The 46,391-nt window shown below is 61.7% G+C and carries 74 protein-coding genes and 1 pseudogene; 14 read left to right on the forward strand and 61 right to left on the reverse strand.

The window, feature by feature from the left end; all coding sequences use genetic code 11:
• Positions 1-2,243: phage tail tape measure protein (locus tag BLW38_RS12610; RefSeq protein ID WP_143040880.1), on the reverse strand; the 2,243-nt coding region annotated here is incomplete at its 3' end.
• A 46-nt stretch (positions 2,244-2,289) separates the two neighbouring features.
• On the opposite strand from BLW38_RS12610, the gene BLW38_RS12615 reads away from it, so the two are divergent.
• The gene (locus BLW38_RS12615; protein ID WP_092817574.1) at positions 2,290-2,463 is read left to right on the forward strand and encodes a DUF4177 domain-containing protein; all 174 of its coding nucleotides are present in this window, start codon (positions 2,290-2,292) and stop codon (positions 2,461-2,463) included.
• A gap of 174 nt (positions 2,464-2,637) precedes the next feature.
• Here BLW38_RS12615 and BLW38_RS12620 read toward each other — a convergent pair whose 3' ends face one another.
• The 40 genes from BLW38_RS12620 to BLW38_RS12795 form a co-directional block, all read right to left on the reverse strand.
• Positions 2,638-3,042: a hypothetical protein gene (locus BLW38_RS12620; RefSeq protein ID WP_092817575.1), complete on the reverse strand. Its 405-nt coding sequence runs from the start codon at positions 3,040-3,042 to the stop codon at positions 2,638-2,640.
• A gap of 3 nt (positions 3,043-3,045) precedes the next feature.
• The gene (locus tag BLW38_RS12625) at positions 3,046-3,444 is read right to left on the reverse strand and encodes a hypothetical protein (protein WP_092817576.1); all 399 of its coding nucleotides are present in this window, start codon (positions 3,442-3,444) and stop codon (positions 3,046-3,048) included.
• Between the two features lie 9 nt (positions 3,445-3,453).
• Positions 3,454-4,749, reverse strand: a complete 1,296-nt coding sequence (locus BLW38_RS12630) for a hypothetical protein (protein WP_092817577.1) — start codon at positions 4,747-4,749, stop codon at positions 3,454-3,456.
• An 18-nt stretch (positions 4,750-4,767) separates the two neighbouring features.
• Complete coding sequence (locus tag BLW38_RS12635; protein WP_092817578.1) at positions 4,768-5,340, reverse strand: hypothetical protein; 573 nt, start codon at positions 5,338-5,340, stop codon at positions 4,768-4,770.
• Between the two features lie 4 nt (positions 5,341-5,344).
• Complete coding sequence (locus BLW38_RS12640; protein ID WP_092817579.1) at positions 5,345-5,791, reverse strand: phage virion morphogenesis protein; 447 nt, start codon at positions 5,789-5,791, stop codon at positions 5,345-5,347.
• Between the two features lies 1 nt (position 5,792).
• Positions 5,793-6,074 carry a hypothetical protein gene (locus BLW38_RS12645; protein ID WP_092817580.1) on the reverse strand — a complete coding sequence of 94 codons (282 nt, stop codon included), beginning with the start codon at positions 6,072-6,074 and terminating at the stop codon, positions 5,793-5,795.
• Positions 6,071-6,439, reverse strand: coding sequence for a hypothetical protein (locus BLW38_RS12650; RefSeq protein ID WP_092817581.1), 369 nt, complete (start codon positions 6,437-6,439; stop codon positions 6,071-6,073). The genes BLW38_RS12645 and BLW38_RS12650 overlap by 4 nt, the downstream gene beginning before the upstream one ends.
• The gene (locus BLW38_RS12655) at positions 6,436-6,813 is read right to left on the reverse strand and encodes a DUF4054 domain-containing protein (protein WP_092817582.1); all 378 of its coding nucleotides are present in this window, start codon (positions 6,811-6,813) and stop codon (positions 6,436-6,438) included. Before BLW38_RS12655 ends, BLW38_RS12650 begins: the two co-directional genes overlap by 4 nt.
• A gap of 3 nt (positions 6,814-6,816) precedes the next feature.
• Positions 6,817-7,278, reverse strand: a complete 462-nt coding sequence (locus BLW38_RS12660; RefSeq protein ID WP_092817583.1) for a hypothetical protein — start codon at positions 7,276-7,278, stop codon at positions 6,817-6,819.
• A 6-nt stretch (positions 7,279-7,284) separates the two neighbouring features.
• Positions 7,285-8,424, reverse strand: coding sequence for a hypothetical protein (locus BLW38_RS12665; RefSeq protein WP_092817584.1), 1,140 nt, complete (start codon positions 8,422-8,424; stop codon positions 7,285-7,287).
• Positions 8,425-8,436: 12 nt separating this feature from the next.
• On the reverse strand, positions 8,437-8,889 hold the full coding sequence (locus BLW38_RS12670) for a hypothetical protein (protein ID WP_092817585.1): 453 nt from the start codon (positions 8,887-8,889) through the stop codon (positions 8,437-8,439).
• Between the two features lie 2 nt (positions 8,890-8,891).
• On the reverse strand, positions 8,892-10,412 hold the full coding sequence (locus BLW38_RS12675) for a hypothetical protein (RefSeq protein ID WP_092817586.1): 1,521 nt from the start codon (positions 10,410-10,412) through the stop codon (positions 8,892-8,894).
• A gap of 90 nt (positions 10,413-10,502) precedes the next feature.
• Complete coding sequence (locus tag BLW38_RS12680) at positions 10,503-11,672, reverse strand: phage head morphogenesis protein (protein WP_092817587.1); 1,170 nt, start codon at positions 11,670-11,672, stop codon at positions 10,503-10,505.
• Positions 11,669-13,303, reverse strand: coding sequence for a hypothetical protein (locus tag BLW38_RS12685; protein ID WP_092817588.1), 1,635 nt, complete (start codon positions 13,301-13,303; stop codon positions 11,669-11,671). The genes BLW38_RS12680 and BLW38_RS12685 overlap by 4 nt, the downstream gene beginning before the upstream one ends.
• A 2-nt stretch (positions 13,304-13,305) precedes the next feature.
• On the reverse strand, positions 13,306-14,970 hold the full coding sequence (locus BLW38_RS12690; protein ID WP_092817589.1) for a hypothetical protein: 1,665 nt from the start codon (positions 14,968-14,970) through the stop codon (positions 13,306-13,308).
• A complete protein-coding gene (locus tag BLW38_RS12695) occupies positions 14,957-15,544 on the reverse strand; it encodes a hypothetical protein (protein ID WP_092817590.1) in 588 nt (195 codons plus the stop codon). Before BLW38_RS12695 ends, BLW38_RS12690 begins: the two co-directional genes overlap by 14 nt.
• Before the next feature lie 35 nt (positions 15,545-15,579).
• Entirely contained in the window at positions 15,580-15,873 is a 294-nt protein-coding gene (locus BLW38_RS16860; RefSeq protein WP_092817591.1) for an HNH endonuclease, read from the reverse strand.
• On the reverse strand, positions 15,870-16,052 hold the full coding sequence (locus tag BLW38_RS12705; RefSeq protein ID WP_092817592.1) for a hypothetical protein: 183 nt from the start codon (positions 16,050-16,052) through the stop codon (positions 15,870-15,872). The genes BLW38_RS16860 and BLW38_RS12705 overlap by 4 nt, the downstream gene beginning before the upstream one ends.
• Before the next feature lie 10 nt (positions 16,053-16,062).
• On the reverse strand, positions 16,063-16,320 hold the full coding sequence (locus BLW38_RS12710) for a hypothetical protein (RefSeq protein WP_092817593.1): 258 nt from the start codon (positions 16,318-16,320) through the stop codon (positions 16,063-16,065).
• Positions 16,321-16,450: 130 nt separating this feature from the next.
• A complete protein-coding gene (locus BLW38_RS12715; protein WP_092817594.1) occupies positions 16,451-16,759 on the reverse strand; it encodes a hypothetical protein in 309 nt (102 codons plus the stop codon).
• Positions 16,752-16,964: a hypothetical protein gene (locus BLW38_RS12720; protein WP_092817595.1), complete on the reverse strand. Its 213-nt coding sequence runs from the start codon at positions 16,962-16,964 to the stop codon at positions 16,752-16,754. Before BLW38_RS12720 ends, BLW38_RS12715 begins: the two co-directional genes overlap by 8 nt.
• A 114-nt stretch (positions 16,965-17,078) precedes the next feature.
• Complete coding sequence (locus BLW38_RS15950) at positions 17,079-17,270, reverse strand: hypothetical protein (protein WP_143040881.1); 192 nt, start codon at positions 17,268-17,270, stop codon at positions 17,079-17,081.
• Positions 17,267-17,716, reverse strand: a complete 450-nt coding sequence (locus tag BLW38_RS12725; RefSeq protein ID WP_092817596.1) for a hypothetical protein — start codon at positions 17,714-17,716, stop codon at positions 17,267-17,269. The genes BLW38_RS15950 and BLW38_RS12725 overlap by 4 nt, the downstream gene beginning before the upstream one ends.
• 497 nt (positions 17,717-18,213) lie before the next feature.
• Complete coding sequence (locus BLW38_RS12730) at positions 18,214-19,422, reverse strand: hypothetical protein (RefSeq protein ID WP_143040882.1); 1,209 nt, start codon at positions 19,420-19,422, stop codon at positions 18,214-18,216.
• Positions 19,423-19,628: 206 nt separating this feature from the next.
• On the reverse strand, positions 19,629-19,787 hold the full coding sequence (locus tag BLW38_RS16310; RefSeq protein WP_177167499.1) for a hypothetical protein: 159 nt from the start codon (positions 19,785-19,787) through the stop codon (positions 19,629-19,631).
• Positions 19,788-20,147: 360 nt separating this feature from the next.
• On the reverse strand, positions 20,148-20,564 hold the full coding sequence (locus BLW38_RS12735) for a hypothetical protein (protein WP_143040883.1): 417 nt from the start codon (positions 20,562-20,564) through the stop codon (positions 20,148-20,150).
• 94 nt (positions 20,565-20,658) lie between these two features.
• Entirely contained in the window at positions 20,659-21,135 is a 477-nt protein-coding gene (locus tag BLW38_RS12740) for a hypothetical protein (RefSeq protein ID WP_143040884.1), read from the reverse strand.
• A 56-nt stretch (positions 21,136-21,191) separates the two neighbouring features.
• Entirely contained in the window at positions 21,192-21,779 is a 588-nt protein-coding gene (locus BLW38_RS12745; protein WP_092817600.1) for a helix-turn-helix domain-containing protein, read from the reverse strand.
• Positions 21,772-22,059 (reverse strand): hypothetical protein, encoded by a 288-nt coding sequence (locus BLW38_RS12750; RefSeq protein WP_092817601.1) that lies wholly within the window; start codon positions 22,057-22,059, stop codon positions 21,772-21,774. The genes BLW38_RS12745 and BLW38_RS12750 overlap by 8 nt, the downstream gene beginning before the upstream one ends.
• The gene (locus BLW38_RS12755) at positions 22,056-22,802 is read right to left on the reverse strand and encodes a hypothetical protein (protein ID WP_092817602.1); all 747 of its coding nucleotides are present in this window, start codon (positions 22,800-22,802) and stop codon (positions 22,056-22,058) included. The genes BLW38_RS12750 and BLW38_RS12755 overlap by 4 nt, the downstream gene beginning before the upstream one ends.
• The gene (locus tag BLW38_RS16315) at positions 22,799-22,939 is read right to left on the reverse strand and encodes a hypothetical protein (RefSeq protein ID WP_177167500.1); all 141 of its coding nucleotides are present in this window, start codon (positions 22,937-22,939) and stop codon (positions 22,799-22,801) included. Before BLW38_RS16315 ends, BLW38_RS12755 begins: the two co-directional genes overlap by 4 nt.
• On the reverse strand, positions 22,936-23,205 hold the full coding sequence (locus tag BLW38_RS12760) for a helix-turn-helix transcriptional regulator (RefSeq protein WP_092817603.1): 270 nt from the start codon (positions 23,203-23,205) through the stop codon (positions 22,936-22,938). Before BLW38_RS12760 ends, BLW38_RS16315 begins: the two co-directional genes overlap by 4 nt.
• A 111-nt stretch (positions 23,206-23,316) precedes the next feature.
• Positions 23,317-23,703: a hypothetical protein gene (locus BLW38_RS12765; RefSeq protein WP_092817604.1), complete on the reverse strand. Its 387-nt coding sequence runs from the start codon at positions 23,701-23,703 to the stop codon at positions 23,317-23,319.
• The gene (locus tag BLW38_RS12770; RefSeq protein ID WP_092817605.1) at positions 23,700-23,948 is read right to left on the reverse strand and encodes a hypothetical protein; all 249 of its coding nucleotides are present in this window, start codon (positions 23,946-23,948) and stop codon (positions 23,700-23,702) included. The genes BLW38_RS12765 and BLW38_RS12770 overlap by 4 nt, the downstream gene beginning before the upstream one ends.
• Positions 23,945-24,718 carry a DNA polymerase sliding clamp gene (locus tag BLW38_RS12775; protein WP_092817606.1) on the reverse strand — a complete coding sequence of 258 codons (774 nt, stop codon included), beginning with the start codon at positions 24,716-24,718 and terminating at the stop codon, positions 23,945-23,947. Before BLW38_RS12775 ends, BLW38_RS12770 begins: the two co-directional genes overlap by 4 nt.
• Entirely contained in the window at positions 24,718-25,023 is a 306-nt protein-coding gene (locus BLW38_RS12780; protein WP_092817607.1) for a helix-turn-helix transcriptional regulator, read from the reverse strand. The genes BLW38_RS12775 and BLW38_RS12780 overlap by 1 nt, the downstream gene beginning before the upstream one ends.
• Positions 25,023-25,334, reverse strand: a complete 312-nt coding sequence (locus BLW38_RS12785) for a hypothetical protein (RefSeq protein ID WP_092817608.1) — start codon at positions 25,332-25,334, stop codon at positions 25,023-25,025. The genes BLW38_RS12780 and BLW38_RS12785 overlap by 1 nt, the downstream gene beginning before the upstream one ends.
• A gap of 2 nt (positions 25,335-25,336) precedes the next feature.
• Positions 25,337-25,576 carry a hypothetical protein gene (locus tag BLW38_RS12790; RefSeq protein ID WP_092817609.1) on the reverse strand — a complete coding sequence of 80 codons (240 nt, stop codon included), beginning with the start codon at positions 25,574-25,576 and terminating at the stop codon, positions 25,337-25,339.
• The gene (locus BLW38_RS16320) at positions 25,576-25,749 is read right to left on the reverse strand and encodes a hypothetical protein (RefSeq protein WP_177167501.1); all 174 of its coding nucleotides are present in this window, start codon (positions 25,747-25,749) and stop codon (positions 25,576-25,578) included. Before BLW38_RS16320 ends, BLW38_RS12790 begins: the two co-directional genes overlap by 1 nt.
• A gap of 139 nt (positions 25,750-25,888) precedes the next feature.
• On the reverse strand, positions 25,889-26,029 hold the full coding sequence (locus BLW38_RS12795; RefSeq protein WP_143040885.1) for a DUF7557 family protein: 141 nt from the start codon (positions 26,027-26,029) through the stop codon (positions 25,889-25,891).
• 92 nt (positions 26,030-26,121) lie between these two features.
• Between BLW38_RS12795 and BLW38_RS15955 the strand changes: the two genes are divergently transcribed.
• Positions 26,122-26,304 (forward strand): hypothetical protein, encoded by a 183-nt coding sequence (locus tag BLW38_RS15955; RefSeq protein WP_177167502.1) that lies wholly within the window; start codon positions 26,122-26,124, stop codon positions 26,302-26,304.
• 5 nt (positions 26,305-26,309) lie between these two features.
• On the opposite strand, the gene BLW38_RS12800 is transcribed toward BLW38_RS15955, so the two are convergent.
• The 6 genes from BLW38_RS12800 to BLW38_RS12825 all read right to left on the reverse strand — a co-directional run bounded on the left by BLW38_RS12800 (position 26,310) and on the right by BLW38_RS12825 (position 29,394).
• Entirely contained in the window at positions 26,310-26,573 is a 264-nt protein-coding gene (locus tag BLW38_RS12800) for a hypothetical protein (RefSeq protein WP_092817611.1), read from the reverse strand.
• 156 nt (positions 26,574-26,729) lie between these two features.
• Complete coding sequence (locus BLW38_RS12805; RefSeq protein WP_092817612.1) at positions 26,730-27,809, reverse strand: Cdc6/Cdc18 family protein; 1,080 nt, start codon at positions 27,807-27,809, stop codon at positions 26,730-26,732.
• A gap of 83 nt (positions 27,810-27,892) precedes the next feature.
• The gene (locus BLW38_RS16325) at positions 27,893-28,174 is read right to left on the reverse strand and encodes a hypothetical protein (protein WP_177167503.1); all 282 of its coding nucleotides are present in this window, start codon (positions 28,172-28,174) and stop codon (positions 27,893-27,895) included.
• A complete protein-coding gene (locus tag BLW38_RS12815) occupies positions 28,171-28,512 on the reverse strand; it encodes a hypothetical protein (RefSeq protein ID WP_092817613.1) in 342 nt (113 codons plus the stop codon). The genes BLW38_RS16325 and BLW38_RS12815 overlap by 4 nt, the downstream gene beginning before the upstream one ends.
• The gene (locus tag BLW38_RS12820; protein ID WP_143040887.1) at positions 28,505-28,975 is read right to left on the reverse strand and encodes a hypothetical protein; all 471 of its coding nucleotides are present in this window, start codon (positions 28,973-28,975) and stop codon (positions 28,505-28,507) included. The genes BLW38_RS12815 and BLW38_RS12820 overlap by 8 nt, the downstream gene beginning before the upstream one ends.
• Entirely contained in the window at positions 28,975-29,394 is a 420-nt protein-coding gene (locus BLW38_RS12825; RefSeq protein ID WP_092817615.1) for a hypothetical protein, read from the reverse strand. Before BLW38_RS12825 ends, BLW38_RS12820 begins: the two co-directional genes overlap by 1 nt.
• 180 nt (positions 29,395-29,574) lie before the next feature.
• Between BLW38_RS12825 and BLW38_RS15960 the strand changes: the two genes are divergently transcribed.
• The 12 genes from BLW38_RS15960 (at position 29,575) to BLW38_RS12890 (ending at position 37,368) form a co-directional block, all read left to right on the forward strand.
• Positions 29,575-29,982 carry a winged helix-turn-helix transcriptional regulator gene (locus BLW38_RS15960; protein ID WP_143040888.1) on the forward strand — a complete coding sequence of 136 codons (408 nt, stop codon included), beginning with the start codon at positions 29,575-29,577 and terminating at the stop codon, positions 29,980-29,982.
• Position 29,983: 1 nt separating this feature from the next.
• A complete protein-coding gene (locus BLW38_RS12835) occupies positions 29,984-30,415 on the forward strand; it encodes a hypothetical protein (protein WP_092817616.1) in 432 nt (143 codons plus the stop codon).
• A gap of 46 nt (positions 30,416-30,461) precedes the next feature.
• Positions 30,462-31,124, forward strand: coding sequence for a hypothetical protein (locus BLW38_RS15965; RefSeq protein ID WP_143040889.1), 663 nt, complete (start codon positions 30,462-30,464; stop codon positions 31,122-31,124).
• A gap of 47 nt (positions 31,125-31,171) precedes the next feature.
• Positions 31,172-32,005 carry a ParA family protein gene (locus BLW38_RS12850; RefSeq protein ID WP_092817619.1) on the forward strand — a complete coding sequence of 278 codons (834 nt, stop codon included), beginning with the start codon at positions 31,172-31,174 and terminating at the stop codon, positions 32,003-32,005.
• Complete coding sequence (locus BLW38_RS12855) at positions 31,998-32,474, forward strand: HNH endonuclease (RefSeq protein ID WP_092817620.1); 477 nt, start codon at positions 31,998-32,000, stop codon at positions 32,472-32,474. Before BLW38_RS12850 ends, BLW38_RS12855 begins: the two co-directional genes overlap by 8 nt.
• 357 nt (positions 32,475-32,831) lie before the next feature.
• The gene (locus BLW38_RS12860) at positions 32,832-33,026 is read left to right on the forward strand and encodes a hypothetical protein (RefSeq protein WP_092817621.1); all 195 of its coding nucleotides are present in this window, start codon (positions 32,832-32,834) and stop codon (positions 33,024-33,026) included.
• Complete coding sequence (locus tag BLW38_RS12865) at positions 33,016-33,309, forward strand: type II toxin-antitoxin system RelE family toxin (protein ID WP_092817622.1); 294 nt, start codon at positions 33,016-33,018, stop codon at positions 33,307-33,309. Before BLW38_RS12860 ends, BLW38_RS12865 begins: the two co-directional genes overlap by 11 nt.
• Positions 33,310-33,792: 483 nt before the next feature.
• The gene (locus BLW38_RS12870) at positions 33,793-35,130 is read left to right on the forward strand and encodes a tyrosine-type recombinase/integrase (RefSeq protein WP_092817623.1); all 1,338 of its coding nucleotides are present in this window, start codon (positions 33,793-33,795) and stop codon (positions 35,128-35,130) included.
• 175 nt (positions 35,131-35,305) lie between these two features.
• Positions 35,306-35,602 carry a winged helix-turn-helix domain-containing protein gene (locus BLW38_RS15970; RefSeq protein WP_143040890.1) on the forward strand — a complete coding sequence of 99 codons (297 nt, stop codon included), beginning with the start codon at positions 35,306-35,308 and terminating at the stop codon, positions 35,600-35,602.
• Positions 35,599-35,976 carry a DUF7344 domain-containing protein gene (locus tag BLW38_RS12880; protein ID WP_092817625.1) on the forward strand — a complete coding sequence of 126 codons (378 nt, stop codon included), beginning with the start codon at positions 35,599-35,601 and terminating at the stop codon, positions 35,974-35,976. Before BLW38_RS15970 ends, BLW38_RS12880 begins: the two co-directional genes overlap by 4 nt.
• Before the next feature lie 14 nt (positions 35,977-35,990).
• Entirely contained in the window at positions 35,991-36,410 is a 420-nt protein-coding gene (locus BLW38_RS12885; RefSeq protein ID WP_143040891.1) for a DUF7344 domain-containing protein, read from the forward strand.
• Between the two features lie 79 nt (positions 36,411-36,489).
• Complete coding sequence (locus tag BLW38_RS12890; protein ID WP_281241173.1) at positions 36,490-37,368, forward strand: tyrosine-type recombinase/integrase; 879 nt, start codon at positions 36,490-36,492, stop codon at positions 37,366-37,368.
• A gap of 90 nt (positions 37,369-37,458) precedes the next feature.
• Here BLW38_RS12890 and BLW38_RS12895 read toward each other — a convergent pair whose 3' ends face one another.
• From BLW38_RS12895 to BLW38_RS12955, 14 genes and pseudogenes are all read right to left on the reverse strand, one after another.
• On the reverse strand, positions 37,459-38,154 hold the full coding sequence (locus tag BLW38_RS12895) for a hypothetical protein (protein ID WP_092817628.1): 696 nt from the start codon (positions 38,152-38,154) through the stop codon (positions 37,459-37,461).
• A 77-nt stretch (positions 38,155-38,231) separates the two neighbouring features.
• Positions 38,232-38,915: a hypothetical protein gene (locus BLW38_RS12900; RefSeq protein WP_092817629.1), complete on the reverse strand. Its 684-nt coding sequence runs from the start codon at positions 38,913-38,915 to the stop codon at positions 38,232-38,234.
• A 71-nt stretch (positions 38,916-38,986) separates the two neighbouring features.
• On the reverse strand, positions 38,987-39,673 hold the full coding sequence (locus BLW38_RS12905; RefSeq protein ID WP_143040892.1) for a hypothetical protein: 687 nt from the start codon (positions 39,671-39,673) through the stop codon (positions 38,987-38,989).
• On the reverse strand, positions 39,674-40,405 hold the full coding sequence (locus BLW38_RS12910) for a hypothetical protein (protein WP_092817631.1): 732 nt from the start codon (positions 40,403-40,405) through the stop codon (positions 39,674-39,676).
• A 101-nt stretch (positions 40,406-40,506) separates the two neighbouring features.
• Entirely contained in the window at positions 40,507-41,229 is a 723-nt protein-coding gene (locus BLW38_RS12915; RefSeq protein ID WP_143040893.1) for a hypothetical protein, read from the reverse strand.
• Positions 41,219-42,478, reverse strand: coding sequence for a baseplate J/gp47 family protein (locus BLW38_RS12920; RefSeq protein ID WP_218143068.1), 1,260 nt, complete (start codon positions 42,476-42,478; stop codon positions 41,219-41,221). The genes BLW38_RS12915 and BLW38_RS12920 overlap by 11 nt, the downstream gene beginning before the upstream one ends.
• Positions 42,475-42,837 (reverse strand): GPW/gp25 family protein, encoded by a 363-nt coding sequence (locus BLW38_RS12925; protein WP_092817633.1) that lies wholly within the window; start codon positions 42,835-42,837, stop codon positions 42,475-42,477. The genes BLW38_RS12920 and BLW38_RS12925 overlap by 4 nt, the downstream gene beginning before the upstream one ends.
• A 7-nt stretch (positions 42,838-42,844) precedes the next feature.
• A complete protein-coding gene (locus tag BLW38_RS12930) occupies positions 42,845-43,210 on the reverse strand; it encodes a hypothetical protein (RefSeq protein ID WP_092817634.1) in 366 nt (121 codons plus the stop codon).
• Positions 43,210-43,755: a Gp138 family membrane-puncturing spike protein gene (locus BLW38_RS12935; RefSeq protein ID WP_092817635.1), complete on the reverse strand. Its 546-nt coding sequence runs from the start codon at positions 43,753-43,755 to the stop codon at positions 43,210-43,212. Before BLW38_RS12935 ends, BLW38_RS12930 begins: the two co-directional genes overlap by 1 nt.
• A complete protein-coding gene (locus BLW38_RS16330; RefSeq protein ID WP_177167505.1) occupies positions 43,752-43,889 on the reverse strand; it encodes a hypothetical protein in 138 nt (45 codons plus the stop codon). Before BLW38_RS16330 ends, BLW38_RS12935 begins: the two co-directional genes overlap by 4 nt.
• Complete coding sequence (locus BLW38_RS12940) at positions 43,886-44,731, reverse strand: hypothetical protein (protein WP_092817636.1); 846 nt, start codon at positions 44,729-44,731, stop codon at positions 43,886-43,888. Before BLW38_RS12940 ends, BLW38_RS16330 begins: the two co-directional genes overlap by 4 nt.
• Positions 44,731-45,072, reverse strand: coding sequence for a phage baseplate plug family protein (locus BLW38_RS12945; protein WP_092817637.1), 342 nt, complete (start codon positions 45,070-45,072; stop codon positions 44,731-44,733). Before BLW38_RS12945 ends, BLW38_RS12940 begins: the two co-directional genes overlap by 1 nt.
• 3 nt (positions 45,073-45,075) lie before the next feature.
• Positions 45,076-45,597, reverse strand: a complete 522-nt coding sequence (locus tag BLW38_RS12950) for a hypothetical protein (protein WP_092817638.1) — start codon at positions 45,595-45,597, stop codon at positions 45,076-45,078.
• Positions 45,598-45,599: 2 nt separating this feature from the next.
• Positions 45,600-46,391, reverse strand: a pseudogene (locus BLW38_RS12955) (hypothetical protein); the annotation flags it as partial.

The following is a 46,391-nucleotide window of genomic DNA, read 5'->3' on the forward strand; positions in this document are numbered from 1 at the left end:
CTTACATTCGGACCGGTACCGGTTATCAACTCGTGCGCACCCATCAAGGGGCCTACCAGTGGGACCAAGTACTTCCACCGACCCAACGAGTTCAGACCTGCAACTATTTCCCCTGGGAGCTCCGTCGCTGCCGACTTTATCTGAGGGGCGACCCCCCGAATCTTCCCGGGGAGCTTCAACAGCGCTGCGACTGGGGCGAGGAACGCCATCCCGCCAAGTGTCACGGTTATGCGACCTAGCTCATAGAGGATACCAAGGAGCTGTTTTGTAATCGCCCACGCTTGGCCGGCCTTCGCTCCGAACCAGCCAAGCACGGCCCCGGCCTGCTCACCGGCCCCCATAAAGTCGGTTTTGAGGATGCCGGCGAGCGCGATTGCGCCGGCGGTTAAGCCGATGATGGCGAGACCAACTGGCCCGAGCGTCGCCCACAACGTCGACATCGCACCGGCAGCCAGGAGCGTCGCCGTGGTCATCACCCCCTTCGCGGTCGCGTCCGCGATCGCAGCCGTGGCTGACGAGTACAGTCCCGTGATCGACGTCCACATCGCAGCCGTCTTCGCCTGCGTCGCGGTGACCAACTGACCCGTCGACGCCGTCATCAACCACGTCGCCTTCGAGGCCGCCGTCGTCGCGACTGCGTGGGCCTTCAAAGCCGCAGTCCCGGCAACCGTCTGGCTAGCGTGACCCTGCTGGGCAAGCGTGGCGAGCTTGAGCTGTACAACGTGGGCGCCGAGAACAGCGGTTGAGACTCCTGTCGCAGCCGTTAGCGCGATCAGTCCCGTTCCCAAAGCTCGGGCAGCAGTCTCGTTTTGTGCTAAGGGCGTGGTGATACTTCGAAGCCCACCGACAAGTGCCGATGTCGCTGGCTTCGTTCCCTGGTACATCTCGTACCCGAGAACCTGTAGATCTGACCGAAGTTGAGTAATCTGCCCGCTGAGCGTCTCGGTCTGTTTCTGTGCCAACTGTTCTGCAGTGACGACGCCGCCGATTCCCTGCGCCAGCTCCTTGGCAGACTTGTTAGTCTGCGTGATGTCCTGAGCCAGCAGTTCCGCAGCATCGCCGGTCAGTCCGAGTCCGACCTGTAAACGCGAGACGATCTGCTCGGTTGATTCTCCCTGTTCATCGAGCTCTTGCAGGTTGCTGATGAGTTGCGTTGTCGTCGTCTCCCCCGAGACATCCATCCCGAGTGCTTCCGATGTTGCTTCCAACTCGGAGCCGTCCATCTCGGAGAGATCGCCGATCGCACCTTGGATCTCCGCGCGAAGGTTCGAGTTAATTTTTCGAGACAACTCGTCCGTTTGATTGATAAGAGGCAGGAGAGCGCGGGCACCCTCAGCGCCGGCGAGCTGCTGGGCGATCCGGATCTTTTCTGCCTGCGAATCAACGCCCTCCATCCGATCGGACAACGTCGACATTATTGTGGGGAGATTGCGGAGATCTCCTTCGGCGGTAGTGAACTTCTCCATCGAAAGGCCGAGTTCGTCGAGAGCTTTCGATGCTTCACCGCTACCGCTCGTGAGCCGTCGAAGGACGGCGTTCAGCGACGTCCCAGCTTTCGATCCAGCGAGGCCAGAAGACGCAAGCAGCCCTAGAGATCCCACAGTCTCAGCGACCGATAGCCCCGCAGCATTCGCAGTAGCCTGAACGTTGGATAGGCCTTGCGCCAGAGACTGTATGTCGGTCGCACTAGAGGCGAACGTTGAGCCAAGAGCACCGACAACAGCACGTGATTGTTCAGCCTCGAGTTGGAAAGCGTTGAGCGATCGGGCAACCGTCTGAGCTGCCTGGCCCGCCTGCATATTCGCGGCGACTGCCAACTGGCTCGTTTCGGACAGGGCAGCCATCGACTCGGATGCAGACAGACCGGCGAAGCTCAGTTGCTTGGCTGCTTCAGTCGACTGTGCCAAGGTGACTGGAAGTTGAGTTGAAACACCTTTCGCAGCCTCTCGGATCTGCTCCATCTGCGCAGCTGTCGCTCCGGACGTCGTTTCGATCGTCTGGAATTGCTTGTCCAGACGGCCAAACCGATTCGTGAGCAACGCGATGGACCCTCCGAGAGCAGTCGTTGCTGCACCAGTGGCGGCGAAAGCCGTTGAAACACTGTCTAACTGCTGTTCGGTCTCTTCCAACGAGTCACGGGCACGGTCCCCACTCTTTTCTACTTCTGATAGCTTACCGCTGGCTCGGTCCTTTGCAGTAAATATTGTTGCGACCGTTCGATGACCGCCACTTCCGCCTAGCATTATTCTTGTCGGTGTTTTTATTTCTAATTGTGGTCAACTGCGAACTATGCCACAGAATCAGCGGTACGAGTACAAGTCGATAGAAGTGAGAGCGCTGGCCTTTGGTGACGAAGGCGAAGAAAAGATCAACCGAGTCGCATCAGAAGGCTGGCAACTGAAGGAAACGGTAGAGGTTGGTGGTGGGACTACGCATTACATCTTCGAACGGCCTGTCGAGTAGCGTCTGCCTACAGCTGATCAGGTGATGGTGGATTTTTTGGGGCACCCTGCATCTGATCGATGAGGTTCTCCATATCCATATCGAGGCTGTTAGCCTCACCATCCTCCTCGTTGATCGTCGCCAGACACTCAGCGTAGAACAGCTTCTTCTCCCACGGCCAGGCGTCGACGTCCTCTATTGGGAGTTGCCACTCTCTGGCGATCCGGATAGTAACTCTTCCAGTTGGGCTTCGAGCCCACCGTCGGAAAAACCCATCACGCGGTCGATCCCGACCACCTCACCGACTTTGTCAGCCAGCATAATTCGATCAGCAACCCGTAGGCCTCGCCATCGCTCCATCGTGATCTCGGGAGCGATGACAGCCTTGTTGACGAACTCGAACAGTTCTTCCTCACGGCTCGTGTCGTCAGGCGACGGCGACACGAACTTCATTATCACGTCCGGGTCGGGATCTTGGACACGGAAGGTCCTCTCCGTTCCGTCCATAAATTCGTGAGTGATGTCCGTCTGCGGATCACCACCGATGTCCTCCCAGTCCTGATCTTCCAGCTCTTGAAGAGTGAGTTCTTCGTCAGACATTGGTTAGTCCTGGATGTCGTCGGCGATGAACGTGTACGTCCGGTTCGGCGGCGACTCAGGGTCGTCGTCGAAGGAGTTGGCGAACGACTTGTCGGTGAAGACCCCTCCCGTGTAGACCTCGTTCTGCCGGACGTCGTCCGAGGGGAACCGCACCGTGATCGGGACCTGCTGCCCGCTCTTCACGAGCTGGTTGAGCGACTGGATCGTCGGCGACGTCGGCGACACCTCCAGCTCGCCCTCGAGCTCTGGGTCTGTGTTGTTGAGCAGGACGTTCTCGTCGTCGCCAACGGTCTCGTCGTAGCTCCGGGAGTAGCTCTCCTCCGGCGGATCGAAGTTTTTGAGCTGTGCAACTCGCTCGCCGTTGACGAGGATCGTAACCTCGTCTTTGCTGTATTGTGCCATGGGTTATCCTCAGACAGTGACGGTCAGGTCGACGGTGAACGTCTGCGCGCTGCCGCTGAGCCGGTACTCGAGTTCGATGCCGGTCCACCGCTTGTTCGCGCGGTCGTCCTCGGGCAAGTCCTCCGGCTCGGGGACGTAGATGTCCGTCTCCGCGAACGGGTCATCGGGCCCACCGGTGTACTGGACAAGCGTGTCGACGATCGTGGACTCGATCATCGACTGACCGTCGCCGGTGAACGGGATCTTGTCCCGGTTCAGTGCGAGGGACGTGAGACTGTTCTCGATGAGCGACGTCGCGAAGTACTCCGTCATCTGAACGTCGAACCACTGGTAATCGCTGGCCGCACCAGCGGTCGAGACGGAGCGCCAGAGGACGTTCACGCCACTGACGGAGACGACGACGTTCACGGGTCCGTTCCCGTCGGCGTCGCCGCCGACGAAGGTCCCGGTGTCGCCCGGGTCGCCGATCAGGCGGCCGGGGATGGAGTCGATAGCGTACGGGTACCCCTCGCCATCGAAGTACGGGTCGAGCCACGGGTCGTTGACGGCCATCTGGCCGAGCTTGTACGCCCCGATGTCGGCGCTCGTCTTCGCGGTGACGCCCAGGACGTGGCCGCCGGGGACGTAGCCGGCGATCTCGTGGGCGGCCGTCATCGCCGTCTCGTCGTCAGCGTAGGAACTCGGGTCCTCGATCGGGAGCGGCACGCCGACCTGGGCGGCCGACGCCCAGCTGACGAACTCGTCGTAGTCGCCGATGTGTTCTCGACCGGCCCGAGTGTCAGCGAGATGAGCTCGGTTGATGCCTTTGTACTCAAGCTCCTCGAGCGTGCTCCAGTCGACGTAGGAGTACGTGAGCGTGGCCGTGGTGCCATCGTCGGTGGTCACCTCGCCGGTGGCCGTGTTAATCGCCACCTCGCCGTTGTCGGGTTGTGCGGGTGGTTCCTCTGTGGAGTAGACGACATCCCGGTTGGACGCGGTGACCCCGGCCTCGCCGTGGACGGGAGTGTTCGCGACGGTCGTCCCGTCGTCAACATCTTCGTCAACGACCTCGGTCTGTTCGAGGACCTGGACGTACCAGGAACTCGCACCCATCTCGGCGAGGGCCTGCGACGCCACGTGGACGTCGCTGCCGTCGCCGTAGTCGTTTGCTACTTCGGATGCGCTCTGGTACTGGTTGACCTCATCGAACGCCGCGTCGGGCGGCGCAGCGGTCGCCGTCCCGATGACGGCGACGTCGGTGAAGGTCTCCTGTGGGAGCGCTCCGGTCTGTGCCGAAACGTCGATCGTGACTGGTGAAACTGTCATCTGTTGATGTCTAACTTCTTAGTTGTCTGTCTGGTCAGCTGCGTACTCGGCGCTCTCGGTCGTGTCGAACTCCTCGGTGTACCTCTCGGCGTGATGGAACTGGACGCTCCACTCGATGCGGTAGGTATCATCGACTCGTCCCGGAGACGGGTTCGACGCGATCTCGACACGCATCGGGCGCTCGCCATTCGGACCCTCACTATTCAGATCGATACCGTCATCGAGAAATCGCCACAGTCTCCGGACGAGTTGCTTGCACCGAGTCTGCGGTGGGACTCCGTCAGTCCCCCGAACTGCTTTGACGGCGACAGTGATCGAGAGCTCGTCGGCGACCTCCGATGTCCGGATTTCCGCGCCGCCCGGTTCGTCGATCGGGTTGTCGATCCGGTGGACGTCGTCGACGGGCTGGCGCTGGGTCTGTGGCTGGTTCTGCGCGTCCCATTCGAGGATGACGATGGGGTAGTCTTGCGTTGCGTTACCTCCACCCCAGAAGACAGTCAGCTCGTAGGTGTGCTGGTTCGCGTCGTAGGAGACGTCGACCGACTCCGGGAGCACCGCCTCGAAGCGGTCTTCTTCAGCTGTGGTAAGCACGTGACTACACCTCGGCGTCGTCGAGGCGGTCGTCAAGCTCGTCCCCGATGATCTCTGCAGCGCGCTGGTTCGCGTATGCTGCGACCGGGCTGAAGATGGGGCGGCGTGGGATCCCTAGTTCCGGAGCGCCGAACTCGTGGGCGACCGCGTCTTCACGAGACGTGCCGATCACGGCGGTCCCCTCTGACGGACGAGCTTCGGAGTTCGAGATGATGTTCGCACGGAAATCTCCGGTGTCGACGAGAGCATCCCGGGTCGTCGTTCGAACACTCCGCTGACGCATCGTTTCGTACGTGACTGGACGCCACGCGTTCCCCATCGCGTCCTTTCCTTCGCGCATATTTTTCGTGAGCTGCTCGAGGGAGTCCGCATAGAGCGCGACGATCCCTTCACGAAGCCCGACGTCGAAGGCCCGACGGACTTCGTCGAAGTTGTTCGTGTCTTCGACCACGTCACACCTCCTGAAGGCGGCCGTTCTCGAGGGCACGCTCAACACGCGTCCGCCGGCGGACAGTCGCCGTCTCCGACGGGCCATCGAACCAGATACCGGCGACGTACCGCCGATCGCCGGTAGGTGTCACGGTGACGAGCTTGCGTTCGAGCGGCTTCACGACCGTCGTTCGGTCCTTGTGCTCACGCTCGAAGGCGATGAACGCGGCGAGCCGGTCAGCGCTGAAGCCGGCGACCGCTGCGAGCGTCTGCTCGCGGTTCTTGTCGTCGTAGTTCTCGATCATGGGTCGTACCTCTCACACTCCAGGACGTACAGGCCGTGCTGCTGGGAGCGGTCTGCATCAACAACGACGAACGTGTCGCCGTCGTCCGTGATGCGGGTCGCTCCTTCGCCGGCGCTGTCACGATCGTCGACGTCGTCGATGTCCGAGCGGATGAGGTACACGTGATCAGCCTCGACGTCGTGTCCCCACCAGCTGTACGAGAGCGACGCACCGCTCGGATCGGAGATCGTGGTGACTGTCTTTTCGGGGAGCTCTTCCCACTGCTCCCCGCGGGAGTCGGCTTCAGTCATCTCGAAGTTCTGGAGGGTGACATCATGGCCGGCACGCTTCAGCGCACGGCGTGCGCTCCGCTTCGTGCGGCTCATAGCGTTACACTCCAGAAGTCGGACTTCTCCGGGCCGAAGGTGTTGCTCTCGTCGAGACGGATTACCTGCTGGCCCGGCGCCGTCGCGGCGAGCCCACGCTCATCGAACGCTCCCGAGTAGTCGAACGAAACTGGGCCGATGTCTTCGGAGTCGACCTGTCGCTCGACGATGAACGTGATAAGGTGCCGGGTGAGGTACTTCTCGATCTTCTCGAGGCGGCGCTCCGAGAGCCCCTTCCCGGTGAGCTGCTCGTCGACTTCCATGTTGGCGTCGTCGAGCCACTCCAGGACTTCCTCGTCCGTGAGCTCCGTCTCGAAACCGCCACTGCGGACGTCGTCGACGCTTGTCCGGTACTCGGAGTCGTCGACAGCCATCCGTTAGGCCTCTCGACGGTCGTCGAGTGCGGTCAGAACGCTGTCACGCGGGCCGTTTTCACGTTCCTCTTCGGCGGCTTCGACCGCGTCCAGCTGGTCGTCAACGGTACCCGACTCGATCGTGTCGACCGCCCAGCGCCAGTCGTCGGAGCTGGCGATCTCCTCGGGCGTCACCTCATTCTCACCGTCTGCATCGGGCTCAGTGCCACCCTCGTTGGGGGGCTCCGCTTCACCGTCGCCGGCGGAATCGGTGTCGTCCGAGCCGCTATCCTCGTCGATGGTTTCCGGTTCTACCTCTTCGTCAGCAGTGTCCTCTTCGTCGACGCGCTCCCAGCCGCCGGAACGATGGTCGAGATACTCCTCGACCGCGTCCTCGGGGACGTCGTAGACGCCCGATCCCTCTGCACGGAACCCACGCTGCCCGTCGAAGTAGGTCCGCTCTCGTGTCCACTTGAGTTCAGGCATAGGTGATCACACGTCGTTGATGATGACCCAGTGCTCGGGCAGCATGATGTGGAAGCCGATGTCCTGGAACGCCTTCAGCCAGGTGACGCGGGGGTCCTGAGACATCCACGTCTGGGTTCCGAAGCCGCGGTCGTTGTCGACGGCGAAGCCGCCGTCCGTCGACGGCGCGTCAGGCTCGTCGAACTCGCCCATGTTGTCGCCGTACCATGCGAGGAACGCCGACTCGACACCGGGCCGTCCGATGATGATGTTCCGGCGCTGCTCGCCGGCGACCGGGTCGTACGGCTCGAGGACGTTGTCCATCGCCGCGTCGTCGACGTCGTTGACGATGTTCCCGTCCTCGTCGAGGAAGTTCCCGTTGGCGTCCTCCCGCGGGAGCTTTACCTTCACGACCTGGATGTTCGGGATCTCCTCGTCGACGAGCCGACGAACCTGACTACCGGTCAGGCCGCGCACCTCGACGCCCGAGAAGCGGCCCTTCATGTCCTCGTTGTTCTTGATGTCGTGCCAGATGGACGGCGTCACGAGCGCCGTCGGGTCACCCGACACCATCGCGTTCATATACGTCTGATCGGCCTCCGAGAGCAGGTAGGACGCGTACGAGAAGTTCTCGTAGGGCGTCGAGTTTGCTCGATCCGAGTACTGGTTGTTCGGATTGATGACGTTCGCCGTCGGGATGTCCGGATGGATCGTGTCCCCGTCCGTCCCGAGGAAGCCGTCGACGCTCCGGGTCGCCTGGAACGCGACCTTGTTCCGCGTCAGGAACAGCGCCGCACGAAGCTGGTTCGCCCCCCACCGGTATAGCGAGAGGATCTGCTGGTCGGAGTTCAGCTTCGCGTCCGTCTCCTTCTCCGGCGCTATCTTCTCCTTGAACGAGTACGTCGAGATGTCCTTTTCGTTGATGTCGCCCAGCGCCGAGATCGGCGACTCGGCTGCCCGGTCGACCTCGGACATCGCGGCGATCGCCCCGCCGATGGTGAAGTAACTTTCCTCGGGAGCGTCCAGGTTGACTGCCGGGAAGAGGCCGTTCGCATCGGCCACCCCGTCCTCCTGCATCTGCTCCATCTGGTCGATATCCTGGACGATCTCCTCGCGGAGCGTCTTGGGACTCAGCAGTCCTGCTTTCTTGAATTCGAGTTCTGGCATGAATCAGATCACCTACTTGTACCGCAGAACGGCCACCTTCTGTGCCGTCGCCGCCGTCGCACGAGTGCCGGTCGCGAACACACGGCCGTACTGCATGTCGACCGTGTCGTCAGCGTCGACATACGCGCGAACCCCGTCGGACGTGAGCACGACGACGTCGTTGACGGAGAGGTTCTCCCCGTCACTCTCGTCGTACCAGTCGATGGGGCCCGTCGCGAGGAACGTCGACGGGCCAGCGACCTCGCCGGCTGCGACGTCTGCCTCGTCGTCGAGGTGGTTGTCGTGAAGCAGCGCGCCGACTCCGTCACCGTCCGTCTCGACGAGCTTGACCTGCGTCTTCCCGCCATCTTCGCCCGTGAGCTGGACCGGGTCACCGCGACCCGGTAGTGCGCCCGTCGAGTCCGCGACGACCTCGACGTCGACCTTCTCGCCCGGATCGTAGAGTCGAACTTCTCCAGACACCATGATCAGGCACCTCCCCGGATCGCATCGCGAAGCTCACTCTCGGTGTCGAACTCCGTGGCGTCAACGTCGTACTCCTGGCGAAGATACTCGACCTCCGAGACATCAGCGCTGTTGACTTCTAGCCGCTCCGACGCCGTCAGAACACCGCCCGCAAGCTGTTCCGCGCGCTCGAGATCCTCGTCGCTCGGGGTCTGACCGTTGCTATCGCCACCCTCACCGCGGGGGTTGGGCGTCCCGGCCAGCTGCTCGCGAACGACCTCGACCGGGCTCTCGTCGTCCTCGTCAGACCAGCCCGCGTCCTCCGCAAGCATCTCGACGAGCTCACCCGCCTGGAAGCGGTCCGCGATCTTGTCTGCGGAGAGTTTCGAGTCTTCCGCAGCGAGGTCGGCAAGCATCTCGACGAGCGGCTCGACCTCTTCCTCGAGCTCGTCCCGCTCCTCTTTCAGCTGCTCGACCGTCTCCTCGTAGTCATCGATCTCTTCCTCTTTCTCTGCGAGCTGCTCCTGGAGGTCCTCCGTCTCGTCTTCGAGCTGGTTACGCTCGGTGCGGACCTCTGCGAGCTGCTCCTGCAGGTCGTCGTTGTTGTTTCCCATATGTGTGGAACTACCGCCGGTTCCTGTGCCGGATTCCGCCGGCTCGTCAGATGCCTGTCCAGAACCACCAGCCTCGCCCAGGCCCTCCCAGGCGACGTCGTCGATCCAGTCGTACGACTCGTGGACCTCGAACGGCGTGTCCTCGAGTGCGTCGATGATCTGGTCGTTCAGCGTGTCGAGTGATGCGACCGCCTCCCGGTCGATCGTCGCCTGGAGCTCGGGGTCAGTGTTCGTCGACGAGCGCGTGGCCGAGACGCCCTCGATCGCTTCGAGGTTCTCGACCGCCTCGTCGAGGAACTCGTCGCCGAACATCTCGCCGTAGGCGTTGAAGGTCAGCGTGAACAGCTTCGCCAGCTGCTCGGCTGCCTCGGCCCGGCCGTTGAAACCTAGGGCCTCCGCCATCGCCGGCTCGATCGTCGCGCTCGGCGACGCGCCGTTGTCGAGCAGTGTGAGGTACGGGACGTCAATGATCTTCTCGACAGGGTACGCCCCGAGTTCCTCGTCGTACTCGCCCAGCTTCCGGAACATATCCGGACTCACGTCGATCAGGCCGTGATCAACCAGCTGCGCGATGTGCTCATCGAGTAGGTCAGCGTCTTCAGAGACCGGGCCGACCCCGTCCTCGTACGCGAAGTTGTCGACCGACCCGACGATGTTGTCCGGATCGGCCTGGTCGAGCATCCCCTTGTGGCCGTCACCGGGACGCCCTTTGAGGATCTTCGCCCCGTCGAACGCGCCATCTTCGACACCCTGGCGAAGCGCCTCCGGGCTCCAGTACGTCTTCTTGCCCGACGCACCGGTGGTGATGTCTCCCTCCCCGATCGGGATGACCCGAGCGGAGTAGGTATCAGTGTCCTCGTCATCCTCGTCCTCGAGGCGGGCGAACCCGCCCTCGGCGAGGCGTTCGTGCTGTTCTGGGTCGTGAGTCATAGGTAGGTCAGCTCATAAACGCGCTCCCCGGGAGTCGAACCCGGCTCTCCCGATGGTGGAGAGGCCGACAGAGCGTGGTCGTACTGCGAGTCAGGAAGCAGTCGGCGCGGTCTGTGCTGCCGTCCCCTCCGCGACCGACGTCGTCGCCCGAACGACGCATCGGCATCGCGGATGGAACGGGGGGCCCTTCGACCGGGCCTCATCCGGGCTCAGCACACGGCCGTCCCACGGCGAGCAAATCTCACAGACGTGGTTGTCACCCGCCGTCGCGACCTCGGTCTGCACCTCCAGGTCGACGTCGTCGCCGGCGAGGCGCTCGGCCTCGGAAATCGCCCCCTCGTTGTGAGCGTACATCGTCTCCGTTCGGGCAAGTGTCGTCGCCCGAGTGCGGCCGATCTTGTCGATCCGGTCGGACAGCCGGCGAGCCATCTCGTCCGGGGCCACGCCCTCGGCCATCCCCTCGGCGAGCGACCGGGAGATCTCCCGAGCGACGTCGTCGGTGATGCCTCGAAGCGCCTCGAAGTTGCGCTCGTAGAGCAGCGACAGGCGGTCCTGGTGAACGGGGCGCTCGAACGCAGCCGTGGGATCGGCGCCGTCGGCCGCGTCACCCATCCAGCTGTGTTGGTTCCGAACACCGCGCTCGTACGCCTTCCTGACGTACGTGTTCCCGTTGCGCTCGATGACCTCCAGGACGCCCTCCTCTTGCTGCGTCCGGAGCCACTGCATAAACTGCTCGTGCTTGCGAGCATCCCGCTCGAAGGCGAAGTCACGCCCCTGCAGATCGTCCGGATCGAAGTCCGCCAGCTGCTCAACGAGATCACGGGCGGCGTCATACTGTTCTGCTGCGAGGAGCTCGTAGTACTCCGCAGGGATGTCGGCCGCCGCCTGTCCCGAGAGCAGGTCCGACAGCGAGACGCCACCCCCGTCGTCGTCCTCGAGGCCGAGGACGTCCCGATCGGAAACACCTCGCCGGAGCTCCGCGCGGATGTCCGCGAAGCGTCCACGGAGCTTCCGGGCGTACTGCCGCTGAATCGTCGTCGTTCGCGAGGGATCGTTGGCGTGCGGGTCACCGCTATCCTTCGTCGGCCGAGCATACTCGTCCGCCAGCTGCTCAACGTGTGGCGGGAGATGGCGGTGGTCGTCGCCGTGATCGCCGGCAGCAAGGCGAGCCCCCCAGTCCGAGAGCTGTGCCGTCGTCTCGGTGACCGTGTTGGGGCCGACGACGTCGGCGAAGCGCCCATCATCCTGGGACGTCCTCATTCGCTTTCACCGTCGTCTTCCGACTCGGACTCAGTCTCCGTGTCGTCACCGGTGTCTTCGTCCCCGTCTCTATCCCTGTGCCCGCCCCCGTCTTCGTCTTCTCCTTCATCTGCCCCCGGCATCGCACCTGGGGTGTCCTGACTGTCTGGGAGCTCGAGCGGGTCGCTGTCCCAGTCGTGTCGCTCGCGGAGTTCATCCAAGTCAAAGCCGGCGAGTTCGGCGAACGCGCCCGGCGGCATATACATATCGGCGCCACTCTCGGCGAACTGTGAGAAGGCATCCATCAGCGCCGTCAGGTTCTCCGCCGGGAAGCCCTCGCGCCGGATCGGGTTCTCGTCCTGCTGTGGTTCGATGCTGAAGTGGATCGTCCCATTGTACCGCTCCCCGCTCGCCAGCTCGTCCGCCTTCTCCTCGAGGACTGGCGTAAGCTTCCGCTCGATGTACCGCCGCTCGTGGTCGACCCGCTCGTTGTCCTTCTCGATCTGAGGATCGACTACGAACTGGTTCAGATCGTCTGCATAGGCGATCTGGTATTTCCCGACGGGCATCACCGAGAAGATCTGCTCGATGTCGTCCCGAACCGCGGCGGCGATATCGGGAACCGTTCCCTCTTCGACCTGGACGTTGACCGCGTCCGGAACGAAGTCGACACGGCCGGCGAACGACTCCTTGTCGCCGCCACGGTCGGCCTCATCATCATCAGGTCCGTACTCGCTGGAGACATCTCCCTCTTTGTGTGCCTCTGCGTAGTCTTCGGCCTCGGCCTGGCTCCAATTCTCCGAGCTGTAGATGCGGTGGGCGTACCCCGTCTGGCGGACCGCGAAGTCGCGGTCCTCGATCTTCTGGATCAGCGCGTCGATCCGGTCCCGGCAGGCGTCGAAGACGGACGTCCCCCAGACCTCGCCGTCATCAGCATCGTAGGTGAGTTTGATGATGTCGTCGACGGTGAACGGGATCGGGTCCTTCTCGCTGTACCGAAGAAGGTCCGCGTCGTACTGGTTGTACGCCGCCGCCTCCCCATCATCGGTGGTCGGGTGGTCGTCGTCGACGTCGTCGTCCGGCTGAATGAGAACTGTCTGGTCCTCGCGAGTGTAGATCTGGAACGTCGCCGGGTCCAGAGACATCAGGGCCGCCATCGCGTCGGGGTCTTCCTCAGTTCCGACCTTCTCGATCAGCGCCGTCCCCTTGCCCCGCCGCTTCGACGGGAGCTTGCCGAGCAACGTCGCGAGATCGTGGCCCATCTCGCCGGCGTGGATCACGCAGTTCCCCGACCACAGTTTCAACGCCTCCTCCATATCCTCATCGCGCTCGCCATCGGCGTCCTCAACCCGGATGCGATACCCAGGCTCCATGACCGCGAGGTCGAAGCTCTTCAACGGAGCTCGGGTGAGCGCGAACTCGTTGTAGTAAGAGTTCCAGTACTTACGGATCTTGTCCGGGGGCGCACTCGGCTCCGACCGGACATCGGCGTCCGAGCCGAAGCCCGACGTCGTCCGGTAGCCGAGGATTCCCGGGACCGACCCCGCGTCCTCCTCGGACGTGGGGACTCGATGTTCACCTTTCGGCGCAGGATCGCCCTCCGCCAGCTGCTCGACGTCCTCTTCGTCCGGCGTAGATGGTTCGCTACTCATAATTACTGTGTGATAAGCCAGCCCTCGCCGCTGTGGTCCTCGAAGTGCGTCTCCTCCGAGGCCGCCCACGCGGCGATCATCGCCGCCTCCAGGTAGTCCGGCGACCCCGCATCAAGCCGCTCCTTGATGTCGTCCTTCGACGAGAGGCTGTACACCTGCTCGCCCTCCTCCCCGCGGCTCCCGATGAACTTCTCGTCGTACTCGAGCTCACGGGCGCCGGCGAGCAGCTCCTTCCGGAGCGTCCGGTCGAGAATGATCCCGCCGTCCTCGAGCCAGTCGCCGAGCGCCGCCATCCCCTCGGCCCACTTGTCCTCGTAGTCGACCGACTGGCACGCGACCGAGTTCGTGACGAACTGGCCGACATCGGGGAACTCCTCGAGAAGGTTGTCGTGAACCGCCTCCCCCGAGCCGATGAAATCCACCGCTATCGGGTGCCGGGACATGTCTTCGAGCTCCCGAGCGATCGCGTCGCTCTGGTCTGTGTGGTTCGTCCCTCGCTCCGCGTAGTGGATCACCATCACGTTGCGGTGGATCGTCGCCGCGACCGTCCGATCCGAACTCCGGGCGACGTCCACGCCAGTCGCCGTCGCCGGCGGCAGCGTGACGTCGCCGCGGTCGAGCTCGTCCTGGTAGAGCTCGCCGCGCTCCCACGCACCGTTGACATCGTCGATAGTGTACGGGCGGTTGACACTCGCACCCGCCGGCGGGATGATCCCCGCCCGTCGCTTGAACCAGCGCTTCGAGAGGTTCGGCTCGAAGTCCGGGTTCCGCACGAGATCGTCGTCGACGAAGACGTAGTTGCCCACCTCGTCGATTCGCGGCGCCGACATCCGTAGCGCCTGGCGGTACCCCGGCCACTCCGAGCCGTTGTACTCGACCCAGTCCTTCTCCAGCTTCGTGATGTCCGCGATCCCGTCGATCTTTGGAGCGTCGACCCGGCCCGTGTCAACCTGGACGTTGTGCGAATCGAACGTGCTGAACCGGACGACCTCCCAGTTCGGATGATCGTCCATCAGCGGGTAGATCGAGTTCGTCTCGTCGTCCGGGGGGTTCGCGATTGCGATCAGTCGGTCCCGCTCGTCACTCGCCAGCGACCGCATCGCCTCGATCACGTCCTCGTCGACGGCCGACTTGTCCGCCTCCTCGATGATCGACAGCGTATATGCGGAGTGAACGCCCTCGAGCTCGCCAGCGTCTCGCGGCGACGACGCCTCGAAGAAGTGCTCCGGGTCGTCCTCGAACTCGATGCGCTCCGGGCGGCTCTTGTACTCGCCGGGGAGCGGGATGCGGGCGCCGCCGTGGAGCGACTCGACCGGCTTGCAGTACGTCCGCTTCATCTTCCGCTCGGTCCCCGACGTTGCGAACGACACCGCGGGGTACCGGCAGAGCAGCCACACGATCGTGATCGCCGCCAGGATGTACGACTTCCCCAGCGAGTTCGCCGACACCACGAGCACCTGGTGATGCTGGGCGACCGCCCGGCAGATCCGGCGCTGGGCCCGGCCGAGTCGCAGCCCGAGGTAGTCCTCGATCGCGTCCTCGAGCCACGTCTCGTCACCGGCGTCCGCCCGGCGGGCGAACTCCGCCGGCGGCGCGGGGGCATCTACGTTCGTGTCCGTCGCCGGCGACGACGTCGACGTCCCCGAGAGCAGGTCACCCGTCGACATCGTCCTCTTCGTGGTACTGCTTCAGGTTGCCCATAAACGCCGTCTCGATGCCGTTGTGGTTCAGGTCGACTTCCTCGTTCGGGAAGATCCCCGCCTTGTCGCAGATCTGCTCGTAGCGGCGAAGGAACCGCTCGTCACCCGTCACCCGAAACTTCTCGAGGGCAACCTGGGCCATAAACCTGGCCTGTTTCTTCGCGCCCTCTGGCGTCTCGGACAGTTCGTACCCCTCTTCGATGCGATCCTTACCGTCATCGCCGACGAAGCCCTCGAGGAACTTGTCGGAGTAGGCACCGTGATCTGCCGCGTTTGTGTTGTCTTCGGGAGCTCCAGCGCCCTCACGAGCGCCGCCAGAGCCACCGTTGCCGCCGTGCTTCCGGCAACGCCCTTCATCGTCGTCGGTTCCCCAGCCAGCCACCAGCTGGCAGTAGCCGGCGAAGAGGTAGTTTCCATCGTCGTCTTCGACGAGCTCGCCATCCTGGCGCTGCTTCCGTCGGCCGTTGCAGTGGCTATCGGGATCGCGTTTCGGGGCATCCGAAATCGGCGTCCCGATGAGGTCCTCTGGAGCATCTGCCATAGAGTTGATTGTATCGTTGGGGAGTGAGTCACCGTCTAGTGGTCAGGAGACGGGGGTGAAACGCGCGCTTTCGGTGGTTCGGTTCCGAATGGCGACGGCGGTTGAAGTCGCGGATCGCCGACGTCGAGGTCGTGTTCTCCACCGAGGTGACACGACGAGCAGAGTGCAACGAGGTTCGACTCCGTGTTGTTCTCCTTGTTCCCGTCGAGGTGGTGAACGTGGAACGACTGGACATCGCCGCGACCGCGACCGCAACCTGGGCAGCGATACCGCCCGGGATCGCGATCGCGCCAGAAGAGCGATCGGCCTTGTGAGCGAGGATCACTCATCGTAGGAGTCGGTGGGTACACTCGGGACAAAGCGTGATCGTGTCGCCGAGCTCGTAGCCGAGTGCCTGGAGTCGCTCGCCGAACGGCGTGGTCGTCCACGTCCGCTTGTTGAACGAGCCGAGGAGTCCCGGGTGCTCGCCCGGTTCGCCACACTCGTCACAAGTGTAGTCGTATCCCATAATTACGTGATTACTGCAGTTCCGAACGGAGATTCTTGACCGTCTTCGTCGACGTCAGCGTCGGGATCTCGTCGATCCGCGAATCCAGCTCGTCGAGACGCTCCAGGACGACGTCGTCAGTGTCCGCCTCGTTGACGATCTCGACGTGGTCGCCCTCGAGCGCCGGGAGCACGACCTCGCGGAACTGCTCCTCACGCGTCCTATCATCCGGAAGATGCTCATCGAGGTCGTCGACGACGTCGTCCGGGAGAGAGATAGTCGTGGTCATCGGTAATTACGTAATTACTCCGTGTCGCGCTCGCGACAGTCCGAACAGCGCGGGCCGTTGTCCTCACGGCGAGCTCGTGCCGGCGGGTCGAACAGGTACGACGACCCGCAGCTGGTACAGGTCCAGCCCATCAGTGTGACGTCGACTCTGACAGGTCGTCCGCCGTCGGGGGATCATCGGTGTGCTTCTCGATGTAGACCCACGTTGCACAGCCGAGCAAGGTGAACAAGATGTTCGCGGCCACCGCGAACGACTCGGCCAGCGTCGGCGACGCGAGCACCGTCGACGATGATGCGAGGATCAGCGCCGAGCCGATCAAGAACGTGCCGATCACGTACTTCGCGTGAACCCGTTTCGGATGGATCAGCTCGAACCAGATCGCCGCCCCGACCCACACGGAGCCCGCGACCATCCCCAGCGTGTTGACGAGACTACTCATCCTTGTTCCCCCCGACCGTGATGCCCGGGATCTGTTCGAGCAGTTTGTCCAGCCCGAGGAGCGTCCCAACGAGCGTGAGCAGTATTACCTTGTCCTCGACGCTGAGCGTCACTCCCGCATCGACCGTGTCTGCGACCACGAGCCCCAAGAACACGAGCAGTGTCGCGAGCCCGCCGATCGCTTTGATCTGTCTGCGAAGTCTCATTCATAGCTCTCTAGGTAACGATGAACCGCACTGCAAACGACCGTCTCCGGGCCTCGAACCCGGACGGGTGCCACCAACGGTTTCCTCAACTCCAGCCCGCAGTAATTACCGTAATTACTCTCCGAGACCACGATCGTCGACGTCGGCAGCGTCCACCCAGAAGTGGCGGCCATCAACGCGAACACGCAGCAGTATCCGCGCCCCGGCGATCGTCGCGACCATCCGCTCATCGACCACCTCACCGACCATCTGGGTCGTCCCTGCACCGAGGGGTCGGCACCGAACCGTTGAGCCAGTGGTACTCATCGGTTGACTCCAGGCCCGTACAGTGCGTAGCCGATTATGAACCGCCAGTCGCGCCAGGACTCTCGAGCGGCGCCGAGGAATCGATCTTTCAGCGCCGCGTTCGCATCGACCTGGTCCGGACCGATCGCGTTGTCCTGGACGAGCGCGACGAGACATCGCCACAACGACGGTAGGATCGACTCGATTTCGACGTCCTCGAGGACTTCGTGTCGTTCCGAGAGATCGACGTTCCCGCACTTACACCCCCATTTCGTCCGTTCGAGACGTTGGTACGGATCCCCGCTGTCGACGTCGTCGACGACAAGCGTAGTGTTCTCCGTCCGGTACTGATAGCCGATCGCGCTGTCGGTCGCTGTTGGTCGAGCGTGACGACACTCCGTCGCGTCAAGTGTTATTTCTCCATCGCCGTTCGTGAGCACGGCGCCGTTCGCGAGCGCTACGTCCATCGGCGATGAACCGCGATCGACCCAGTCCTCACTCGGCGCCGAGGTTGTCTTCACCCGTTGGAAGCACGTCGCGCAGAAGCGGTGATCCGACTTGATCTGTTGGAGTGCTGACTTACCTTTGTGCCGATAATAACAGTCAGTAGAACAGAAAGAGCTGTTGACACCCGTTCCCTCAGTAAAAACGTCATCACAGGCGTCGAATCCGCAGTCGTACTCGGATTCGCTAGACTCGTGACTCTGTGGCGTTGGTGATTTTGCCGACATAGTAGACTAACAGCGCCCGCCGCTCTCAACGACGGACCACGGTTGACTCGACCATACGCCGTCCACCGAATTGGCTTCGATGGCGGAGCTCCCCGACGCCCACGCAGTCCGTGGCCACCGGTGGAGTGGTACTCCGACCAACGTGCTGATGGCACTTAACGAGGGGAGACGTTGACACTTAGTGTCAACAAAATCACTCTCAAAACGGTGAAATAAACCCACCGGCGGAGTGATCACCTCTCTCGCGGTGGTCCACCCCCATCCGCAGCTGCATCCTCGCCTGCAGCTGACAGCGTCTCGAGGTCCGCCCCGGGGCCCTGTGTCGCTCCGTAATCAGCCACCGTCGTCTCCGTCGTCTCGTCGAGGAGACTATCTGCATCCGCATCGCGATACGCGATGATCTCCTCGAAGAGTTCCGGCTCTCCCTCTCCGAGTTGCTGCAGATCGACGCGCAGTGACGCGTTGGTCCTGCTGCGGGAGATCTCGATGCCCGGTATCGACAGCGCTGCTTCTTCCATCAACGACAGCGTTGTCGAGCGTGTGACTGCGTCCTCGAGGACATCCGCCTGGATCTCCGCCGCCCGCACTGACACCTTCCCGGACGAACGGTTCCCCGCTCGGCGACCGAGCACGAGCCGGATCCGGCGGACTCGCTGCTCGCGTTCCAGCTGGTCGACCGGCCGGCGGACCTCCACCGGAACACCGTCGGGCGCGATCTCGTCGGCGACGTGTTCCGGAACCCAGACCGTCTGGTCCTTGCTTGGGTTCGCTTCCACTCCGGGATGCGGCTCGTATCCCAGCCGTTCGATGACCAGGTCACGGTACCGCTCAAGCGTGGGGCCCGACGCCCGTCGGCCACGACCCGCTATCTCGTGGATCTCCGCGTTCAACTCGTCATCCGTGAACTGATCGTCAGTACTCGGCGCAAGCCGTTGACAGATGACGATCGTGTTCCGATCCACCTTCGAGAGACCTCCCTCTTCAGTGTCCTCATCAATGAACGTCAGCATTCCCTCAGCATCGTCGATAACGCGATCGAGTTTCCGCTCGAGGCGGCCGGCACGACCACCGTCTCGACGGACCTGGATCGCCCGGGCGAACGCAACCCCGAATGTGTCCTCACTCTCGTTCGCCGCTTTGCGGAACTCGTCTTTAACCCACTCGTCCACACGGACCGTCACACGAGTGGTGGACTGCTGGTGAAGCCGCGAGGAATTTTTTTCTTTGAACGGGTCTGGAGTCCGCCCCGCCGCGTTGACAAGCCGATCGACGCGGTCCTCGACATCGCCGTAGCCGTCTGCGTCAGCGTACTCCCGCATTGCCGCCTCCGCTTCACGGCCGAGGTAGCCCTCCAGACCGTCGAATTTCTTTTCGACGTATTCACGGAATGATTCCCACTCGTCTGCCGGCACCTGCCAGTCGACCATCACAGTGTCACGCATCGGTGACCACCCCCTCGCTGGCCTCACAGCACCCTGCTGTGAGTCGGGGGTCTAGAACCCACCCACTCACAGCAACCTGCTGTGAGGCAGGGGAGGGGGTCCGCGGACCCCCTCCCAGAACTCGCGAAGCGAGTTCCTGCGTAATCGCCAGCGAGAACCTGCCTACGGCAGGATAGGGGGGTGACGGGGCACCCCCCACGGACACCTCAGCACCAGCTTTCAAAGAAAAAAAATCTGTAGAGAGGGGCGGCGTGATCTGCGGGCTGTTCGACGGGGAGATCGAGACGGTCGTGGTTGGTTCCTGCGTGGACATCGTACTCTTGCTCGTCGAGCTGCTCGAAGCGGAGCTCGTGACGCTGGTCCACCGACCTCTCTCGAGGCCACACGCGAGTTGGACAGACCCACCGCTATCTATGGCGGTAAGCTTATGTTCCGAGCGTGTACAGAAACAGGTACGCTCACTCGGGTGACCTAATCTCTGGCAGGAGGAGGTCACCCGAGTTCGGCCTGTTTCTGAGGCGTGGGTTGTTTCGGGTAGCTTGTGCTCTATTGTTCCATCCTGTGCTGTCTTAAAACCCAACGACCGGACGACGAGATGTCTGACGCGCGTCATCCGATCACCCTCGCGAGGAACGTGCCGGCGATGACGACCCACGTGATGATGGCGACGACGATGAACGCTCTCGCGAGTAGGGCGGTTGACGCCTCGAGGATCGTGAGATCGCTCATCGCTCACCTCCGTCTGCTCGAGGTGCAATGTGGACTCCAGGACCTTCCCGGCAACCGACGCACTCGCCGTTTTGAAGCCACCGGCGATCGACGATCTCGCCGCACGTGTCACAGCGAAGGCTGTCCTTCTGCTCGGCGACGTCGACGAACTCTTCGAGTGTCTCCGGGAGCTCGACGTGGTCTTCGCTACCGAGCCGAGAACCGCCGTCGGTTACCGGGGCTTCGAACTCACAGTAGTCACAAGAACTCCCGGGTTCAAGGAGAACTCTGTCAGCTGCAGACTCCTCACAGTTGTGGTCGATCATCCCGTCGTCGATCCGGCACTCGATACAGATATCGACGGATTCGTCGGGCCAGTGACCGTGTCTGTCGTCGTGGTCAATGCAGTCCTGACAGACTATCCCTCGGCTCATCTCCCATCCATCGTCGAGGCCGACGATGCGATTCGTGCATCTTTCAACGTCACATACAACGCCGATTTCTTGATCGACGTCGTCTCCGGATCCGTCACGCATCGTCGACCACTTCCAGAGACTCCACCGTCCCCCGATCCTGCCACCGGTAGCGGGGCGGGTGGCGGATGTCGATACACGCTTTCACCGACGCAGTCACGGGGCCAGTCAGGCCTTCATCCGGGTCGATCTCCCGGGAGAGACACCACTTTGTCGCGGTGTCTGTGTTCTCAAGCGACACTTGTATCTGTCCTGGGAGTTGGTCCTCGGCTACATCTTCGGGCGGAAACGGCGGTTCCACGATCTTCGGCCCGACGGTCGCCTGATGCACACCGTCCGTATCGGATAGCTCGAACTCGGCTACGTCGCCGGACTCAACCCCTTCCAGTTGAGCAACGTCTCCGAGTCTCTCGCCGCCGTCGGTGACGAGCTGCGAATCGTCGACGCTGTCTGGTCGAACAAACCGGCTGGTTTCGGGCGGCGACACCCAACACACTTTGCATCCCTCGGCGATGTGGGCCGGATCATCCACCGGCACTGACAGACTGCTGTCGGGGTATCGGCGGTCACACGTCGGGCACGTCCAGGTCACGCCGACTCACCTCCATTGGATCGCTCAGTATCCGTGTCTACCGAACGGTACTCCTCGGGGAGACAGTCGGGGTGCCAGAACCGTTCATCCGGCGTCTTGTAGTAGGCTCGCGCCCTGTCGAACCGGATAGGCTCTCCGCACTCCTCGCACGGCGTCTGTTCAGTGCCGCTCGAGGACTGATCGACTCCGCCGTCAGTAACCACTCCGTCAGAATCCGGCGGCGACGGATCGTCTCCCACATCGTCTGGGTCCATGTGTTCAAGCTTGCTGCTGAGGCGCTCGTACTCGTCCACGCTGGTGCTCGGCTCCGGTTTCGGACCTCTCCGCTCGATCTCTTCGTCGGCCTTTGGCTCCGCATCTTGGAGCGCATCGAGGAAGGATCGAAGCGTCGACGTATGCGGATCGTACCCGTTGTACAGAATCCCGTTGAAACGATCCTTCTCGAACCCTGCCCGTCGGCTTAACTCGGCTTGTGATAGTCCGAGCTCGACACGCATCTCATCGATCTCTCGAATGGTCGGGATTCTGAACATCTCCGGTTCGGGGCACTCTCGATCAGTATCGGTCGTAGATTGATCACCCATCGACGATCGCCTCCAACTCGTTAAGGATCGCTTCGACGTCGCGGGAGTCGTAGAAGCTGACTCCGGTTCGATCGTCTCGCCCAGTACGGATCATCAAGGCGTCACGGACGTGCTGGCGCGGTTGATCGGAGAGGTTCATTCCAAGCTTCTCAGACACGAGCCGGACCTCGCTCGCGAGCAGCTGCTTGTGTCCGCAACCCTCCCCATATCGGTCCGGGTCCGTTCCAACGTGTTGCGCAATCTCGGCTTTCATCTCGTGGAGTTCCCTGACTCCACTCATCGACGATCGCCTCCATCGAGGCCGTCCGAGGATTGATCGACCCCACCGTCAGTCGCGAAGTCGTCGAGTGACTCGTTGTTCTCCTTGCGCTCTTCGAGCTGCTCCTGTTCGCGAACAGCCTTCGGCTTCTCCCCGGTCTCCGGGACGATCTCCTCGATGCGCTCTTCCAATTCACCGGCGTGGTACGCCTGGAGTGCCTCGGCCACGGCGGCCATGAGGTCACTCCGATCGGGCTCGATCCGACTGAACACTTCCATGCCGGCGACTTCAAGCGTCCATTCGAGCTTCTCGTCCTCCGGGTTTCGACGCGACACTTCGTCCGGATTGGCTGTCTCGAGACGCAGGAAGGCGTACTCGCCGTGGTCACGGCGAAGATCACCGAACGTTTCGAACGGATCGTTGATCGTGGGATTGTCCTTCAGCGCCTCGAGGATGCTGTCGTCGAACTCGTGTCCCTCGCCGACGTCGCCGAAGTACTCCCACCAGCCGCCGCCTTCGGGATCCTTGAACACCCATCCGCCGGGAACCGGCCAGGAATCGGGCCCACGGTACCGCGTCCAGTCGTGCTTCGCGGCCCAGTCCCCCTCCGGGGGATCCCGACGGTTGATGGTGCCGAGTCGGTGACCTTCCTTGCAGCCGTCTTCGTGCTCGACGTCGTCGACCGTCTCGCCAACGCACCCGCAGCCTCGACACTGAACGTCGCCGCCGATGACGTCCTCGGACCAACTAGGTGTTCGCGTCATAACGCGATCCCCTCCCAGCGCTCTGCCGTCGTCTCGAGATCGTGGGCGATCTCGCGCAGGTCGTCCGGATCGAGGTCGCTCTCGTGGCGTCGGATGACCGCGTTGATCTCCTCGCGGGCGGACGTATCGTTGCTCATCGCTCACCCCCATCCTCTGCGATCCGGTAGGTTCGCGTCCGGGCGTCCTCGTTGTGCCACCGTGTCTCGATGAGGCCGTCCTTGACGAGTCGATGCAGCGCGTCTCGGACCGTCCGGGGCTTCATCAGCGTCTCGCCGGCGAGTTCCTGCTTGGTCATCTCGTCCGCCTCTGCCTCACGGAGTGCTCGATAGACCGCCGTGGGGGCGGGGGGTAGTGCAACTAAATCGTCGTGATCGATCGGGCCTGACATAACTGAGATGCTCATTGTTGGTCCACCTGCCCTCGGCCGGGTGCGGCGTCGTTGTCTCCGTGGAACGGCTTGCCGCAGCTGTCACACTTGTAGACACAGTCGGAGAGCTCGCCACAGACCGAGCACTTACGCCCCATCTGGCGACACCCCCACTGGAGTAGTCTCCACATCCTCGCCGTACAGCAGTTTCACCGTCACGCCATCGGCCGCGGGGTCTGGTTCGATGGAATCCGGATCCGCGACCGCTTCGAGCGTTGACTTCGCTTCTGCCGGCGTCGTTCCGTCGTCGAACATCACCGACACGACTGCGTTCCGATTGTAGCAGACTGCGGTCGTCTCGACGTCCAGGTGCCGCTCGATCCACGCCAACTCGAGCGCTATCTGATGGAAAAACTCCGCCACGTTCGAACCGATCTCCTGGTTGGCGAGCTCGAACTGCTTGAGCGACTCTCCAAGCCGAGAGCTCGGATCTCCAGGAGACGGCTCATCGGCAGCTTCGTCGGGAGATATCATCGGTCACCCCGCTCCGTGATCGCGATCTTGTGATTGACCGGGTAGATCTCCCCGTGCTTCTCCAGTCGTTCGAGCCGATCGTGGATGTCCTCAGCGACGAATCGCGTCTCGTCACGGACCGTGTCGACGACGTCGCCGAGCGGGGCGTGCCCTCGGTCGTCCGCGTGCTGTTCGATTGCGTCGTAGATCGTGTTCGTGAGCGACACGCGATCGTCGGCCGGCAGGTCTGACGTGTCGGTACTCATAGCCGTTCACCCCCATCGGTCGCGATCCGCGGGCTGATGACTGTCTCAACGCTGCCGTGATCATCGGCAAACCCGTACTCAAACCGGACGGGGTACTCGTTCCCCCAGAACAGGTGGACTTCTGCGTTCGACGGGATGGCCTTCGTGACGTCCTTCAGATAATCTGCTGACAGCAGGCTCGACGCGTCGGGAATGCGGTCGGCGTCGATCCGGTCCTCGGCGTCGAACTCACAGCTGTACGTGTCCGTGTCACCCTCGGCGACGATCTTGAACAACTGCTCGTCCTCGTCGCCACCGATCAGAATGTGGTCGGAGTACTTCTCCGCGATCTTCACCGCCTTCTTCAGATCAGAAGCATCGAGGACCACGTATCCGGGCAGCTGCATATCCGGGATATCCGGGTCCTGCCGGATCGACGATGGGTCGATAAGCGCGAGTTCAACCTCGTGGGTGTCGATCTCGATCGAGAGCTTCCGCGTCTGCTCCTGCAACTCGAACCAGATGAGGTTGCCCTCGGTGGCGATCCCAACGGTGTCCTCGAGGCCGCCGGTCTTCGACAGCGGGATGCCGAGTGTGCCGTCCGTCGCCTCGAACGACTCGAAGGCTGCGGCGTCGATCGTGACGTCGGCCATCGCGATGTTCGCGGGATCGACCGCAGCGACGCGGATACCGTCTTCGTTGAGGTGAAGCCGGAACTCGTCGACGAGCGCGCCGACCGAATCGACGAGCTGGTCGACGGGCTCGTTGCCGACGATCGCGTCAAACGCCATCAGATCTCACCCCGTTCCCACGACTGCCGGTCAGCCAACACCGTCGTCGCCGTGTCGGTCAGAGTGTACTCGTTCGTTCGCCCGTCGCGTGTTCCCTTCTCGACGAGCCCGGCGTCGACCAGGTCGTCGAGATTCGAATACAGACGACCGTGGTGGACCGTCTGGTACCCATTCTCTTCGAGCGCCTCTTTGATCGCAAGCCCGTGGACGGCATCGTCCGCGTGGAAGATCGTCCAGAGGATGTCCCGCTGGAACCCCGAGAGGTCCACGTACTCCTCGACGTTCTCCATCGACGACGTCGACATCAGGTGTCACCCCCGTCGGCGTCGTTAACGTCATCCTGCTCTTCGGGCGGCACGAGCGGTGCCGCGACGCAGGCGACGTCGGTGTCCGCGGCACGGGCGACAAGCGCCTTCACCGTCTCGCCCGACTCGTGTTCGAGGTTCTGAACCGACACTTCGACGCGTCCCTGGACATCTTCGAGTTCGTCCGCGAAGCTCGTGATCGTGCTCGGCTGGTAGAGCCCGCTCGGCACGTCCTCGTTGTACTCGTCGATGACGGCCAGCCCGGCGACGTCGATGAAGCCGTTCTTGGTGAGTCCCTTCTCGAGCTTCATCGCTACGCCACCTCCTGATCGTCGGCCTCGATCAGTGTCTCGAGGTCCGCCTGTCCATCCTGGTCGTCGCGAAGCGACTCGGCGAGCATCTCTAGCGCACGTTCGGGAGTCACGCCACCACACGGGACGTCGAGTCCCGCAGCGTCGACTCGCCATCGCTCTTCGACAGAGTCGTCGTCGGGATTCCGCGTGTGGTATCTCTCCAGCGTCAGCTCGATCGTCGCGTCGTCGAACGCCGGCATCAGATCACCTCTGCGAGGCGGACTGATCGCCCGGTCATCCACTGCTTGCCGCCGGCCGTGATCTCGGTCTGCCCGAAGAACGCTGGCCGGCTGTCGGGGGTCGACACGGTCTGATCGCCGAAGATCGCGATGAACCCGGGAAGACCATCGCGGGTCTCGAGCGGCGAACCCATTAGACCGAGGTTTTTATCCTGGCTGTGCGAACCGTCGTGACGCGGTGTCCTGTGATTGTCCATTGGTTTGGAGCTGCAGGGGACCGCCGCCTGCGCGATCGGCCACGGGTCCAATCGAGTCCGATCGCGCAGAAAGCGGCTAGTTGGGTGCCGCTGCGTCAGATTCGCGAGTCTTTAGCAGGTCATTTATTACGTCATCGTGGCTGTCCCCCGGCTCTTTCAATGAGGTCAGCCGCTTCCACGTATCCCTGCTAATTCGGATTGTTGTATCCTCACTCATCAATTGTATGCAAGTATGCAAGCATTATAAACATTATGTATATTACTATACTTAGGTTGAGGTATATATGTGTGACTGCATACAAGAGAGATATGGGAAAAAACAAAGGTCAAGACGATACCTCGATCCGGCTGAAAATCAGTACCTGGAACCGTCTTAAAGACCGGAAGACTCACCCAAACGAGTCGTTTGACGATGTCATCAACGATCTCATTGACTTGGCTGAAGAGGCGGAGAGCGAGGGAAATTCGAATCCAGCGGTAACGAGTAACTAGCCTCGTCATCTTCGCACCTGCAGCCCAGGCTCTACCTGCGCGATCGCTTCGGGCAGCCACTTCGGGGGACGGGGGCCTTCGGACTCTCCAGGTTTGATGACGCCGTCATCGTTGAACGTCATCGACCACTCGCTGGCGCCGAAGCGGACGTCGACGATGGTCTTCGACGAATAGTACTGGAGCTCAAGGTGAACAGTGTCACCGGGGCCTTTGGTCTCGCTGTCGAGCGTCGACGTCGAGATCGTGTGTCGAGTCTTCTGAACCGACATACCTCACTATGCGCCCGAGGGTATCATAAGGTAGGGGTGAAGATCCGAGGGGGGTATGCGGACCCCCTCACCCCACGGTCTTAACCAACAGCGTGCGGCCTATATCACGATGTGTTGGTTAAGACTCGCCTGGCTCCCGAACCACGGAGCTGTTGGTTAAGCTTCGTGAGCGACGTCGCCAGTGAGCGGGATGTCGTGCTCGCTCGCCAGCTGGGGATCGACCGCTTCGTACCGGCGTCGATTCCCCGGCAGTGAGTCCCACTCGATCAGGCCGTACTCTCGGAGCTTCTCGAGCTTCGTCCGCCGAGTTCGACGGGCGATCGGTTCGAGCGGCCGGTCTTGGTACGCCGCCGCCGCGATCGTGTCGTATCGACTGTGGAGCTGGTCGCTCGCTGCTGGGTCGAGCGCGCGCACGAGCTCGTAGAGAACGTGATGATGATACGGCAGCGACCGAAGATGCGAGGCCCGAATCTCTTCGAGTGCTCGGTGTTTGCCGTCGACGAGGTTGCCGTCCGTGATGCTGTCCCGACCCTGGTCGGTGGCGACCTCGGCGGCACACCGTACGGTCTGGACGCCGAGTCGGGCGACGCCGGCGACGAGATCGCCGACCGTCTCCAGCTGCTCGCGCGTGATCACTCCGGGCTCGAGGCCGTGTTCCACGCGTGGCTCGAGGATGTCGGCGATGGCTTCGGGAGAGTACCGGTCCAGGGCGATGTGATGTTCGCCGTCGAACTGCGACCGGAACTGTTGGTCAATGCCGGCGAGCCAGGCTTCCTCGTCGTGGGCGACGGCGACGATCGCGACCTCGGGAACGCCGGCGAGCATATCGAGCGTGTCCGTGGCTGGGAGGTCGTCGGCCTCGTCGAGAATGAGGATGTACGGATCGTCGACTCGCTCGCGGAGGATCCGCGGTAACTCGTCGGTGGGGGTTCCCCGGTGGACGTCGATCCCGCAGCGATGTTGGTTGATCGCCTCGCGGAGGATGGTTCCCCCCGTTTTTCCGAGTGTTCGGATCAGCGCAGTGTCGACGGCTGCCGCCTCGCGGAGCTCGCGCAACGCGAACCGTGCAAGCGCGGTTTTGCCCACGCCGCTCGGGCCAGTGATGAGGACGTCGTCGGGGCGCCGGCCATCGACCGCTGGCGTGAGGGCTCGCGACAGCTGCGAGATCGCGGGATCGCGGTGTGGGAGCTCTCGAGGAAGATGCTCCTCAGCGAAGTAGCGGCCGTCGTGTATCATTTAGCCGATGAGTTCGCAGTGACACTATATAAAGAGGGGGTGAAGATCCGAGGGGGTCGAAAAGTGGTCGTGAGGTCGTCGACTTAGTCGTCGCGCGTGTCGAACGCGTCACCCGGATCGCCTGGCTCGCGCACCGACGCGGATGACTGCCCACAACTCTCCTTGTGAACGAGCTCGTCGATGCCGGTCGTCGTTTCGCCCGCCTCGTCGATGATCGTCTGGGCGCCGCAGTACAGACAGCGCATGTACTTCGGCTCGTGAATCGCCATCCCGTCGACGCTCGGGGGCGTCCCGCTCTTGACGATCTCCCACTTGGTCTCGGGACCCATCACGCGCTCGAACGCAGTTCGTTGGTCGTCAGTCATTGCCGCTCTTTGTCGGTGTTGTCGTCGCGATCGTGGACTGGAGCAACGAGTTCGAGGCGCGCGGCAGGGAACGCGTAGGTCTGCTTGCGGTCGAGATGTGTGTCCGTCCGCTGCGGATAGATCACCTCGACAACCGGCTCCTCCGCGGCGTAGTCGGGGTTGACATCCGCAACTGTCTTCCCGTCCTCGTTGATCTGGTAGGTGGCTGCTCGCTGAAGCGGGACGCCAGCAACGAGTAACGTGGCCTCATCATCGCTATCGCAGTCCTGAACGTGGTCACCAACGTGGAATGCAACTAGATCCGTATCGTCGACGGTCGCCATCTCCGACTCAGGCATCGCCCGGTACCTCCTCGAACAGCGCGTCTGGATCAGGGAGCTCCTCGCCGTACGTGACGCCAGCACGTTCGGCCGGGTTGGTGTTGTGGTTGAGCCACTCGACAGCCTCACGCACTGCGGCCTCGATCTTCTCTTTGGAGTGGACGTCGGTCCATCCGGGCGCGTCCAGTGCAACGGTCTCGCACTTCTCGGCGATGACCTCGCGGGTACGACGCTCGAGAACCCATGTAACCTTCTGGCTCGCCTCGTTGAGTGCGGACCACTCCTTGTCGACACCGTTCTGTCGGTCGCGGTCCTCAATGGCGTGGTTGGTCTCGTTCACGATCGTGGCGAGCCGGCACAGCTGCGGGTCGTCCGCGAACGTGTCGTGGATGACGTCGGCGAGCATCGAGTCGAAGCCGTCGACGTACGGCTCCATTTTCTCGTCCAGCAGCTTCCTGGCACTGCGGTTAAGGTTCGGCATCACGCAGTCACCTCGGGACTGTTTCCCGCAGCCCGACCGGCAGCTCCGACAACGTGCGTCCGGCGAACTGTCTTCTCACGACCGATGCCGCGGTCGACGATCGTGTCGGTCTCGCTCAGCGTGACCTGGAACCCATCGTCGGTTACCTGGAGTCGCTCCAGCTTGTGGGCGAGGACGATCGTCTTGGCGCCATCCCAGTGTCCTTCGAGCTTGACGACGGGAGTCCGCAGCTCCTCGTCGATCCGCTCGTCGGAGACGACGTGGACGCCGATCTCGATGACGGTTAATGGTCGACGTCGGTCGTCGATGAGCACCCGGTCGCCGACGTCGAGTTCGTCGAGATCGTTGATTCGTTGCGGGTCATCGAGAGCGATACACTCTAACTCGTGGGGATTCGATTTCGTGTTGCGTTCGGGCATAGTTTCGAGCGCACGGTCGACGGGGCTGGTACCCCGGAGGCCACCTTTGTCAGAGGCCTTCTCCCGCGCTCTCTACTCAATAGTCTATTCTACACCTACTTAATGTTTATTCTGTCAATCTAATCTGTATCATACGGAATAAACATTTATACCGTCAACGCTCATAGTAAAGTGCGTGCGATGAGTGTAACCAGTAAAGTGGCTCACGAACTCAACGACGCTGATAAATTAATCCTCGATGAGCTAGCAGAAGGCAGAAACCTATCCCAGAACCTTGCTAATGAGTTAGGTTACTCTCGGCAGTATATTCACAACCGGCTTCAGATGCTGAAGGCGGCCGACTACGTCAAGAATGTCGGCGGTGGCCTCTACGAGCTCGTTGACGATCCCCGTGGTGGCGACGTCGGCGAGAGGCAGGATGAACTTGATCAGCTCCGGGATCGTATCGTCGAGCTCGAAGAGCGGATCGATGAGGCGTTCGAGGCGGCGGAAGCGACGGTCGAAGCGATCGAGAACGTGAACGGTGATGATGCGCACGAGCGCGCCAAGGAGGTTGTGACTGCCCTTAAGGAAGAGGTAGATGAGTAGTATGCCGGATATAGAAGAGGAATACGACTACGACCGTGAGAACGTCGTCAAGGAGATCGAGGGCCTAGCTACGGCTCGTCTTTCCGAGCCGGTCACGATCGAGGTCGTCGCGTGGGATGATGGTGACTTCCGCGTCGAGGCGTTCCACACGATCGACGCGACGTATCCGTTCGAGGCCGAAGCGGCTGGCGAGGAACAGGGCCTTCCGTTCTATCGAGAGCGACTCGCGTTCACGACGACCGGTGAGGAAGAAGGTTGGACCCGGCACGAGGTCGTTCGCCGAACTTGTGGAGAGATGGGCAACACGGTCGTGTGGTCTCAACGTGTCGGCGGATACACCCCGAATTGGCCCGCCCCGATCGAGGACGACGAAGACGAGTCGAATGATACTCCGACGTATCCCGGATCGACGTTCCCGGGAAGGTTCGCGTAGTTATGGGCAAGTGTTCCGAGTGCGGTGTCGGCTCGAAGAACGACGTGTGGTCGTCGACGGCGGCGGCGAGATTATAAAAATATCAACTCTATCACCTACTCGTGCATCGAACACAAAATACGGATACTATCCGCTCGAAGGGGAGACAGGGATGAGCGACTTCATAGATTCAAATACGGGTGCTGATGTTCTTGTCGACGAGGAACTCCTTGAGGACAAGGTAGATGTCGAGTATCGTGCCGATATTATAGAAACGCACTACGACGAGGTGTCTCGTGAGAATGCAGTAACGATCGCTGAGATACTGAAGAGTGTGATGGAGGGATATGATTTGAATAAACGAGAAGCTCGGGAGAAGATCGTCTCTGAGACAGGACTTCGGGAAGCGCGAGCTACAACTGTATATCGGACCGAGCGTCACTCGATCCAGCTTGCAGAATCAGTCAGTGAAGTTGATCTTGACGGGATGTCGATGGAGTATTCATGGTCCACCGCCGGCGATAACGCTGTTCACCCTGTCTGTGAGACTATTACCGAGATGGTAGATAAGCGTGGGGGACAGGTCCCCCTCGAAACTCTTGTAGAACTCATTCGTGCGGCTGCTGAAGTGCACGCTGATGAAGGCGGTACACCAGAACGAGCCGATCACTTTGTTGGTCACGAAGAGTGTCGATCTGTAATGCTGAGTCATATTTCACCCGACTCGTAAGTGTCTGACGTAGCTTTATCACGGTCGCGTTTCGATCGTTTCAGAGTATGACTGGAACGACTGAAACGATCGAAACGTCACCGGCGATCGTGGCGATGCTCAATCAGAAGGGTGGGGTGGGGAAGACGACACTCACGATCCACGTTGCCGGCGCGCTTGCCGACCGAGATCTCGATGTCCTTGTGGTCGACCTCGCGCCGGAGGGTGCACTTACGTCGATCCTTGGCTACGACGATGAGTACAGCGACCTCGACCGCACGGTGTCGCTCCACGAGCTGCTACTCGATCCGAGCCGCGCCGGCGACGCCGATGATATCATCCTCGAGGGCGAGGAGTTCGACCTGTTACCGTCGAACGAGCGGATGGTCGATCGTACCGGTGGAGAACTCAACGGTGAGCCTCGCGCTCGGGAGCGACTGAAGATGGTCCTCGACGAACTCGGGGTAGGCTACGACGTCGTCCTCGTGGACAATATGCCGAGCATCAACGTGCTTACGGACAACGCCCTGGTGGCGAGCGATGGCGTTCTGATCCCCGCGTACGCCGAGGCGCTCTCGGTGCAGGGGCTCGACCGCCTGCAGAAGCAGATCGACAGCGTTCGGGAGTACTTTGGTGCGGTACGGATACTGGGCATCGTTGCGAACCGCGTGGAGCACAACAAGCAGGCTGACGCGATGCTCGAGCAGCTCCACTCGGAGTTCGAAGAGGGGCTCGGCATCCCGGTGATCGACGTCTACAAGCGGGTCGACCTACAGCGCGCGATCGCCGCGCAGGAGCGCTCTATCTTCGCCGCCGAGGAGCTCGACAGCGATATGGCTGGGGTGATCGCCGAGATCGCGACGCTCGTTGATGACGAACTCGTGGGGCAGGCAGATGAGTGACGACCAGGACGACGCCAGCGATGAGCTGGGGAAGACCAGCGAGAAGATGGGCGGCATCGCCGACCGTTTCGGTGCGGCGACCGACACGTCTGAAACGATCGAAACGGGTGAAACGACCAACACGAGCGAAGATGATGCTGCGGAGTCTTCTGAAATGACTGAAACGACTGAGGCGACAACAACGACCGAAACGAGCGAAACGATCGAAACGTCTGGAACGACCGACACGAGTGAGACGCTAGAGCCGGGTGATGAAGGGTTCGTACTGCGTGAAGACTGGAATGGTCGGACGATCTACCTTCCGGATGACGTCGTCGACGATCTCGATATTCGGTACTCTGAGGTCAACGTCAAGTGGCAGCGAGAACACGGCGAGCAGTTGCCGAAGAACGAGCGGTTTTACCCGGCGTTGGTGCGGGCAGCGATCAACGAGACGTCGATCGAGGAAGAGCTCGGTCTCGATCGGTAGCGCCCCATCAATTATATATCGCGATATAGGATATACAGAGCACTCGAACTGTACTGTCACCCCTGTATCGAAGTGTTTCTGAGTGGGTTTCCCCCGGGTTCGAGGCGGGGAGATCGGGCTTCTCGGTGGTTGTATGCTCGGGTTATCGCGGCTTTTGCGGATTGGTGATAGATATTCGGATAACTACGCTTATCTCGATATATGAACAGAGCGTCGCTCCACAACGCTTAACGGTGGAAAGATTGTAACTACTTACAACGCGGTCGGTGGCGACGAATAGCATCTGACTCCAGCCGTGTCGGAGTCACCCAAGGGGCCACTGACTGCTGGAGACGACCACGGAGCACGTGACAGACGATGGCAGCATCAAAACGAATACCAGTCACAGAAGATCGATGGAAAGAACTGAACGAACTGAAGGAAGCTGGTCAGACCTACGACGAGCTACTGAAGGAACTGATCCAAGAAAAGAACCGAAGCGAACTCGCCGAGCGCGTCAGATCGGTTCGCGAGACCGACGTGGAGGAACTGACTGCGCTCGATGAGCTATAGTGTTCACCTCTCGGAGCAAGCATCTGAGTACTATCAGGCGTTAGATGATAAGAGCCAGCGGATCGTCAAAGAGAACCTCGAGAAGCTAGAGGACGAGCCGTATCCAAAGCCAGGTGCAGGTAGTGGCGACCGAGAGAAGATCGTCGTCGACGGCGAGGAGATATACCGACTTCACATCGGTCGGACACACACTGCTCTCTACGATGTTGTCGAGGATCGGGGCCAGGTCAAAGTGGTTGAACTACTCGGGATCGACGAGGCTCACGATCGCTACGGATACTAGGATGAACACGTTCGCCGTCAACTGTCCTGGTTGTGGAACCGAGAAAGCACATATGTCGACGCGGGCGATTCGGATCGGCGTTCGTTGCAGCTGTGGCGTCAGTTTCAACGTCGACGTCGAGGCTCAGGACGTCGACGACTGGTGGGAGAGGTCTTAACCAACACTGGGCTGATTCTGCCTCGACTGTTGGTTAAGACTGCACCATTCGGAATTTCGCACCTTTATAAGGTGTATGATACTCGATCACAAACAAAGCACACTACACGCCTCGTCTCTCCCTCTAGGGTTTTTATGAAAAGACCCCGCCAAACCAGCGTCCCAACTTTACCAGCATTTATAAGCAAGCCCTGAATAAGCATAGGTGTTCCGGCACCCTGAACTCATCGCCGGCCCCGCCAGCTCACATCGCACCAACGTGTCAGCCCAAGCCCTGCTGACGTAGTATGTCTCGCCCGCAAACCGAGTCACACCTACGTCAGCCAAATGCAACACGACTACAGCGACAAGATCGACCGTCGCGTTCGACTGGTCGAGACAGACGAAGAGATAACCGATCCCGAACGAGAACAACTGCTGAAGTTCCACGAGGAGATCGAGAAGCACAACCGTCGAGCAAGCGCGAACAACCAAATCTCGGGCACCCGTCACGAATCCTACCTCGCGCACGCCCACCGACTCGTCCGGAACACCGGCCTGATGCTCCAGATTCTTGACCCACAAACTGGGGTGGATGTCGTAGATTCCATCGGCAGCTGGATCGACGAGTACGACAACGGCTACACCCGCGACAACTACATCAGCGCTCTCCGTGCGTGGGGTCGGTTCCTCGCACCCGACGCGAGGGATGACAAACACCCTGAACGATTCGGGGTTCTCGAGCTGGGTAACGTCGAGGATGACCAGCCGGCGCCTGAACCTTCGGAGGTACTCTTCTGGGACGACGTCATCACCATCATCGAGGCGGCTAAAGACTTTCCGACCGGCAAGCGCACTGCCGCGATCGTGGCGCTTCTCTGGGCAACCGGCGCGCGCCCTATGAGTGAGTTCTGGGAACTCGAGTACCGTCAGATCGACGACCGCGGGGACCACCTGCTCATCAGCATCGAAAGCGATTCGAAAACGTTCTCACGAACAATTCGTATCGACGTCGGAATTCCGTACGTCCGGCGTTGGATGTACAAGTGTCATCCCGCGAACGACACCGAGCGCGGTCCGCGACCAGACACGAAGCTCTGGACGCCGATGAACGAAGACCGACTCTTAGACTATCAGCAGATCCGCAAGAGCATCAAGCGGGTTGGTAAGACGACCGACCTGATGAAACCGCTCAAACCGGAACACTACCGAAAGAGTCGAGCATCGATCCTCGCCTCGTCCCGGTGGGTCACCCAGCGTGACCTCGAGCAGCACTTCGGGTGGGCACGAGGATCTCGCGTCGTCGCGCACTACATCGCGGTGTTCTCAGACAAGAGCCGAAAACACATCGCCAAGGCCGACGGTGCCGATGTCGAGCTCGACGCCGAGCAAGAGCCCATCGTTCCCGTGTGGTGTGACAACTGTGGCAGGCAGACGCCACGGCATCGGGAGTTGTGTCTCTGGTGTCCTGCCGAGACGATCGCTAGCCTCGGTCGTGAGCCACGGCTGAACACATCACCTATTCCCGACGAAGAGAAGGACCTTCTAGACCTGATCGTCAGTGGCGAGGTCGATGCTGATGGGCTCCGTCAACTACAAAAACTCGAACCCGTGATCCGCCGTCGCGACGATCTGTTCGATCGGCTGTCCGACTACATCGAGCACGCCGAAGTCATCGCGGAGTAACCGCGATTAACCCGCGGTTAAATTTATCGAGTGGATCAAACGATCAGCGGCTTCTAGGCGGCACTCGTGACTTTCTCGTTTAATATACGTATTTATTTAATAATCCGTCCACAACTCGTAGTTGGCCTGAAAGCGGCCCCCGGCGGTGCCACGCCGGGACCCAGAATGCTGCCGTATGACAGCACACGAACCTAACAGGTCGCGGAGTGATAACTCTGTCCTTCAGACGGAGACGCTCGCTCCATCACGCGACCCACGAACCAGGCGCATCATCGACTACGTCGTGAACAACCCCGGCTCCTCGGCCACGCTGCGGGACATCGCAGTCGAAACCGGAGAGCCACTTCGAGACATCACCGCGCAGCTGGACAGACTCGAAAAGGCCGGCTACGTCGAACTCCTCGACAAGTCCGGTTGCTGCATCGTCCTTCCAACGTTCGAGGGCGAACAACTCGTCCAGGAGGGACGATGACGGGGAGCGACGGCATCGCTCACGGCATCCCGCTCGACCCCGACGACGTCTTCCAGGCGGTGTCGAACTCTCGTCGACGTCAGGTTATCCTGTCCGTCGACCGGAGTGGCGACACCACGATCAGCGCCGGCGACGTCGCGGTCGAGATCGCCGCTCAGGAGAACATCGTCGACCCCAGCCAGGTGACCAGCGAACAGCGCACGCGCGTGTACATCAGCCTGATCCAAGGCCATCTCGACACGCTCGACGAGATCGGGGCAGTTGACTACGACGATCGCTCGAAGACCATCCAACCGACGGCTGCGACCGAGCCCCTCGCTGACCACATCCGACGCATTACTACAGCGTGCTACAAGCCGGACGGTGATGCCTGATGGTGGGGATGCAGATGAGTGACGCCATCGACCAGGTCCTCGACTCGGATCACTCGATGCAGCTGCTCACCTACCTTCACGAGCAGCGACTTCAAGCAACTTCGGAGACGATTACAGTCCCGATCTCGGAGCTCCCTGAAGAGATCGACAACCTGCAGAATGAGGACGCACCCGGCGTCGCGGAAGGCCGTGCGGAGGTCCTCTCGTCGATGCTTCACGAGGAGTGGTTACCCGCAATGGACGCGTGTACGATCGTCGAGTACGACGCCGACCGCCGTGAGGTCACAGCGACACCGCGAACAACGCTGTTCTATCTTGTCATTGACCCGCCCCGAATTGACGAGCGCGAGCAGGACGAGGTAGCCTCAGCAGTCAGTTGGGTTGTATGGCGACGCGACCCGATCCAGTGGAGCAACGATACGGGAGGGCCGTGATGATAGCCCGACAGGTATGCGGTAACGTGGGGATGGACGCTGTCGCCGACGTTACGATAAAGATCGAAGTATGACAGATATGGATAGTCGCCGACGACGGATTGCACAGGGCATCCAAATCGGCGAGCACACGTCGATCAAGCAGTCCGCAGCTGAAGCACTCAGTGGGCGGTCAGGTCGATCTCACTCCCGAGACGACGCTATCACGCCGCGGCAATGGGAACGGATGCTCAGGGCGAGCTACGACATCGACAACGACGAGATCGCCTTGGAGTGCCGAATGCTTGCCGTGGCTTGCGGCCGACTCGGTCTCCGCGCTGGCGAGGTGACGCATCTCCACGAGGAGTGGATTGACTGGAATGACGGTACGATTCAGATTCCCTCGTACTGGAACTGCACCAAAGGAAGCGGCGACGAGGTCTGTGGCTACTGTCGTAACCGCGCACGCGACAATCTCGATAGCCATAACCTGACCGAGGAGGAAGCCACCGACGCGATTGTCGCACACTACGACGACGCCACGCTGGAGTCGATGACTGACGACGAGCTCCTCGCCGAGGCCCAAGAACTCCGCGAGGAAGTGAACGTCACGCTCGAAGCGATGCTCGAGAAGCGCTGGTCGCCAAAGACCTCAACGTCGGCGCGGGGTATACCGTTTGACTTCAGCGCACGGATCGAGCTGATCGTCGAGCAGTTTTTCGACCGGTTCGACGCCTACGAGAAGAGTTTCGCGACAGTCCACCGCCGGATCGACCGGCTCGCCGACTGCGCGGGCATCGAGAGCAACGTCTACCCGCACGCGCTTCGAGCGACGTCGGCGTCGTTCCACGCCTCACGCGACATCAGCGTCCACGCGCTTATGTCGATTATGGGGTGGGCCGACCCCGGAACGGCTCGCGTTTACATCCAGTCGAACGACGAGAAGGCGGCCCACGAGATCCGCAGCAAACACCGGTGACGCCTCTAGGTGGTAGATCCGGCTCGCTGAACTCATTTATAAGCGGCTCGGAGAAGTAGCGCCGAGCAGCTGACAGATGCGAAAAGGAGTCTACTGAGCGACGGCGTTGCCGGCGAGGGCGATCGCCCGGTCGCTCGGGGTGAAGTCGTCGCCGAGTTCGTCGACGAGCAGGTTCGCCGCCAGCTTCACGCCACGATCGACGTCGTACCCCTTCCCGCGGAGATGCTGGTAGGCGACGAACGGGTTGTACGGACTCTTCTCGTGATGGCCTGTGACGAGAACTGCGCCATCCGGGAACGATTCATCGCCGACGTCGCCACGCTCAGCTGGGAACAGCGTCACGTGTGGGTCCTGGAACGGGTAGACGAGCAGGAACAGCGTCGACAGCGGCCACGGGAGTCGGTCGACGTCGACGCCACCGAACCGCCCCCAGGAGCCGATCTCGGTGCGACCGTCGGGCAGCGACTTGTGAGCCGCGAGTGGTGACGGTCGGAAGTTGAGCTCCTGGAGTGTTGCCTCAACGTCCTCGAGGTCGCGGTAGACGACGCCGATGACTTCCTCGTCGGTGATGTCGTAGCTGGTGTAGAAGCCGTGATCGCGGGCTGCCTCGTCGAGCAGCGGAAGAGCTCCACGGACGCGTCGCAGTAGTTCGGTGTCACGGCCGAGGTGGTCTAGCGCTGGATGCGTGAGCAGCACGGTCGCGACGAACGCGACAACGGGCGCGACCAGCGTGATCGGTTCGGACGGGTCTATCCAGTCGACGGTCTCGAACAGTCGCGTGAACATGGTATGTGAGGCCCGGAACAGCTTAACCAACAGCGCGGGCCCGACTGCTGCTGGTGGTGTAGGTTAAGACCGAGCGTCTACACGTCGTCCGGGACGGCCCCGGACTCGTGAGCGACACTCCAGTCGGTCGTCTGGACGTCGACCTCTTCCTCGTCGATGATGACGACCTTCCCCGGATGGACCTCGATGAGGCCGATGCAGACGACATCGGCCGGACAGCTCCCCGGACTGGTGTCCTCGAGACGGGCGATCTCCCCGGCGTCGCCGGCGACGATCAGGTCCGTCCGCGGCTCCTCGTCGGGACGGGCGGGCTCAAACGTCGTCGCTGTAGCGCTGTACTCGGTCCCGTCGATGAGGTAGGCGGCATCCCCGGTCTCCACTTCGAAGAGCCCGCCACGGTCGAGCGAGGGCGGCGTACGGTGGCCCTCGCTCCGCGACGGGTCGTAGTAGTCCGGGTCGTCACGGAATGCCGCCTCGCGCCACTCGCGGTCGTCCTGCTGGACTTCGACGCGCATCCAGTCCACGTCGGCACCGAGCTCGTCGACGAGCGCCGAGACGATCGCGTCGACGTCGTCGCGAATGTCGAACCGATACCGGAACTCGTCGGCGATCGGCTCGTCGAGGATGTCCGTCCGCGTGTGGTACTCCGAGTGTGTCTCCGGGAGGATCGCCCGGAACTGGTTGGCCCATATTGCGACGCGGTCGGCCGCGTCGGACGGTGCACTGGCTGGATCGATGGCTGCTTTGACTACGTGTGACATAAGTCTGATAACTGCAGGCGGTTACAGCGCGATTCTAAAGCGTCGAGTGAGAACCTGCGACACCGGGTCAATCATGGCAGGTAGTTGGGATCAATGTCGTAGCCGTCCCACCGGCATGTCTCGTTGTTGGCAAAGAAGCCGATTTTACCGCCTGTCCGAGTGTTATCGCTCACTGATAGACTGTCGAACTCCGTGTAGGCACCACCGTCGTACTCGTACATCGTAATCGAGATCGACCCATCGGAACCCCAATCAACAGCGGGGAAGTACCATGTGTTTGCCGACGGTGCGTTATTACCGACGGCGAGCGGCGACTCACGTGTCCTGCCTGAGTAGGTGCGGATCCCCCATTGATTGTTGTGGTCGGTGTCGATGAAGATGCCGTAGCCGTCTTGGCCGTCGTCCGACATCCCGAACAGAACCCCGGGCCGTCCGCTCGACGAGGCGTCAGTGAAAACGTGAGATCCGAAAACAGGATCGCCCTGTTTGGGTTTGTAGTACTCCGCACCATCCGCAGGCACCACGTACGTGTTCGTCCCTCCTGTGGCGGATTCGAGGTAGTAACTCCCGTCGATTGCGACGCCACTATCCTGCACAATGGTCATGTTCGAGACACTGCCCTGTACAGCGATGTACCGGTCTGAGAGTGGACCGCCCCACTCCCACCTTTCTACGCTGTCAGGGATTGCAGCTCCGCCGATCGTTCTTCCACGGACCCCGTATGATCTGTTATTGATAGGAACTCCTCGATCGCTCATCTAGACCACCCTGAATCCAAAGTGTGACCCGACCCCTGGCTCACCCGTTCCGTCCCCGATCGGCGACCCGGAGTCGTTCTTCGCACGGAGCTTGAAGACCTGCACCGCTCCGGAGCTATTCTGGTAGGACGCCACGGGATTGGCCGTGTCCTGTGAGTTCGTCGTGTTTGATGCGACCTGGACCACGTCGCCACCGTCGACGAGCTCGACGTCGAGGCCTGTCGGAGCGGTGTGGTCGGATGCATCGTACGCCCCCCATCGGTAGACTTCGAGCGTCTCGCCGTCGTCGACCGGGATGGGCATCTCGATGGACTCACCGTCCTGAAGCTCGGCGGCCGGGAGCCGATCGGGATCGTCGACGACAACCGAAACCATGTCAATCCCGCCGACCGGAACCGTCGTCTCGTCTGCTTCGGTGTGGTCGTGTGCTTCCGGTGGTTGGGCATCTCCGTCAACTGCGAAGGTTTCAGCGTGCTTGGCGTTCCCGTGCGTCTGTGGCGGCTGTGCCTCGTTGTGGACTTCGCCTGTCCGATGGGTCTCGACCCCCGTCGCAACCACAGACTCCGACGCGAGTGTCGCGTCCGATACCTTCGCATTCAGCTCTGCGAGTGTCGACGCGTCGTGATCGTCGCCGCCGATCGCGTGCGGGGAATCTGCTTTGCCGGCGACCGTATCGAAGAGCGTCCAGAGCTCGTCGATGTCACGGGTGGCGACGTACATCGCCCAGTTCATATATTCCGCGGGATAGCGTTGACCCCCCGGAATTACCTCATCGCCATCCGATGGTTCTGCGCCTGTACTCCCCCAGATTCGTGATTGTTTGTCTGGCATTGTTATCGAAGTAGCTGCGGCCACGTCCCGCCGACGTCGTCCGGTGTGAGCTCCGCGAAGCCATCATCGGACTCGACGGGCTGCGATTGATCTGTGAACGCAAACGTTCCGTCCTGGTCGATCGTCGGCCAGGTCCCGCCACCGCCTTCCGCGAGCTCGAGGCTCTCGAACCCGCGGTCAGAAACAACTGGTTGTGATTCCGCCGTGAACCGGAAGTTCCCACGGACGAATCCTTCGGCGGCGACGCCGGCAGCGGTCAGCGGGGAGACCTCGTCGAAGAACTCATCGACAGTTAGCCCGCGATCGTTCAGCTGATCTTCCCAGATACCGATGTCGACGAGTGGTTGGTCCGACTCTGGCTCTTCGACGACGACATCGGACGCATCCCCGCCGAGGAGAACGCCGACGGTCTCCCGGAGGTCCGAGATCGTCGCCGACGAGAGCTGTGCTCTAAGCGCAGTCTGGAGCCGAATGCGAAATCGAGCATTCGACTCGCCTGTCTGACGTTCGAGCTCGAAGATGCTCGCCAGTCGATCCAGTTGTTCACCTTCAGCTGAGGAGACGAACTTCGCTGCGAGGACACTCTGGCGAGCGGCTTCAAGCTCTGCGATCTCTTCAGCGACGGCGACGATCAACGCTGACCACACCAACCCATCAGCAGGGTACGGCGACTTCAGGTTCTCTTCAAGCCGCTCCTGGGGAGTTCGATCGTCACTAGAGGACATTAATCGTCACCTCTGTCACCCCAGTCATCGCGGCTTCCGTCGCGGCGACATCGATGTTCGAGCCGGCGAGTGCGTTCGGGTCCGTTCCAATTTGGAGGTCTACCTCGATGACCCCCTGGACTTCCATAACCCGGCGGAACACCTGGTCGATGATGACGTCATCGCCGATCTCCAGTCCGGGGTAGGTGATACCGTCGGTCGCCTCTCCGCCGATGTACCTCACGATACCGTCTGTGATACGATCCTCACCATCGGTCGGGAAGGTGTCCGACGTCGTGAGATCTGCTTCGACGTAGATTTCAACTCGGGTCGCCCGCTCAAAGTGTTCGGTCCTCTCGATACCGTCACCGAGTGTCGCAGTCCCCGATTCTGACCCGAACGATTCGAGACCGCCAGCCCGAGAGTCAAGGAGGGCCTGTGCGACATCGTCATCCGGGACATCTGGTGCGAGGACAGTCACCGTCACACCGTAGTCGCCGGCGGCGTGGACTTCATCGACACCGACGGACCTGATACCCTCGGCTGCGTTGAAGACCGACGAGCGGATGGCGCGGAGCGTTGCGGCCCCGCTCGCAGCGAGGCTGTTCTGGTAGCGGAGCTTGAACTCGGCGTCCGTCTCGCGATCGCGACCGCTGACGTAGCCGAGGCCCTCATCACCGGTCGGGTTCGGATTGGTGACATCGTCGACGCCGGCGACCGGATCGTCGAAGCGCGTGATCGAGTCGGCGCCGACGTTCGTCTCTTCGCCGAGCCACTCTTCGTCGATCTCGGTCTGCCACGGCTTCAGCGCCTCGATCGGTGCGGTCACTTCAGTCTGCCCCTCGTTGAGGGTGACACCGTCAGTTGTTTCGTACGGTATTGCGGGCTGAGTCTCCGTTCGCGAAGTTGTCACGACCGTCCCCGCCGGGATCGAGATGTCATCCGGTGCCGGGTCATCCCGACTGAAGACGACCTCTCCAGTTGCACTTCGGGAAGGGATCCGCGAGAAACCGGCGAGCGCTAGTTGCTTGTCCAGCTGCTCGCCGAACGAGTCCTCGAAGAACGAGGCGTAGTACGCTGCCTCTGTCGCTTCCCAGAGCTGTGCGAGCTCCGGCGCGACCGTATCGATGAACGCCTGCTGTGGCGAGTTCTGTCGCAACTCGACGTCGTCGCCAACTTCGTCCTTGAAGTTCCGCCCCATATCAGAGCGGATTGTGTCGACGTGCTTGCGCCGGAACGACCCGTCATCCTGAGTGCCGTACTCGGTCACGCTTGCACCCCGCTCGTGAACTCGAGCTGCTCACCATCGACGAGCGTCACCTGGACGTCGACGTCGGTGACTCGGTTCGCCCCTGGATCGGAGACATCGACCGTGTCGACTGACGCCACCCGGTCGTCCGACAACAGCGTGTTGCGGACACCCCGCTCGACGACCGCCGGCGGGCTGCCCGAGATCTCGAACACGGGGAGGCCGTGATCCTCGTCAAACGGGTCTTCCCCGCGGATCGTCGCAAGCATCGTTCTCAATTCCTGTTCGACTGCCGCAGCGCCATCGATCCAGACGGGACTCCCGTTTTCAACCCGAAATGACCCGTCTGGATTCAGCGCCAGTGTGCGTTTGTAGTTCATCGGTCTGTCACTGTTCGGTCACGCTCAGAAGTTGGTTTCCGCCGTGATCGGTGAGCATCGCAGTACCACCGGACCCAGGATCGGTTGTGGAGTCGTCGACGCACATCACCGGCGCGCCGTTGACCATCAGGATGTGCTCCTGGTCCGGCGTCAGATCGTGCGTTTGGTAGTCGACGCAGTTCCCCATCGGATCCGTCGAGTGCCCATGGTCAGCAAAGTGCATCACCGCAGTCGCGTGGTCGGCGACATCGGCACCCTCGACCGAGAGGAGCGCGTCATCTGTCGACTCGACGGCTCCCGCCGCCGGCTCCGAACACGCCGAGGGGTGACCGTCGGCCTCGCACGGCGCGTCGATGAGAGCTGGCGTGGCCATCACTCGATCGGTCCCTTATTGACGTCGACCGACTGCGCGTGCCACGTGAAGTTCCCCTGTCCGTCGGAGACGATTCCGTGACCGCTCCCGTCGACGAGCTGGAACCCACCCGACTCCCCGTTCAGCCGGAGCGTCGGTGCGTTCTCGCCCAGGTCGATCACGTACTCGTTCGAGCCGTGCTCCGGGATGTTGTCCTCGTCGAGCCAGAGCTGTGGAAAGAACACGGCGTCCTCGAGCTGGAACCGTCTTTCACTCTCGACTGGCTGTTCACCGCGCTGCTGGATCTGTTTCGAGAGCGGTTCCTGAGCGTGCAGTACTAGTCCCTCGACGCCACGCTCGATCGGGACGATCATCCCGGCGCCGTCCATCGCGAACGGCGACGCGATCGGCACGTTGTCGATGAGGATGTCCGAGTCGCTCTTCAGCGACACGACCGCCCGCCGCGTCGACTCCTCTACCTCTTCGACACGGACGAACGTGATCGTGTAGATACCGCGGATCTCGTTCTCGACAAACTGTCGGAGGACGTCGACGTTTCCACTCATACGTCTCCCGGATCGATCTGGCAGTCGCACTCGGGGCACTCGTAGCGGATGACCTGTCCCCACTGGTCGGTCTTCGCGACGGCCTCACCGTCGCAGTCTGTACAGTCGATCGTCGATCGCTCCCAAGCACTCATGATTCGATGGAGTAGTCAGCTTCAACCGGCGTCAGCGTCCCACTGACGAGATGATCCCCTGATACCGTACTGCTCTGAAACTCGTAGTCACTCACGCGGTACGGGCCCTGGTAGTCATCCGTCTCGACGTACACCGTCGCACCCTTTGCGATGCGCGGCTCCAGCATCGACTCGAAGTTGAGCTGTCCCTCAGTATCGTCACTTGTGTCCGACTTCTCGCCAAGCGAGATCAGCATCCCGCCCTGGCTCAACTTGGGCGCCTCAACCGTCCCCTGACTGCGTGGGGTGAAGTGGATCTGGCCACCGGACGCGAACCACTCCCACTCAACGCCCGTCTTCTCGGCGGCGATCTGGAGGAGTTCATCGAGCCACTGCGCGACCGCTTTGTCCGGCGTGACCGACCACGACCCCTGGATCGGCGAGCCTGCCGACCCCGTCTGCGCTGACAGCCCGATCTCTCCCGCAATGGACTCGACGATCTGGTCCGGTCGTTTATCGAGCCACGCTTTCTGTGACCAGGAGCGATCCGGACGGGACTTCGTCACGGCCTCTGTCTCATCGATCCCGCCGATCTCGTAGGAGACATCACGACCGTCAGGGGCACGCTTTCGCGTGTCGATCTTCCCGATCATCACCGTCTCGACGTCACCATCTTCCCAGCCAAGCTCGATCCGACAAAGGTCTTCAGTCTCGATCTGAGACCACGTTTCACTCGTCAGATTCCACGTCTTCACGGTGAACTCCAGCGGGTCATCCTTCGGCTTCGTCACAGAGACGTCCAGGTCCAGCCCGTCGAGGGACACTTCGCCGGCCTCAACGTGACGGTGCTGTCTCCACGGCATCAGTTATCTCCTGGCTGCTGTCCGGACGGTCCTGGGAGGACCCAGAGTTTTACCTCGTCGCCAAGGTTCTCCGGCGTGACTTCCGTCACCTCGCCTGCCGCATCGGCTAGGATGAAGACCAGGTACGGCAAATACGAGTACGGACGGTAGGGTGTAGCCATCGAGTTCGTGACGGTGAACTCCCGACGGAGGTGTTCAATCTCGATCGTCCAGCGGCCCGCGTAGCTGTTCCAGTCGAACCGCACGGCAAAGCGCTGACCCGGGAATGACTGAGGGAGAAACTCCAGATGGATCGGCCGTTTCTCCTGTGCCCGACGCTCCGGGATCGGGATCTGTTCCATCGTTCAGAACACCCCTGACAGCGACTCCCGGATCCCTGACAGGCTGCCAGCGATCCCACCAGTCTCCTCTTCAGTCTGTCCGCCGTCCGAGTTCTCTGGCTGGGCGGTCGAACTTGGCGTCTCCCCAGCCGCTGTCCCGAGAGACGCACCACCTTCCGTCTCGATCGAGATCTCCGCTGTCTCAACAGTCGCTTCGTGCACCTCGGTGATCGAGATAGAGACCTTGTAGTGACTCGAGACATCCTGCTCGTCTTGCCGTTCAAGATCGTCGAGCTTCGCCTTCGAGACCGATACCGTGCCGATAGATGCCTCGAAAGGCTTTCCACCCTCACGCAATCGCTGCAGCTTGGAGTACTCCTCAACGGGGACCCACGCCTCGATACTTGCGGACAACGGCTGGGTCCGGACGTATGTGCTGTATTCGAACCCCTCTTCCGTCCGCTTCGACGGGCTGTTCCACGCACCGCTATCCGAGACACTCGTCGCGGACAGGACGATACCGCCGATCGTGACTGTTCCTGGCATCGTCAGGTCTCCCTCGCAAGCCGGTCGAAGAACTCCTCGAGCGCCGTCGACGTTCCCTGCTGAGCCGCCTGTTCCACACTGTTTTCAGGCGACCCAGATCCGTCGATGGTGATGTTGTTCGTCACCGTAATGTCGATTGTCTGACCGCCACCGCCGCCAGACGCCTGGCCGCCGATTGCGTCAGCGGCTGCCCCGGCGACCATTCCAGCTGGCGTCTTAGACATCAACCCGCCGAGTGCCTGCACACCTTGCCCTGCCGGCGTGGCTGCAAGCACTGACGACACCGACGAGACCAACTCCCCTTGTTCGCCCTCGATCCCGCTCGCGATCGTCTGGACCAGCGCCGGTCCAGTCTCGTCGAGCGACTGGAGCGGTCCCGCAGCCGCAGGCGAGAACGGCAGTCGATCCCGTATCCCTGACGCGACGTCAGTGACTGCGTCGACGGGGGACGTCGCCATTCGCTTGATCCCCCGTGCGACCATCGTCGGGATCTGTTCGCCTGCCGAGATCCACTTCTGCGGGTTCGAGATCATATCCCGAGCCGCCATCAACGGGCCCACCAGCGGGACCAAGTACTTCCATTTCCCCAGCGAATTCAGCCCCGCGATGATATTTCCGGGAAGCTCGGATGCCGCCTCTCTCACATCCGGACCGGCACCGGTGATCAACTCGTGTGCGCCCATCAGTGGGCCCACCAGCGGGACCAAGTACTTCCACCGACCCAACGAGTTCAGGCCCGCAACGATCTCTCCAGGAAGCTCCGTCGCTGCCTCCCTTACATTCGGACCGGTACC

The sequence above is a fragment of the Halopenitus malekzadehii genome, assembly GCF_900108505.1.
Classification (GTDB): Archaea; Halobacteriota; Halobacteria; order Halobacteriales; family Haloferacaceae; genus Halopenitus; species Halopenitus malekzadehii.

Excerpts from the sequence above, each read along its gene's own strand:
- BLW38_RS12615 (WP_092817574.1), top strand. The coding sequence starts at position 2,290 with ATGCCACAGAATCAGCGGTACGAGTACAAGTCGATAGAAGTGAGAGCG.
- BLW38_RS12620 (WP_092817575.1), bottom strand. The coding sequence starts at position 3,042 with ATGTCTGACGAAGAACTCACTCTTCAAGAGCTGGAAGATCAGGACTGG.
- BLW38_RS12625 (WP_092817576.1), bottom strand. The coding sequence starts at position 3,444 with ATGGCACAATACAGCAAAGACGAGGTTACGATCCTCGTCAACGGCGAG.
- BLW38_RS12630 (WP_092817577.1), bottom strand. The coding sequence starts at position 4,749 with ATGACAGTTTCACCAGTCACGATCGACGTTTCGGCACAGACCGGAGCG.
- BLW38_RS12645 (WP_092817580.1), bottom strand. The coding sequence starts at position 6,074 with ATGATCGAGAACTACGACGACAAGAACCGCGAGCAGACGCTCGCAGCG.
- BLW38_RS12650 (WP_092817581.1), bottom strand. The coding sequence starts at position 6,439 with ATGAGCCGCACGAAGCGGAGCGCACGCCGTGCGCTGAAGCGTGCCGGC.
- BLW38_RS12655 (WP_092817582.1), bottom strand. The coding sequence starts at position 6,813 with ATGGCTGTCGACGACTCCGAGTACCGGACAAGCGTCGACGACGTCCGC.
- BLW38_RS12660 (WP_092817583.1), bottom strand. The coding sequence starts at position 7,278 with ATGCCTGAACTCAAGTGGACACGAGAGCGGACCTACTTCGACGGGCAG.
- BLW38_RS12665 (WP_092817584.1), bottom strand. The coding sequence starts at position 8,424 with ATGCCAGAACTCGAATTCAAGAAAGCAGGACTGCTGAGTCCCAAGACG.
- BLW38_RS12670 (WP_092817585.1), bottom strand. The coding sequence starts at position 8,889 with ATGGTGTCTGGAGAAGTTCGACTCTACGATCCGGGCGAGAAGGTCGAC.
- BLW38_RS12675 (WP_092817586.1), bottom strand. The coding sequence starts at position 10,412 with ATGACTCACGACCCAGAACAGCACGAACGCCTCGCCGAGGGCGGGTTC.
- BLW38_RS12680 (WP_092817587.1), bottom strand. The coding sequence starts at position 11,672 with ATGAGGACGTCCCAGGATGATGGGCGCTTCGCCGACGTCGTCGGCCCC.
- BLW38_RS12685 (WP_092817588.1), bottom strand. The coding sequence starts at position 13,303 with ATGAGTAGCGAACCATCTACGCCGGACGAAGAGGACGTCGAGCAGCTG.
- BLW38_RS12690 (WP_092817589.1), bottom strand. The coding sequence starts at position 14,970 with ATGTCGACGGGTGACCTGCTCTCGGGGACGTCGACGTCGTCGCCGGCG.
- BLW38_RS12695 (WP_092817590.1), bottom strand. The coding sequence starts at position 15,544 with ATGGCAGATGCTCCAGAGGACCTCATCGGGACGCCGATTTCGGATGCC.
- BLW38_RS16860 (WP_092817591.1), bottom strand. The coding sequence starts at position 15,873 with ATGAGTGATCCTCGCTCACAAGGCCGATCGCTCTTCTGGCGCGATCGC.
- BLW38_RS12705 (WP_092817592.1), bottom strand. The coding sequence starts at position 16,052 with ATGGGATACGACTACACTTGTGACGAGTGTGGCGAACCGGGCGAGCAC.
- BLW38_RS12710 (WP_092817593.1), bottom strand. The coding sequence starts at position 16,320 with ATGACCACGACTATCTCTCTCCCGGACGACGTCGTCGACGACCTCGAT.
- BLW38_RS12715 (WP_092817594.1), bottom strand. The coding sequence starts at position 16,759 with ATGAGTAGTCTCGTCAACACGCTGGGGATGGTCGCGGGCTCCGTGTGG.
- BLW38_RS12720 (WP_092817595.1), bottom strand. The coding sequence starts at position 16,964 with ATGAGACTTCGCAGACAGATCAAAGCGATCGGCGGGCTCGCGACACTG.
- BLW38_RS15950 (WP_143040881.1), bottom strand. The coding sequence starts at position 17,270 with ATGAGTACCACTGGCTCAACGGTTCGGTGCCGACCCCTCGGTGCAGGG.
- BLW38_RS12725 (WP_092817596.1), bottom strand. The coding sequence starts at position 17,716 with ATGGACGTAGCGCTCGCGAACGGCGCCGTGCTCACGAACGGCGATGGA.
- BLW38_RS12730 (WP_143040882.1), bottom strand. The coding sequence starts at position 19,422 with ATGCGTGACACTGTGATGGTCGACTGGCAGGTGCCGGCAGACGAGTGG.
- BLW38_RS12735 (WP_143040883.1), bottom strand. The coding sequence starts at position 20,564 with ATGAGCCGAGGGATAGTCTGTCAGGACTGCATTGACCACGACGACAGA.
- BLW38_RS12745 (WP_092817600.1), bottom strand. The coding sequence starts at position 21,779 with ATGGGTGATCAATCTACGACCGATACTGATCGAGAGTGCCCCGAACCG.
- BLW38_RS12750 (WP_092817601.1), bottom strand. The coding sequence starts at position 22,059 with ATGAGTGGAGTCAGGGAACTCCACGAGATGAAAGCCGAGATTGCGCAA.
- BLW38_RS12755 (WP_092817602.1), bottom strand. The coding sequence starts at position 22,802 with ATGACGCGAACACCTAGTTGGTCCGAGGACGTCATCGGCGGCGACGTT.
- BLW38_RS16315 (WP_177167500.1), bottom strand. The coding sequence starts at position 22,939 with ATGAGCAACGATACGTCCGCCCGCGAGGAGATCAACGCGGTCATCCGA.
- BLW38_RS12760 (WP_092817603.1), bottom strand. The coding sequence starts at position 23,205 with ATGAGCATCTCAGTTATGTCAGGCCCGATCGATCACGACGATTTAGTT.
- BLW38_RS12765 (WP_092817604.1), bottom strand. The coding sequence starts at position 23,703 with ATGATATCTCCCGACGAAGCTGCCGATGAGCCGTCTCCTGGAGATCCG.
- BLW38_RS12770 (WP_092817605.1), bottom strand. The coding sequence starts at position 23,948 with ATGAGTACCGACACGTCAGACCTGCCGGCCGACGATCGCGTGTCGCTC.
- BLW38_RS12775 (WP_092817606.1), bottom strand. The coding sequence starts at position 24,718 with ATGGCGTTTGACGCGATCGTCGGCAACGAGCCCGTCGACCAGCTCGTC.
- BLW38_RS12780 (WP_092817607.1), bottom strand. The coding sequence starts at position 25,023 with ATGTCGACGTCGTCGATGGAGAACGTCGAGGAGTACGTGGACCTCTCG.
- BLW38_RS12785 (WP_092817608.1), bottom strand. The coding sequence starts at position 25,334 with ATGAAGCTCGAGAAGGGACTCACCAAGAACGGCTTCATCGACGTCGCC.
- BLW38_RS12790 (WP_092817609.1), bottom strand. The coding sequence starts at position 25,576 with ATGCCGGCGTTCGACGACGCGACGATCGAGCTGACGCTGGAGAGATAC.
- BLW38_RS16320 (WP_177167501.1), bottom strand. The coding sequence starts at position 25,749 with ATGGGTTCGCCGCTCGAGACCCGCGATGGTCTTCCCGGGTTCATCGCG.
- BLW38_RS12795 (WP_143040885.1), bottom strand. The coding sequence starts at position 26,029 with ATGAGTGAGGATACAACAATCCGAATTAGCAGGGATACGTGGAAGCGG.
- BLW38_RS15955 (WP_177167502.1), top strand. The coding sequence starts at position 26,122 with ATGGGAAAAAACAAAGGTCAAGACGATACCTCGATCCGGCTGAAAATC.
- BLW38_RS12800 (WP_092817611.1), bottom strand. The coding sequence starts at position 26,573 with ATGTCGGTTCAGAAGACTCGACACACGATCTCGACGTCGACGCTCGAC.
- BLW38_RS12805 (WP_092817612.1), bottom strand. The coding sequence starts at position 27,809 with ATGATACACGACGGCCGCTACTTCGCTGAGGAGCATCTTCCTCGAGAG.
- BLW38_RS16325 (WP_177167503.1), bottom strand. The coding sequence starts at position 28,174 with ATGACTGACGACCAACGAACTGCGTTCGAGCGCGTGATGGGTCCCGAG.
- BLW38_RS12815 (WP_092817613.1), bottom strand. The coding sequence starts at position 28,512 with ATGCCTGAGTCGGAGATGGCGACCGTCGACGATACGGATCTAGTTGCA.
- BLW38_RS12820 (WP_143040887.1), bottom strand. The coding sequence starts at position 28,975 with ATGCCGAACCTTAACCGCAGTGCCAGGAAGCTGCTGGACGAGAAAATG.
- BLW38_RS12825 (WP_092817615.1), bottom strand. The coding sequence starts at position 29,394 with ATGCCCGAACGCAACACGAAATCGAATCCCCACGAGTTAGAGTGTATC.
- BLW38_RS15960 (WP_143040888.1), top strand. The coding sequence starts at position 29,575 with ATGAGTGTAACCAGTAAAGTGGCTCACGAACTCAACGACGCTGATAAA.
- BLW38_RS12835 (WP_092817616.1), top strand. The coding sequence starts at position 29,984 with ATGCCGGATATAGAAGAGGAATACGACTACGACCGTGAGAACGTCGTC.
- BLW38_RS12850 (WP_092817619.1), top strand. The coding sequence starts at position 31,172 with ATGACTGGAACGACTGAAACGATCGAAACGTCACCGGCGATCGTGGCG.
- BLW38_RS12855 (WP_092817620.1), top strand. The coding sequence starts at position 31,998 with ATGAGTGACGACCAGGACGACGCCAGCGATGAGCTGGGGAAGACCAGC.
- BLW38_RS12860 (WP_092817621.1), top strand. The coding sequence starts at position 32,832 with ATGGCAGCATCAAAACGAATACCAGTCACAGAAGATCGATGGAAAGAA.
- BLW38_RS12865 (WP_092817622.1), top strand. The coding sequence starts at position 33,016 with ATGAGCTATAGTGTTCACCTCTCGGAGCAAGCATCTGAGTACTATCAG.
- BLW38_RS12870 (WP_092817623.1), top strand. The coding sequence starts at position 33,793 with ATGCAACACGACTACAGCGACAAGATCGACCGTCGCGTTCGACTGGTC.
- BLW38_RS15970 (WP_143040890.1), top strand. The coding sequence starts at position 35,306 with ATGACAGCACACGAACCTAACAGGTCGCGGAGTGATAACTCTGTCCTT.
- BLW38_RS12880 (WP_092817625.1), top strand. The coding sequence starts at position 35,599 with ATGACGGGGAGCGACGGCATCGCTCACGGCATCCCGCTCGACCCCGAC.
- BLW38_RS12885 (WP_143040891.1), top strand. The coding sequence starts at position 35,991 with ATGAGTGACGCCATCGACCAGGTCCTCGACTCGGATCACTCGATGCAG.
- BLW38_RS12890 (WP_281241173.1), top strand. The coding sequence starts at position 36,490 with ATGGATAGTCGCCGACGACGGATTGCACAGGGCATCCAAATCGGCGAG.
- BLW38_RS12895 (WP_092817628.1), bottom strand. The coding sequence starts at position 38,154 with ATGTTCACGCGACTGTTCGAGACCGTCGACTGGATAGACCCGTCCGAA.
- BLW38_RS12900 (WP_092817629.1), bottom strand. The coding sequence starts at position 38,915 with ATGTCACACGTAGTCAAAGCAGCCATCGATCCAGCCAGTGCACCGTCC.
- BLW38_RS12905 (WP_143040892.1), bottom strand. The coding sequence starts at position 39,673 with ATGAGCGATCGAGGAGTTCCTATCAATAACAGATCATACGGGGTCCGT.
- BLW38_RS12910 (WP_092817631.1), bottom strand. The coding sequence starts at position 40,405 with ATGAACTGGGCGATGTACGTCGCCACCCGTGACATCGACGAGCTCTGG.
- BLW38_RS12915 (WP_143040893.1), bottom strand. The coding sequence starts at position 41,229 with ATGTCCTCTAGTGACGATCGAACTCCCCAGGAGCGGCTTGAAGAGAAC.
- BLW38_RS12925 (WP_092817633.1), bottom strand. The coding sequence starts at position 42,837 with ATGAACTACAAACGCACACTGGCGCTGAATCCAGACGGGTCATTTCGG.
- BLW38_RS12930 (WP_092817634.1), bottom strand. The coding sequence starts at position 43,210 with ATGGCCACGCCAGCTCTCATCGACGCGCCGTGCGAGGCCGACGGTCAC.
- BLW38_RS12935 (WP_092817635.1), bottom strand. The coding sequence starts at position 43,755 with ATGAGTGGAAACGTCGACGTCCTCCGACAGTTTGTCGAGAACGAGATC.
- BLW38_RS16330 (WP_177167505.1), bottom strand. The coding sequence starts at position 43,889 with ATGAGTGCTTGGGAGCGATCGACGATCGACTGTACAGACTGCGACGGT.
- BLW38_RS12940 (WP_092817636.1), bottom strand. The coding sequence starts at position 44,731 with ATGCCGTGGAGACAGCACCGTCACGTTGAGGCCGGCGAAGTGTCCCTC.
- BLW38_RS12945 (WP_092817637.1), bottom strand. The coding sequence starts at position 45,072 with ATGGAACAGATCCCGATCCCGGAGCGTCGGGCACAGGAGAAACGGCCG.
- BLW38_RS12950 (WP_092817638.1), bottom strand. The coding sequence starts at position 45,597 with ATGCCAGGAACAGTCACGATCGGCGGTATCGTCCTGTCCGCGACGAGT.